The sequence below is a fragment of the Dysgonomonas sp. HGC4 genome, assembly GCF_001261715.1.
Classification (GTDB): Bacteria; Bacteroidota; Bacteroidia; order Bacteroidales; family Dysgonomonadaceae; genus Dysgonomonas_A.
This window is the reverse complement of record NZ_CVRU01000148.1, coordinates 61,422-116,674: the sequence shown is the minus strand read 5'-3', so window position 1 is coordinate 116,674 and position 55,253 is coordinate 61,422. Positions and strand designations below refer to the sequence as shown.

31 protein-coding genes and 2 pseudogenes (1 of these 33 only partly in view) are annotated in these 55,253 nt (G+C 38.2%); 29 read left to right on the top strand and 4 right to left on the bottom strand.

What is annotated here, in order from left to right:
* Window positions 1-224: 224 nt before the first annotated feature.
* The 11 genes from HGC4_RS14310 to HGC4_RS14260 all read left to right on the top strand — a co-directional run bounded on the left by HGC4_RS14310 (window position 225) and on the right by HGC4_RS14260 (window position 20,202).
* Window positions 225-1,229: a FecR family protein gene (locus tag HGC4_RS14310; protein WP_050710818.1), complete on the top strand. Its 1,005-nt coding sequence runs from the start codon at window positions 225-227 to the stop codon at window positions 1,227-1,229.
* An 86-nt stretch (window positions 1,230-1,315) separates the two neighbouring features.
* A complete protein-coding gene (locus HGC4_RS14305) occupies window positions 1,316-4,699 on the top strand; it encodes a SusC/RagA family TonB-linked outer membrane protein (protein WP_050710817.1) in 3,384 nt (1,127 codons plus the stop codon).
* Between the two features lie 71 nt (window positions 4,700-4,770).
* Complete coding sequence (locus tag HGC4_RS14300; RefSeq protein WP_050710816.1) at window positions 4,771-6,285, top strand: RagB/SusD family nutrient uptake outer membrane protein; 1,515 nt, start codon at window positions 4,771-4,773, stop codon at window positions 6,283-6,285.
* 114 nt (window positions 6,286-6,399) lie between these two features.
* The gene (locus HGC4_RS14295; RefSeq protein WP_050710815.1) at window positions 6,400-6,675 is read left to right on the top strand and encodes a LysO family transporter; all 276 of its coding nucleotides are present in this window, start codon (window positions 6,400-6,402) and stop codon (window positions 6,673-6,675) included.
* A gap of 64 nt (window positions 6,676-6,739) precedes the next feature.
* A complete protein-coding gene (locus HGC4_RS14290) occupies window positions 6,740-7,342 on the top strand; it encodes a LysO family transporter (RefSeq protein WP_050710814.1) in 603 nt (200 codons plus the stop codon).
* 10 nt (window positions 7,343-7,352) lie between these two features.
* On the top strand, window positions 7,353-10,478 hold the full coding sequence (locus HGC4_RS14285) for a beta-galactosidase, LacZ type (protein ID WP_050710813.1): 3,126 nt from the start codon (window positions 7,353-7,355) through the stop codon (window positions 10,476-10,478).
* A 129-nt stretch (window positions 10,479-10,607) separates the two neighbouring features.
* A complete protein-coding gene (locus tag HGC4_RS14280) occupies window positions 10,608-12,545 on the top strand; it encodes an MGH1-like glycoside hydrolase domain-containing protein (RefSeq protein WP_050710812.1) in 1,938 nt (645 codons plus the stop codon).
* Between the two features lie 454 nt (window positions 12,546-12,999).
* Window positions 13,000-15,831, top strand: coding sequence for an exo-beta-1,4-galactosidase (locus HGC4_RS14275; RefSeq protein WP_242047101.1), 2,832 nt, complete (start codon window positions 13,000-13,002; stop codon window positions 15,829-15,831).
* 64 nt (window positions 15,832-15,895) lie between these two features.
* Complete coding sequence (locus HGC4_RS14270) at window positions 15,896-17,974, top strand: beta-galactosidase (protein WP_050710810.1); 2,079 nt, start codon at window positions 15,896-15,898, stop codon at window positions 17,972-17,974.
* 76 nt (window positions 17,975-18,050) lie between these two features.
* Window positions 18,051-18,803, top strand: coding sequence for a rhamnogalacturonan acetylesterase (locus HGC4_RS14265; RefSeq protein WP_050710809.1), 753 nt, complete (start codon window positions 18,051-18,053; stop codon window positions 18,801-18,803).
* A 127-nt stretch (window positions 18,804-18,930) separates the two neighbouring features.
* Window positions 18,931-20,202, top strand: coding sequence for a BACON domain-containing protein (locus tag HGC4_RS14260; protein WP_050710808.1), 1,272 nt, complete (start codon window positions 18,931-18,933; stop codon window positions 20,200-20,202).
* A gap of 16 nt (window positions 20,203-20,218) precedes the next feature.
* Here HGC4_RS14260 and HGC4_RS14255 read toward each other — a convergent pair whose 3' ends face one another.
* Window positions 20,219-24,541, bottom strand: coding sequence for a hybrid sensor histidine kinase/response regulator transcription factor (locus HGC4_RS14255; protein ID WP_050710807.1), 4,323 nt, complete (start codon window positions 24,539-24,541; stop codon window positions 20,219-20,221).
* A 161-nt stretch (window positions 24,542-24,702) separates the two neighbouring features.
* Between HGC4_RS14255 and HGC4_RS14250 the strand changes: the two genes are divergently transcribed.
* From HGC4_RS14250 to HGC4_RS14185, 15 genes and pseudogenes are all read left to right on the top strand, one after another.
* Entirely contained in the window at window positions 24,703-27,699 is a 2,997-nt protein-coding gene (locus tag HGC4_RS14250; RefSeq protein ID WP_082204192.1) for a glycoside hydrolase family 2 protein, read from the top strand.
* A gap of 189 nt (window positions 27,700-27,888) precedes the next feature.
* Entirely contained in the window at window positions 27,889-30,999 is a 3,111-nt protein-coding gene (locus HGC4_RS14245) for a SusC/RagA family TonB-linked outer membrane protein (protein WP_050710805.1), read from the top strand.
* A 127-nt stretch (window positions 31,000-31,126) separates the two neighbouring features.
* Window positions 31,127-33,094 (top strand): RagB/SusD family nutrient uptake outer membrane protein, encoded by a 1,968-nt coding sequence (locus HGC4_RS14240; protein WP_050710804.1) that lies wholly within the window; start codon window positions 31,127-31,129, stop codon window positions 33,092-33,094.
* A 130-nt stretch (window positions 33,095-33,224) separates the two neighbouring features.
* Complete coding sequence (locus tag HGC4_RS14235) at window positions 33,225-36,041, top strand: glycosyl hydrolase 115 family protein (RefSeq protein ID WP_082204191.1); 2,817 nt, start codon at window positions 33,225-33,227, stop codon at window positions 36,039-36,041.
* Window positions 36,042-36,045: 4 nt separating this feature from the next.
* Window positions 36,046-38,112 carry a rhamnogalacturonan lyase gene (locus HGC4_RS14230; RefSeq protein ID WP_050710802.1) on the top strand — a complete coding sequence of 689 codons (2,067 nt, stop codon included), beginning with the start codon at window positions 36,046-36,048 and terminating at the stop codon, window positions 38,110-38,112.
* A 166-nt stretch (window positions 38,113-38,278) separates the two neighbouring features.
* Window positions 38,279-39,673, top strand: a pseudogene (locus HGC4_RS19125) (glycoside hydrolase family 105 protein); the annotation flags it as partial.
* Between the two features lie 66 nt (window positions 39,674-39,739).
* Window positions 39,740-40,429, top strand: a complete 690-nt coding sequence (locus HGC4_RS19120) for a rhamnogalacturonan acetylesterase (RefSeq protein ID WP_373419315.1) — start codon at window positions 39,740-39,742, stop codon at window positions 40,427-40,429.
* 21 nt (window positions 40,430-40,450) lie between these two features.
* Window positions 40,451-40,762, top strand: coding sequence for an L-rhamnose mutarotase (gene rhaM / locus HGC4_RS14220; RefSeq protein WP_050710800.1), 312 nt, complete (start codon window positions 40,451-40,453; stop codon window positions 40,760-40,762).
* 6 nt (window positions 40,763-40,768) lie between these two features.
* On the top strand, window positions 40,769-42,034 hold the full coding sequence (locus HGC4_RS14215) for a rhamnogalacturonan acetylesterase (RefSeq protein ID WP_050710799.1): 1,266 nt from the start codon (window positions 40,769-40,771) through the stop codon (window positions 42,032-42,034).
* 154 nt (window positions 42,035-42,188) lie between these two features.
* Window positions 42,189-43,430, top strand: coding sequence for a glycoside hydrolase family 88/105 protein (locus HGC4_RS14210; protein ID WP_050710798.1), 1,242 nt, complete (start codon window positions 42,189-42,191; stop codon window positions 43,428-43,430).
* Between the two features lie 5 nt (window positions 43,431-43,435).
* The gene (locus HGC4_RS14205; RefSeq protein ID WP_082204190.1) at window positions 43,436-45,574 is read left to right on the top strand and encodes a DUF4450 domain-containing protein; all 2,139 of its coding nucleotides are present in this window, start codon (window positions 43,436-43,438) and stop codon (window positions 45,572-45,574) included.
* A gap of 6 nt (window positions 45,575-45,580) precedes the next feature.
* Complete coding sequence (locus HGC4_RS14200) at window positions 45,581-46,411, top strand: hypothetical protein (protein ID WP_050710797.1); 831 nt, start codon at window positions 45,581-45,583, stop codon at window positions 46,409-46,411.
* Window positions 46,412-46,416: 5 nt separating this feature from the next.
* Window positions 46,417-47,082 carry a GDSL-type esterase/lipase family protein gene (locus HGC4_RS14195; RefSeq protein ID WP_050710796.1) on the top strand — a complete coding sequence of 222 codons (666 nt, stop codon included), beginning with the start codon at window positions 46,417-46,419 and terminating at the stop codon, window positions 47,080-47,082.
* 120 nt (window positions 47,083-47,202) lie between these two features.
* On the top strand, window positions 47,203-48,687 hold the full coding sequence (locus HGC4_RS14190) for a rhamnogalacturonidase (RefSeq protein ID WP_050710795.1): 1,485 nt from the start codon (window positions 47,203-47,205) through the stop codon (window positions 48,685-48,687).
* 97 nt (window positions 48,688-48,784) lie between these two features.
* Window positions 48,785-49,717: pseudogene (locus HGC4_RS14185) on the top strand (glycoside hydrolase family 43 protein); the annotation flags it as partial.
* Between the two features lie 17 nt (window positions 49,718-49,734).
* On the opposite strand, the gene HGC4_RS14180 reads toward HGC4_RS14185, so the two are convergent.
* Together HGC4_RS14180 and HGC4_RS14175 are read right to left on the bottom strand one after the other, a co-directional pair.
* Window positions 49,735-50,220 carry a GNAT family N-acetyltransferase gene (locus HGC4_RS14180; RefSeq protein ID WP_050710793.1) on the bottom strand — a complete coding sequence of 162 codons (486 nt, stop codon included), beginning with the start codon at window positions 50,218-50,220 and terminating at the stop codon, window positions 49,735-49,737.
* A gap of 63 nt (window positions 50,221-50,283) precedes the next feature.
* Complete coding sequence (locus HGC4_RS14175) at window positions 50,284-51,180, bottom strand: LysR family transcriptional regulator (protein ID WP_050710792.1); 897 nt, start codon at window positions 51,178-51,180, stop codon at window positions 50,284-50,286.
* A gap of 110 nt (window positions 51,181-51,290) precedes the next feature.
* On the opposite strand from HGC4_RS14175, the gene HGC4_RS14170 reads away from it, so the two are divergent.
* The 3 genes from HGC4_RS14170 (at window position 51,291) to HGC4_RS14160 (ending at window position 53,533) form a co-directional block, all read left to right on the top strand.
* Window positions 51,291-51,887: an NAD(P)H-dependent oxidoreductase gene (locus HGC4_RS14170; RefSeq protein ID WP_050710791.1), complete on the top strand. Its 597-nt coding sequence runs from the start codon at window positions 51,291-51,293 to the stop codon at window positions 51,885-51,887.
* Between the two features lie 43 nt (window positions 51,888-51,930).
* Window positions 51,931-52,671, top strand: coding sequence for an SDR family oxidoreductase (locus tag HGC4_RS14165; RefSeq protein ID WP_050710790.1), 741 nt, complete (start codon window positions 51,931-51,933; stop codon window positions 52,669-52,671).
* A gap of 334 nt (window positions 52,672-53,005) precedes the next feature.
* Window positions 53,006-53,533: a hypothetical protein gene (locus HGC4_RS14160; RefSeq protein WP_050710789.1), complete on the top strand. Its 528-nt coding sequence runs from the start codon at window positions 53,006-53,008 to the stop codon at window positions 53,531-53,533.
* Between the two features lie 121 nt (window positions 53,534-53,654).
* Here HGC4_RS14160 and mgtA read toward each other — a convergent pair whose 3' ends face one another.
* Window positions 53,655-55,253, bottom strand: partial view of a magnesium-translocating P-type ATPase gene (gene mgtA, locus HGC4_RS14155; protein WP_050710788.1) — the 3' portion only. It continues 1,059 nt past the right edge of the window; only the last 1,599 of its 2,658 coding nucleotides appear in the window; the start codon falls outside the window, past its right edge — the gene reads right to left on this strand; it ends in the stop codon at window positions 53,655-53,657.

Genomic DNA, 55,253 nt, shown 5'->3' with positions numbered 1-55,253 from the left:
GTGCACTGCCTTTAGTAACCACACTTATTCTTCATCATGGATACATGTTTTTAAGTAAATAAGGTCTCAGACTTATCAATTACTTTAGTGAGTACAACGGCAATAGTTTGTTGCGATTTGAAAGTATACCATTCAATAATTATCATTTTATAAAAAAAAGATCTCTACTCGTTTAGGGGTATTTATATCTCTTATGTGTCTAATAATAAAAGGGAGCAGAAAATATGAATAATAAGCAGATACCATATGATATTTTAGCGAGGCATATTCGTCAGGAATGTACGGATGATGAACAACGCTATATCGAAAATTGGATCAGTTCTTCGGACGACAATAAAAAGCTATTCGAGCAATTGTTGCATGAATGGGAATATATTTATGATAGCCCCGAGAAAATTGTATATCCTGATAGAAATAATATCTGGGACAATATTCAAACCCAACTTTTTGCATCTGTAGCCGAAGCATCGTACTCGAAGAAGCTTCTCATCAAAGTTTGCAGTGTGGCTGCCATGATTGCCCTAATTATAGGAGCTGCAACAACTCTGATTATAAAATCAGCAGCAGACTCTTCCTTCTTAGCCGAATCTATTACAACAATAGAAACTATGCAAGGACAGAAGATGCAAATGACATTGCCCGATGGTACACAGGTCTGGTTAAACTCAGAGTCGAAACTAACCTATTCGGCAGCCTTCAATAAATCGAGCAGAGAAGTTAACCTCGAAGGAGAAGCTTTTTTTGATGTGAAGAAGAACGAGAAAAAGAAATTTATAGTAAAAGCATCCAATATCAATGTAGAAGTAAAAGGTACAGCATTTGATGTATCGGCTTACTCAGCCGATGAAAATATTATTGTTTCGCTACTACGTGGAAAGGTTGGTATAGTTAGTAAAGATGGAAAACACTTAACCGATCTCGAATCGAACGAAATGGTAGTAGTCTCTAAAAAAGATTTACAATACAGTTTGTATAAGAGCGATGCCGAAACGCATAGGGCATGGATAGAAAACGAACTGATATTCTACAATTCGGATATTCATCAAGTTGCTAAAAAGCTCGAACGATGGTATGGTATAAACATAACACTTATTAATCCCGATGAAAAACAAAAATATACATTCTCTGTAAAAACCGAATCATTACGCGAATTACTTGAACTATTTAATAAAATAACACCCATAGAGTATTCAATAAAAGGAAAGGAGGTTACTATTACTCACCGATAGTTCTCGTGAAAAAACACATATAGAATGTGGTAACCTTTCTGCTCCTCAAAAAATCTAATCCAATATTAATAATAAATAATTTTGTTATGCGAAGAAAAGCACTAATAATTAGCTGTCTATTTTTTGTATGTTCTACATTATCTGTTTTTTCCCAGAATAAAGAGAAAATAGACCTGTCATTAAATAATGTGACGCTAAAAGAATTCTTTTCAACAGTTGAAAAAAAACTGGGCTATTCGTTCATGTACAGCAATGTAGATATTGACGACAGCCACTTAATTTCGGTTGAAGAAAAGGGTGGAAACATCAATACTCTTTTGGACAAGGCTTTTAAAAATCAGCCGATAAGCTATGAAATAACATCCAATAAGATTATCCTCAAAAAAACTGAGCGATCAACTAATCAGCAAGTTGCAAACCTAAAAAAAGTAAAAGGAACTATTCTCGATGAGTACGGAGAGCCTGCCATCGGAGTAAGTGTAATTGTAAAAGGCAGTCCCAGAGGCACAATTACCGATATTGACGGTAATTTTGATATAGAAGCTGCCCGAGGCGAAACTCTATTGGTTTCGTATGTTGGATTTCTAAAACAAGAACTCAAAGTAAACGAAAAGAATACATTCGATATTAAGTTAGAAAAAGATAATAAACTACTGGATGAAGTAGTAGTTATTGGTTACGGAACTCTTCGTAAAAGTGACCTTACAGGTGCTTTGAGTTCCGTAGATACAAAAGACCTTGATACCAGAGCAACCGCCAACGTTGCCGAAGCCTTGCAGGGTATAGTTGCAGGTGTGAATGTGCAACGAAACAGTGGTATAGCGGGAGACGATGTTGCAGTAAAAATACGAGGTGTAAACACATTCGGAAGCAACGATCCTCTCTATATTATCGACGGTTTTCCCGGTCAGGTAAATAGTGTGAACCCCAATGATATAGCATCTATGGAAATTCTGAAAGATGCTGCCGCAGCCGCTATTTATGGTTCTATTGCAGCCAATGGGGTGGTAATTATAACCACTAAAAACGGACAATCGGGTAAAACTCAAATCGATATCAATAGTTTTGCAAGTGTAACACAAACTGCAAAACGGTTGGAGATGCTAGATGCCGATGGATATGTTGCGGTACATCAACGTATGTATGATGAGTATAATAAATATGCATCTTCTCCGGTTGATCTTCCCGGCTATCTGTCTGCTCCCGGTGTGCATAATACCAATTGGCAGGATGAGGTATTCAGAACGGGATTTGCTACTACTCAAAGTGCTGCGGTGCGAGGTGGTCAAAACGATACTCAATATTCGTTATCAGCCAACCTTACAGATGAAAAAGGTGTTGTGATTTCCAACACATTCACCAAACAGAATGCACGTATGAAAATCAAAACCAAGAAAAACATCTTCACTATTGACGGAAACATGGCAGTTACTGCTATAAAGAGCAGAAGACCCAATTTCAGTTTGAAGGAAGTATATATGATTTCGCCACTTGTACCCGTACATGACGAAACTCAAGAAGGAGGTTTTGGACTTACAAATTGGGGCGATCTTCCTAATAACGTAAATGTTATAGCTCAGGATCATTATGTAAGCAGTTGGAGAAAAAAACAAAATATAGCTGCTAATATAGCCGTTGGTGTAGATATTACTAAAGCTCTTTCTTTCAAAACGAGTTATTCATATAGTGGTAACAATGAGCAATATTACAGACACAATCCGGCTTATGTTGCCGATGTGAAAAACCCATACGAATATCCTGCTTACGAAGAATACCGATCGTATTGGGAAGAGCAAGTATTTGATAACTTGCTGAATTATACTCAACAAATAGGTAAGCACTCTATTAATGCTATGGTAGGAACATCGTTGATCTTGAATGCATCTACATGGAATACGGTAGGGGTAGAAGGTAAGAAGACGGTCTATTCGGTAAACAACGGTTCTATTGTAACAAGCGAATTACCTGCCGGTTTCCCCGATCCTTACTTTATGACTATTGATGCTGGTAAAGGAGGAACTTTTTCTGCCGATGGTTCTAAATTCAAATACAATAGAATGTCTTATTTCGGAAGGTTAAATTATTCGTATGATAGTCGTTATCTATTGCAGTTTACATTCCGTCGAGACGGTTCCTCTAAATTTGGAAGCGAAAGCCGCTACGGAAATTTTCCCTCTTTAGCATTGGGATGGAGAATAAACGAAGAAGCATTCTTTCCTAAAAACAGTGCTGTTTCTAATCTTAAGCTAAGAGCCAGTTGGGGTAAACTGGGTAACGAAGTTGCTTTAGGGTATTACGATCATCAAGCTCTCATCAGAACCTATAATAACTTGTTCTTGGGATACGTTCAAGGCGATGGAAACAACCCTTGGCCGGGAAGTATTGCAACGGGACTCGAAAACAGATCGTTACAGTGGGAAACTACAGTGTCAAAGAATCTTGGATTCGATTATGGTTTCCTTAATAATGCCATAACAGGATCTATAAACTACTTTAATAATACAACAGAAGACCTTTTGATTATAAAGAAAATGGCTCCCTCGGCAGGTCTGGACGACCCTATCCTGAATGTTGGAAAAATACGTAACAGTGGTTTAGAATTTGAATTTACCTACAATAAAACCTCAGGAGATTTTCAATACAGTCTAGGCTTTAATGTATCTACCTTAAAGAACGAGGTGGTTTCTTTAGCCGATCAAAATCAGATACTTTTGGGTACAGGGTTGAAATTCGATACGGAGCATTTTCCCAATCAAACTAGAGTAGGTCATCCAATTGGAGCATTCTTCCTCTATAAAACAGATGGAATTTTCCAAAGTCAAGAAGAAGTAAATGCGTACAGTCATAACGGAAAACTGATTCAGGAAGATGCCAAACCCGGTGATATACGCTTTGTTGATGTAAATGGTGATGGCGTTATTGACGATGATGATAAACAATATTGTGGAACGGGAATACCAAAAGTAGAGGTCAACTTTAATTTAAGAGCCTCATATAAAGGTTTCGATGCATCTGCACTTATTGGTAGCGGATGGGGACATAAATTGTATAATGGTAATAAATATTATTATGAGGGAATGAACTCAGGATCTAATTTCTTGAAATCGACTTTGGATGCATGGACTCCCGAAAACCGAAATACAAGTATCCCTCGTGCCGTATTGCAAGACCCTAATGGAAATACAAGAGAGTCGGACAGATTTCTTGAATCGGGCGATTTTATCCGTCTTCGTCAGATACAAATCGGATACACTTTGCCAAAAAGATTGCTAACTCAAATAAGATCCGAAAATCTAAGGGTATATGTAAGTGGAGAAAATTTATTTACATGGACAAAATACGATGGAATTGATCCTGAATTTGCAGCTGCCGGAACAAGCAGTACGCCAAGTGTATTGAATACGGGGGTAGACAGACTCATATTTCCATTCACACGTTCATATGTGTTAGGTCTCCAATTTACATTTTAAGGATACAAATCACTTCATGTTATAAAAAAGGTCTGAGACCTTAACTTGTTCATTTATTTAATATTATCAGTATGAAAAATAATATATATATAATACAGTCTTTAGTATTGGCTATATTTCTATTTTCAGGATGTGCCGATCAACTGAATGTGGAATCGCCCGACCAACTGACTTCCGATAATTTCTGGCGTTCGCAAACAGATGCCGAAGCAGGGCTTGCAGCCGTATATTCGAAATTGGAATGTGCTACGGATATTTGGGGCTTTGCCGAAGTGAAATTTCCCGTAGAAACCTATCGAGACGATCTTTCAACCATAGGCAGCGATGCTCTTAATTACCCTACATGGGTAGACCTTTATAACTTTAGCTACACTAATGGTAATAGCCAGTTTACTGAGTATTGGACAATTCATTATCAAGGAATTTCGTATGCTAATCAGGTATTGGAAAAAGTACCTACTATTGTAATGGATGAAACTTACAGAGATCAGATTGTAGCCGAAGCACATTTCTTGAGAGCTTATTATCACATGAAATTACTTCTCAATTGGGAGAAAATTGTGTTGAGAGATGAGTACATCAAAGACGAAAAGCAAATAAGCAAAGCTCTATCAGAAAGAGCCGAAACTTGGGATTTCATCGTGAGCGATTTTGCAGAAGCAACTGCCAATTTACCGGTAAAGCAATCGAACGAACATTTAGGACGTGCAACCAAAGGAGCAGCATATGCATACTTAGGCTATTGCAACCTTACCCGTGCATATGAAGAAAGCGATAAAAAGGCCGAGTATTTAAGCAAAGCCGAAGCCGCTTTTAAAGAAGTGAAAGGTTATTCTTTAGAATCTAACTTCTTATCGATGTTTGACGGAACGAACAAAAACTCAAAAGAATCTATTTTCGAATTACAGTTTACTGACAATACTGCCAATGGTGCTTCTTATAGAACTGCAATACACAAATGGGTAGCCACGGGCGAAATTGGTGGATGGGATGAAATATTACCAAGCAAAAGGCTGATAGATGAATTTAAGAAAGAAGGACAAACGTCGTCCATAGGAATGTATGATGCACGTATCTACCAAACGATGTTTTTCAACGATGATTATTTTAATGATCCGGTAGAAAAGCGTGTGTATGGACGCACATATAAAGAGCTTTTTGGTGCAGATTCGGAGAAAGCTTGTTTCAGAAAATATTTACCTGCAAAGTGGTCAGATATGCAGAAAGGGCAAACAGCCGTAAATCTTCCATTGATGCGATATTCGGATGTATTGTTACTATTGGCTGAAACCTTAAATGAAGAAGGTAAAACAGCAGAAGCTATTCCGCTTATTAATCAGGTACGCGAGAGAGCAAAAATGTCGGGCATACCATCGGGTTCTAACAAAGATTTTGTAAAAGCTCAGATAGAACACGAGCGGATTCTCGAATTTGCTTTAGAAAATACCCGTTTCTATGACTTAAGACGTTGGGGTAAGGCTCAGGAAGCTTTAGCGGCTGTAAACAGAAAAGGCTTCGATCCTTCAAAAAATAACTTTTATCCGATACCTTTGCTTGAAATAAAATCGAACGATAAGGTTAAGTGATACTAATTGTAGTTGTTTACGAGCAAACGAATAAAAGGTTTGAGACTTTAAGTAAGGGTTTTGTATCCGATTTTGATTAGACGATAAATATAAATGACATTAATTTTTTGAACTATGTTTACTGTTTTCACCATTATGGTTATAGGAATTATAGCCGGATATTTTCTTCGCAGGATACCCGATATTAAGATAATCGGCAAGCTTATTACAGGCTTTATTTTTCTGCTTCTGTTTTTCTTAGGAATAGCAGTTGGTCATAATGAGAAAATAGTAAATAACTTAACGACTATTGGCTTGCAGGCTCTCATTATAACAATGGGAGCCATAGCGGGCAGCGTAGGTCTGGCATGGTTTGTTTATAAAAAGTTTTTCGAAAAAGGACGTGAATAATCTCATTAGTCGTATTTATAGTAGTCAAAGCAATAAACAGGTCTGAAACCTTACTTAGAAAGATATGAAAGGAAGTCTTATAATATTATCGTTTTTTGTTGTCGGAGCCGTAGCAGCCTATTTCGGAGTATTACCCGATATAGTATTAGAGAACGACTTTAGCATCTACATACTATATGGTTTGATGTTTCTGGTCGGTATCAATATCGGTTATGATAAAAAGACATTATCAACCCTCAAAAACAATAAATTTAAAATAGTACTTGTACCACTGGCAACATTAGTCGGAACATTGGGCGGCTGTGCAATAGTTAGCATCTTCCTTCCTCAATGGAGTCCGTTCGAATGTATGGCAGTAGGTTCAGGCTTTGGATACTACTCGCTTTCGAGCATTTTTATTACTCAATACAAAGGGGCCGAGCTGGGTACAATTGCTTTGGTATCTAATATCATTCGCGAATTGTTTACCCTGCTGGCAGCTCCGCTTTTAGTAACCTATTTCGGAAAACTGGCTCCCATATCAGCCGGAGGAGCTACAACGATGGACACAACTTTGCCTATCATCACTAAATATTCGGGGCAGGAGTGGGTTATAGTCGCCATCTTTCATGGCATAACTTTAGACCTTACCGTCCCGTTTTTAGTAACGTTTTTCTGTTATCTATAAAAAAATACAAATGAAAAAAATAAATATCCTCTTGTGGTTATTCTGTATCATACAGTTTAGCCAAGCCCAACAATTGCCCAAAGAATGGGAAAATCCACTTGTAAATCAGATCAACCGCTTGCCTATGCATGCCCATTTCAAGCCCTATGCAACCAAAGAAGCAAGTATAAAAAGAGATGCTGATAACCAGCGCGAACAATCGTTGAATGGTACTTGGGATTTTCATTATGCGAAAAATCCCGATTCGCGTCCCAAAGATTTTTACAAGAAAGATTTTTCGATTGCAGGATGGAGTAAAATCACAGTTCCCGGAAGTTGGGAACTACAAGGATTTGATGCACCTATTTATACCGATGTGGCATATCCATTCTCTGCTAATCCGCCCTATGTCCCTCACGATTATAATCCTGTGGGATCCTATAAAAGGACATTTACAGTACCCGCAGATTGGAAAGATATGGACATTATCTTACATTTTGCAGGTGTTGAATCTGCATACTATTGTTGGATAAATGGTCAGTTTGTAGGCTATGCTGAAGACAGTCGCTTACCATCCGAATTTAAGATAAACGACTATTTACAACCGGGAGTAAATGATATTTCGGTAGAAGTATATCGTTACAGTGATGGTTCGTATGTTGAGGGACAAGACTATTGGAGATATAGCGGTATAGAGCGTAATGTATCGCTGATTGCCCGTCCAAAAGTCAGAGTTCAAGATTTTGGACTAAAGGCTGATCTTACTAATAATTTCAAAGACGGATTATTTGAGCTTGAAGTGAAAATGAATAGAGATGCTTCTTTTGTAAACTCATCTGTTCTCATCGATGTTTCTGATAATGGCAATATCATTTATACTACAACTCAAAAGCTGAAAAGCAAACAAGATTCTATAATCAATATCGACAAGACGTTTACCAACGTCAGACCATGGACTGCTGAAACGCCCAACCTGTACACTTTAACTGTGAGTATGCTTGATGAAAACGGAAAAGTAACAGAAGCTTTTTCGCATCGCTTTGGCTTCCGCAATGTGCAGATCAAAAACGGTATGCTCATGGTAAATGGTGTACCCATTACTATAAAAGGGGTAAACAGACACGAGTTTGAAGCTAAAACAGGACGTACTATTTTTGAAGAAAGCATGCTTAAAGATATTGAGTTGATGAAACTATTTAATATCAATGCAGTACGATGCAGCCATTATCCGAATAATGAGAGGTGGTACGAATTGTGTGACGAATATGGCTTGTATTTGGTAGATGAGGCTAATATTGAATCTCACGGTATGGAAGCGCATGAATTGGGCACTTTGGCTAATCTCCCTGATTGGAGTGTACCTTTCCATGAACGAGTTGAAAGAATGGCGCTTCGTGACCGAAACTTCACTTCTATTATTATCTGGTCGCTTGGTAACGAATCGGGATATGGCGAACATTTTGCAACTATGTACCATTGGTTGAAGAAGTACGATCCTTCACGACCCGTTCAATACGAAGGTGCACGAAAAACGGGATTATCTGATATCTTTTGTCCGATGTATGCACGTATTTATCAATTGCAGGAACATGTAAATCAACGTCAGATACGTCCGCTTATTCTATGTGAATACGCTCATGCTATGGGTAATAGTGTAGGCAACTTGCAAGATTATTGGGATCTGATAGATAAACACGATCAGTTGCAGGGTGGTTTTATTTGGGATTGGGTAGATCAAACTTTCCCGATAAAAGATGCTGCTGGAAACGATATTTGGGCATATGGTGGCGATATGGGGTATGTAGGTGTCCCTAATGATTCTAACTTCTGTGCCAATGGATTGATACTTGCCGACAGATCTTTGCGTCCACATATTTGGGAAGTGAAAAAGGTGTATCAACCTCTTCGATTCGAGCCTGTATCTTTCTCTGATAATAAGATTAGGATAACCAATCGTCAGGATTTTGCGAATCTGGATGATTATGAATTCGAATGGCAGGTAAAAGCAGATGGAAAAACCATATTCAGTGAGAAGTTTGATGTTTCGGGATTAGAGCCTCATGGCTCAAGAGATATAATTCTGAATATTCCAAAGATTAATGCAATTGCAGGAACTGAGTATTTCTTAGACCTGAATGCTTATTATAGAGGGAAGCACCCGATGATACCTGCCGGACATTTACAAGCATATGAGCAATTTCAACTACCGATAGAATTTAAAGCCATTGTTAGAAAAGATGCACAAGGAGATATAAACCTCAAGGATGAGGCGAGTAAAATAATTATATCGGGTACTGATTTTGAGATTTCATTTTCAAAAGAAAACGGACAATTATATTCTTTAAAGAAAAGCAACAACGAATTATTAAAATCGGGTATAATGCCAAACTTCTGGCGACCTCTTACCGATAATGATGTAGCCAATAAATTGGGAATCCGTTCTGTAACTTGGAAAGAAGCTACACAGAATATGACTTTAGCAAATATAGAAAGTCGTAAATATGGTAATCTGGTTAAAGTAAATACTATTTACGATCTTGCAAAGCAAGGTTCTAAAATAGAGATGAACTACATTATTTATCCAAATGGAGTAATAGATGTAAACTACAATTTAATAGTGGGAGATATGCCTTTACCAGAAATACCCAAAGTGGGCTTGCATATGGTGCTGAAAGGCGAATACGATCAGATGACTTGGTTAGGAAGAGGACCTCATGAGAACTATTGGGATAGAAAAACGTCTGCAACCATAGATCTATACAAGAGTGATGTTTGGAGTCAATTCCATCCTTACATACGTCCACAGGAAACGGCTAACAAGTCCGATGTTCGTTGGTTCAGCCTTCAAAGTACCAATGGAGATGGTCTTCTAATCAAAGGCAGACAACCTCTAAGTGTAAGTGCATGGAACTTCCCTATGTCGGATATTGAGTATGTTCCGTTTGATATTGAACGTAAACATGGGGGAAGCGTCAAGAAACAAGATATGGTGTGGGTAAATATTGATTATCTGCAAATGGGAGTCGGTGGCGATAATACATGGGGAGCTCAAACTCATCCTCAGTATACTATTACCCCTCAAAGTATGTCTTATGGATTTACTATAATTCCTGTGAAACAAACAGATAACCTGATAGAAGTAACTAAACAATACTAAGGTTAGATACCTCCTTATTCCTTTGGTCAGTATTATGAACAAGTTAACAAGTGTACAAGTTGAGAAAGCTTGTACACTCGTAAACTTAAAAGACCATTAAAATCAAACTTTTACTTAAATACAATTAAGATGAACAGAGCAATATTATATACCTTTTATTTTATATCAGTCTTGTTAGCGAGTTGGTTGTACTCATGTACGCCTACTCAGCAACAAGATATGCAGCACGATTTAGCATCAGATTACCCCAATCTGTTGAATCTTACACATAATCCGGCAAAACGTACACAAGGAAAAGGATTCTTTACCGATAAAGGTTCTTGGATGGGTTTTTCCGTTCCAACAAAAGATACCGAAGTAAATGGCTTCTGTGGACCTTACGATCTCGATCATAGAAATTGGATAAGTAGCTCGCTGTGTCAAGTGTCAGCTTTATCACCTGAGGAAATACAGATACCTCTGAAATTAGATACTGCTATCTATTATCCGGGTAAGGCTGTTCTCAAATCGGTAGGTGAAAAACTGCAATTAGATCAGGAGTTGATTTTTGTAACAGCCAATCATGCTTTGTTGAGATGTAAATCGACAGCCGATATTTATTTCAAAATAGAGGGCAATCTATCCGATAGCCTTATTTGGGATGCAGAGTCACATAACTTAATTGCCGGTTTGAAGACGGGAGAAGTTCTGGGGATCAGTTTTCCTCAAGATGTAATTTTAGAAATAAATGGGGGTGGGTATAATGCAACATCAAAAAAAATGGGAAAGCAATTAGATATTGTAATTTCTTATTTCAATACAAAAGATGATTATTTGAAATTGAAAGGCGAGATTCCTGAGATTCTCTCATCTTCCGATCAAAAGATAAAGGAGCATACCGATCGTTGGAACAATTATATTGCCTCGAACATAAGAGAAGATATGCCTGAAAAGTACAATCGGGTATTGGTGAAAAGTATAATGACACTCATTAGCAATTGGCGTAGTCCTAAAGGGGCTTTGCTTCATGCTGGAGTTGCACCTTCTCATGCAATGGATTATTTTGTGGGATTTTGGGCGTGGGATTCGTGGAAGCATGCCGTTGCGTTAGCTTCTTTGGATATCGAACTGGCAAAAGATCAGATACGAACCATGTTTGATTATCAGGATGAGGCAGGTATGATAGCAGATTGCATCTATACCGATGAGAAAGAAAATAACTATCGCGATACTAAGCCTCCTTTGGCTGTGTGGGCTGTTGATGCTATTTTTAAAGCTGATAAGGATACCGCTTTTCTGGCAGAGATATATCCTAAACTTTTGAAATACCATCAATGGTGGTACATATACAGAGACCACGATAAGAATGGAATATGTGAATATGGAGCAACAGATGGAACCCTAGAAGCTGCCAAGTGGGAGAGTGGTATGGATAACGCTATCCGTTTTGATGACACCAAAATGGTAAAGAACAAAGAGAATGCATGGAGTATGGATCAGGAATCGATTGATCTGAATGCTTATCTTCAATACGAATATACTTTGTTGAAAGAGATGTCGGGTATATTAAATATAGCATTTGACGAACCTGATAGAAAAGCTTTGATTCAGGATCACTTCTATGATTCAAAACTGGGATATTTTTTCGATAAATCGTTGAAAGGTTCTTTTATTGAAGTATATGGTCCTGAGGGTTGGACTCCCTTGTGGACAGGTCTGGCAACTAAGGAGCAAGCCGATAATGCTACTAAAATAATGTTTGACACGAATAAGTTTTCTACCTATATTCCGTTCCCGACTGCGGCTGCCGATAATCCTAAATTTACTCCCCGAGGATATTGGAGAGGTCCTATTTGGCTCGATCAGGTATATTTTGCCATATCGGGTATACGCAAGTATGGTTATACGAAAGAAGCGGATGAATATACACGACAAGTTTTTGACCGCCTTCAAGGTTTGGAAGACGATGCACCCATACACGAAAACTACGATGTACATTCGGGTGAACGATTAAAAGCTGCTCATTTTAGTTGGTCGGCTGCTCATTTGATGTTATTGTATAAAGAGTATGGAACGGCATTGAAATAATCTGTCGTTTTTAAATCCTAAAAAATAAAACAGTCCGAAATCACTTCGGACTGTTTCGCTATCATGATAAAAATACTTTCCCTATGTTAAGGAAAATCTGAAATCAAATGTTGTGTATTTAATGAAACTATTTTGCTTGTTTTACTTGTCTTTCGTTTTATACTACGCATGAAACAAAAATAAGGCGTTGGTTTGTATTGGAGTATATAAAATAATTCAAATGAATGTAATATTGTCTTTTATACTGTCTTATGAATAGGTGATGTGTCTAAAGCTGTATTTAAAATGTCAAAATGTATAGGCTTTTGAATGAATTTACATAGTAGGCTCAATGTGTGAGTGATATATTTGTATTGTAGTTTTTACCTGAATCTGTAAAATTAAACGATACAATATTATGAGGCACTCGGCTAGTACCCTTTCTCGAATTTATTTAACCGGTCTTTTTCTTTTTATGTGCTTGTCTGTCTTTTCTCAGGAGAAGACAATCGATCTGCAAGGAACATGGCGTTTTAATATTGATGCCCATGACAATGGTCTCAAAGAACGTTGGTATTCACGAATGCTGAAAGATGAAATTGTCTTGCCAGGTTCTATGACCGAAAACCGAAAAGGAGACGAAGTTACACTTCATACTGATTGGACTGCGAGTATCTATGACAGTTCATTCTTTTACAACCCAAGATTAGAAAAATTCAGAAAGCAGGAAAACTTGAAACTTCCTTTCTGGCTGACTCCTCTCAAATATTATGTAGGTGCAGCGTGGTATCAACGTGATGTAGTTATTCCTAATTCATGGAAAGGTGAACGGATTACATTATTCTTAGAACGTCCACATACCGAAACCATGCTTTGGATTAACGATAAGGAAGTCGGCATGCAAAATTCGTTATCAGTTCCCCATGTATTTGATGTAACACCTTATCTGAAAACAGGAAAGAATACTATCAGCCTAAGGATTGATAACCGAACCAAAGAAATTAATGTAGGCAAAGACTCGCATAGTATAACCGACCAAACTCAAGGTAATTGGAATGGGGTAGTGGGTCGCATGGAATTACAAACCACACCTCGAACGTATATAGATGATATTCAGATTTTTCCCGATCTGAAAGCTAAGAAAGCAGTTGTAACTATTTTCATTGCAGGAAATACTTCGGGCGAAATTCTACTCGAAGCCGAAAGCTTTAACGGTGAAAAACGACACGTTGTAATACCTGTCAAACAGGGTTTTAAAGCACAAGGTAAACCTACTTCTTTATCTGTTGATTTACCGATGGGCAATGATATGCAATTGTGGGATGAATTTCATCCAAATCTATATAAACTGACTGCTACCCTACAAACTAAAGCAGGTAAAGATGTACGTGAAGTACAATTCGGAATGCGTGAGTTTACTATTCAAGATAAATATTTCTATATCAACGGTCGTAAAACCATGCTGAGGGGTACGGTCGAAAACTGTGTTTTTCCATTGACGGGCTATGCCCCTATGGATGTAGCATCGTGGGAAAGAGTGTTTCGTATCTGTCGTCAATATGGGTTAAATCACATGCGCTTCCATTCGTTCTGCCCTCCCGAAGCTGCTATGATAGCTGCCGATTTAGTAGGCTTTTATCTGCAACCAGAAGGACCTACATGGCCTAATCATGGGTCGTCTTTAGGAGACGGTCGTCCCGTAGATGACTATCTGTGGGAAGAAGCTAAACGCATTGTTAAACAATATGGTAACTATCCATCTTTCGCGATGTTTGCTATTGGTAACGAACCTCGTGGACGTTGGGTGGCATGGGTAAGCAAATTTGTAGACTATTGGAAAGAAACCGATTCGCGACGGGTTTATACAGGAGCTTCAGTTGGTAATGGCTGGGCATGGCAACCTCGCAATCAGTTTCATGTAAAAGCAGGAGCAAGAGGTTTAACATGGTCAGACGAACGCCCCGAATCTAATTCTGATTATCAGGCTCGTATTGATACGGTTAAACAGCCCTATGTATCACACGAAACAGGTCAATGGTGTGTATTCCCTGATTTTACTGAGATTGATAGATATACAGGTGTGATGCGTGCACGCAATTTCGAATTGTTCCGTCAAGATTTGAAAGACCGAAATATGGGCGATTTGTCGGCTGCATTTCTCAGAGCATCGGGCAAACTACAAGCTTTGGCATATAAATATGAAATAGAAAAAACACTGCGTACTCCTAACTATGCAGGGTTTCAATTGCTCAGTCTGAACGATTATTCGGGACAAGGCACAGCTCTGGTTGGAGTTCTTAATGCTTTCTGGGAAGATAAAGGATACATAAATGGACGAGAATTTCGTGAGTTTTGTGCTCCTACGGTTTTACTTTCCCGAATGGATAAGTTTATATTCGAGAATAACGAAACGATGCAGGCTCGAATCGAAGTTTCGCATTTCGGAGAAAAGGAACTGAAACAAACTTCTATCGATTGGATTATCAAAGACGCTTACGGAAAAGTTATTCAAAAAGGACAGTTATCACCCAAAGATATAGCTGTCGGAAATTGTCAAACTTTAGGCACTGTTTCTTTTCCTTTAACTACTATTGATAAGGCTACAAAATTGAATCTTGAAGTGAGTATTCCGTGTTCAGACATAACTAATAATTGGGATTTCTGGGTATATCCTAGCACTTTGCCTCAAGTAAATATATCGGATGTCTATGTGACTTCGACAATAGATACTAAAACAAAGGAGATACTGAATAACGGAGGTAAAGTATTGCTGTTGTTGGCTTCAAAAGTTGAGCAAGGCAAAGATGTTGTACAATATATGACAGCTGCCTTCTGGAATACATCGTGGTTTAAGATGCGTCCGCCACATACTGTTGGTACGCTGATTAGAGATAATCATCCGATATTTAAAAACTTCCCTACCGACTTCTATACGGGCTTACAATGGTGGGAACTGATCAATAAAGCTCAGACAATGGAGATGAATAGTTTTCCTGCTGAGTTTCAACCTATCGTACAACCTATTGATACATGGTTTATCAACCGTAAATTGGGTATGCTGTTCGAAGCTAATGTAGGTAAAGGCCAGATAATGGTTTGCAGTGCCGATATTCAAACAGATTTGGAGAAACGACCTGTTGCACGCCAACTCTATTATGCAATAACCAAGTATATGACTTCGGGATTCTTCTATCCAGAATCTGATTTGAAATTGTCAGTAATAGAGGATTTAACGAAGTTGGAAGGTGAACGAATCAATACACATACACAAGATGCTCCTGATGAGTTGAAAAATGTAATACAATAGAAATTGTAGGGGCGAGTAATTATTTGCCCCTATATCAATATACCATGACCTTAAAATAAAGAACATGAGAAAGAAACTTCTTACAGGATTACTATTGATAGCTTTTGCTTTAGGACTGAATGCCCAGAAAGTCGATCGATTTTTCAATCCAAAAGATTTGACAATTGTCGGTACATATTATTACCCTGAACATTGGGACGAAAGCCAATGGGAAAGGGATTTAAAACAGATAAAAAGCTTGGGATTCGATTTTGTACATTATGCCGAATTTGCATGGGCACAACTCGAACCGCAAGAAGGAGTTTATAATTTTGAATGGTTAGACAAAGCTGTTGATCTGGCAGATAAGAATGGGTTGAAAGTAATTATGTGCACTTCAACAGCTACGCCTCCTGTATGGTTGGTAAGGAAATATCCCGATGTATTGATTACACGTGAAGATGGTACAAAGATGGATCATGGAGCACGCCAGCACCCATCGCCATCGAATACATTTTATAGAGAATATTCATTGAAAATGATTGATAAACTGGCTCAACATTATGGCAATGATAAACGTATTATGGGTTGGCAGTTAGATAACGAACCTCGTCCCGTTTCCGACTACGGAGAAGATGCTAATAAAAGATTTCGCACATGGCTGAGAAATAAATATTCTACTATTACGGCTTTGAATAAGGCTTGGGGAACTAACTTCTGGAGTCAGGTATATTCTGACTTCTCGGAGATAAATATTCCTCAGACTTCTCAAATGTTTATGAATACGCATCAGATTCTCGATTACAATAGATTCACAACGAATGAAATGGCTAGTTTTTTGGACGATCAAACCAAAACTATCCGAAAATATAGTATTCCTTCTCAATGGGTAACTACTAATTACATTCCGGCTTATGAGGACGGACACTTGAGAAAAAGCGATGAACTGGATTTTCATTCATATACCCGATATATAGTATTTGGCGAAAACTATGGAATTGGTCGTAAAGGGTATCGCTTAGGACCTGTTGAACGTATTGCAAAAGCTAATGATTTTTTCCGTCCGATTGATGGGGTTTATGGTATCATGGAACTTCAACCGGGGCAAGTAAATTGGGGTAAGATAAATTCTCAACCACTTCCGGGAGCTGTTCGTTTGTGGCTATGGCATGTTTTTGCAGGAGGTAGTAAATTTGCTTGCACCTATCGGTATCGTCAACCGATTTATGGAACCGAATTGTATCATTATGGTATTGTTGGACCCGATGGGGTAACACCAACCCCAAGCGGATTAGAATATTCAGAGTTTATCAAAGAAATAGCATCACTTCGTAAAGAATATAAGGCAGATACTAAAAATCCCGATGCTTACGAAAAACGAAGAACTGCCATTCTCTACAATCACGAGAATACGTGGGAAATGGAACGCAACAAGCAAACAACGGAATGGGATACCGAAAAACATATAGATAAGTATTACGATGCTTTGAAAAACTTTGGTGCACCTGTCGATTTTATTGATGAAAGAGCCGACTTATCTAAGTACAATGTAATTGTTGCCCCTGCTTACGAAATGATTGATCCCGAACTGGTACAACGATGGAAAACCTATGCAGAGCAAGGTGGAAATTTGGTTTTAACTTCCCGATCGGGACATAAAACTCGCAACGGACAGTTGTTTGAAGCCAAGTTTGGTGAACTCATCTATCCGTTGATTGGTGGTCAGATAGAATTTTACGATCTTTTACAGCCCACTACTCCCGATAATGTAATTTTTGGAGGAAAACCTTATAGCTGGACTAGTTGGGGCGAAATATTAAAACTTGACACTGGTACTGAAACATGGGCAACTTATCAAGGTGATTTTTATGAGGGAAAACCTTCTGTCATACACCATCGTTTAGGAAAAGGAACAGTAACGTATGTTGGTGTGGATTCTCAGAAAGGACAATTAGAAAAAGATGTATTGAAGAAACTATACTCGCAATTAAACATTCCTATTCTTGATTTGCCTGCGGGGCTGCATATCGAATATCGCGATGGTTTTGGTATAGCTGTCAATTATGCCGATAAAACATTGGATTTACCTTTTATAGGAAATGTACAATATATTATTGGAGGTAAAGCAATACCAACAGCAGGCGTATCTGTTTGGATAGAATAAACGTCTACCTCTTATTGCTTTACTTGTATGGGCGAATTATTATTCGCCCAATTATTTACCTATTAGATATATCAATATGAAAAATAAATTAGCCTTACTTGCTCTTCTTATTTTGCTGTGTAGTTTTACTTCTTCCGAACCTAAAATAAGAATTTTTATTGCGGGCGATTCTACGGCTCAAAGCTATAAGGAGGAGAAAGACGGTCTGATAAAAGGATGGGGGCAGATGCTCGAAAAATACCTCACGAATGATGTGCAGGTAGTTAACTATGCAATGGGAGGACGAAGCACAAAGACTTTTATTAGTGAAGGACGTTGGGATAGTTTACTGTCGGAAGTAAAAGCCGGCGATTATGTATTTATCCAATTTGGACATAATGACGCTTCAACCCGTCCTGAACGGCATGCTTCCTATGAAGATTACGAAAATAACTTGCTGAAATTTATTCACGATGTGAGGAGTAAAGATGCTTATCCCGTATTATTGACCTCGGTGGTGATGCGTACTTTTAAAGATGGTAATTTGGTGGACGATCGTCTAAAAGGTTACCCTGTTATTACAAGAAAAGTAGCTAGAGAACAAGCGGTAGCTTTGATTGATATAAACTTAAATACCCGTGATTTTGTAACCATGTTGGGCGATTCTGCCTCTATTCCTTATTATCGGTGGGTAGAAGCTGGTGTAGATCATGCTAAACCCGATGGGCTGAAAGATGATACCCATATGATGGAGAAGGGTGCAACGCAAGTAGCTTCTTTTGTGGCTGATGGAATAAGAGATTTGAATCTGTATGGATTGAGTAAATATCTTAAAGCGGAGAAAGAATAAGCCTGTTATATTCTTTAGGGGGTGAGTAAATTACTTTGTAGCATTTCATTATTTTTTTACCTTTGGATGATTTATTACAATTAATAACCTTGTTCTGAGTTCCAAACCTCTATCTACTTTTGAAAATATGAAAAATAACTTCTTGATTTTTTCTCTGCTTCTTTTCTTATTCTCTTCTTGTGATGGAAAAGATGATAATGTAGAGTCTTATTTTATTCAACTCTCTCAAAATGAAATTGCTTTCGATTATAAGGAAGGAAAAGATACGATAGAATTAAAAACAAATACTTCTTGGGAGATTGTTAATATTCCAGATTGGCTGATTGTTAGTAAACAAAAAGGAACAAAAGAAGATACGGAGGTGGTTATTGCAGTTCAGAAGAATAGTCAAAGCGAAAGCCGTGAGTTTGAATTAATTTTTCAGATAAAAGGTAAGAACGAAAAAATACGTATTTTACAGGAAGCTAAGCCTAAACCCGAATATACTTTACCTCGATTGGGTTTCAGTTCTTTAACTCGCCTCATAAGCGGAACTTATTCAGAGACCGAACCTTTTGAACTCGAATATGAAGCAGATCAACTGTTTATTAATTCCTCAAATAAAGAAGCTATATTTCTGGGAAACCTCTTTAGTAGTAATCTTACTAATTATCCAAAGTTAAGTGTTATAAAAGGTTATGCGTATAATCTAATAACGATAGGTATAGGATATGGTCAAAACTTTTCAAGAATAGATAATTTTATGCCTTCTTATGAAGCGTATCAGAAAATAGAAAAAGAAAGTATTGATAAACACGCTTCTAGCTCGAGTTTGTCTTTAAGTGCTTCAAATGGGACAAATTATTACTCTCGTCGTCATTTACATTGTATTGGGCTTTATGAACTTGGTATTTCGTTGGATAAATTGTTGAACGGAAAATCTTATAAAGAAGAATCAATGAAGCATGAGTATGGATTAATATATCCTATCACACATAAGCGATTTGGATCATTTATGGACTTTCCTTATCCTTCTTTGTTTACGGAGGAGCTGAGTAAAGAGAAGTATGAACCTTTGCATCCTAATTACGTTGCAGAGATTAGCTATGGTAACAATTCTTTACTGTTGGTGGAGTCTGATTTTGATAGAGGAACAGTAAATTCTCTTAAATCAAAACTGAGTAATAAGGGACAATTAGATGCCGAAGAAGTGAAAAAGGCACAACAAATAGATGCTTATTATATTTATATGGTGGCAGCAGGCGAATTTAATGTAATCAAAGGAAATCTAATAGAAGTTATTGAGCAATTGAATGATCCTAAGATAGCGAAACCTGTTATTGTTCCCGTTTCATTTGGTTTCTCTGATTACTATACTAACGGCGTTGGCAGTGTAACCTACAAGATACATGTAGAATAGATACTGACAATAGTCTCTATTCTACTGATTTAGATTCTTCTTTTGGTTGACCGTATTTCGATGGTGAACAATTGTATTGAGCCTTGAAACATTTACTGAAATAGAATGGGTCTTCGAAACCTACTTTGTATGATATTTCCGAGACTGTAAATTCTCCCGAAAGTAACATTTCGGCAGCTCTTTTCAGCCTCTTTATCTTTATCAGTTCATTGGGTGAGAATCCCGTAATACCTTTAACTTTTTTATAGAAAATAGTTCTCCGAAGTTTAGATAGTTCTGCAAAACGATCCACAGAAAACTCACTATTCGAGATGTTTTGTTCTAAAATACGATCAATAAGTTCGAAAAACTCTTTGTCCTTGTCTGTTGCTGTAATCAGATTGCCATCGAGTACATATTCGTTTGAAAATCTTTTCTTTAATTGCTCGCGTTGTTCTATTAGTTTAAAAACTCTGGTTGTTAGATATTTAATGCTAAATGGTTTCATTATATAGGCATCTGCACCGCTTTCTATACCTTCCAATTGATGCTCGATAGAAGAATGGGCAGTTAATAATATGATAGGAATGTGGCAAGTCTGAAATTCGTGCTTTAATAGGCGTGTAACCTCAAAGCCATCCATTTCGGGCATCATAACATCGCAAATAATCAGATCGGGATTTGTTTCAATAGCTTTTTGAAGTCCTTGTTTTCCATTCTCAGCCGAATCTACCATGAAATACCTGCTGAATTCATCAATCAGAAAGTCACGTATATCATCATTATCATCTATAATCAACATCTTGTAATTGGCTAAAGTCGATTCACTTATCTCGGGCAAAATATGAGGTACTTGCTCTATGGGCGAAATTGTGCTGATATTTTCATCAATAATATCAGGTAAAGCCATATCTATGAAATTCTCTCCTTCGTATACCTCTTTAGATGTTGATAGTTCAACATGAAAGATCGATCCCCCGTTAATATTATTCTCGTACCAGATTTTTCCTTTATGCGATTCCACAAATTCTTTAACAAGAGATAATCCTATCCCCGTACCGGACGATGAGAAATTGATCTGCATGAATCTACTGAACAACAAATGCTGCTTTTCTTTATCAATGCCTATTCCATTGTCTTTAACAGAGATAATGCAAGTTTCGTTCTTGGGGTTAATGCTTATAGTTATTTCTATTTCTCCATCTTTTGGGGTAAATTTAAAAGCATTGGATAGTAGATTGTATATTATTTTATCGACTTTTCGGCGATCAATATACATTCTCAAAGAATCAGGTTGACTGGTAAACATATAGGTAATGTTTTTCCGTTCGGCAATCTCTTGAAAGCCCGAATATATTTCCTGTACAAATTCAACCATGTTTATTTCTTCCAGATCGAGGGTTAAAATGTTGTTTTGTAGTTTTCTAAACTCTAGTAACTGATCGATAAGTCTGCTTAAGGTATTTGAGTTTCGACCCAAAATATTAAGTTGTTTCTTTATATTGTCGGGAATATTTGATTGTTCGTTCATGTTTTCCATAGCTCCTTGAATAAGTGTGAGCGGAGTTCTGAACTCATGCGAGATATTAGTAAAGAAACGCAATTTGTGATTGGTTAGTTGTTTTTCGACCTGAACTGCATTATTCAGTTTCCCGAATTTATAGATTAAGCGGAAAGCAAAATATAAGGCGCAGATCAGCAATAAACTGTATAGAATATATGCGTATGTCGATTTCCAAAAGGGAGGCGTAACCTCTATCTCTATCTGAGTAATCTTATCACTCCATACCCCGTCGCTATTGGCTCCTCTAACCTTGAATGTATATTTTCCGGCAGGTAGGTTTTTATAAGTTGCACTGTTGTCGTGTTTGGGAGTACTCCATTTTTTATCGTAGTTTTCGAGCATATACGAATATAAATTCTTCTCGGGAGAACCTAGCGTGAGTGATGCAAATTGTATTGTAAATGTATTTTGCTTATAGCTCAAATCTATTTTGTCTAAGAATGAAATTGACTTTTGTAGAGGCGAATCAGAACTTTCAATTTCTGCTTTCTGATCGTATAAAAAGAAGTTTGTGAAAGTGACGGGTGGTGTGTTTTGTTCTGCCACAAAACTTCTTGGATTAAATATAAGTAGCCCGTCGAGGCTTCCCCAAAGCATATTGCCGTCTAAACATTTAAGATTGGCATTTTCGTTGAAATGATTTCCGTATGTATTTTCTGAAAAATGATAATTGGTAAATGAATTATATTGCTTATCGAATTTTGAAATTCCGTTTTCGCTGCTGATCCATAATTGATTATTATTATCCTCCATAATACCCGAAACTATATCGCCCGACAAGCCGTTGCTGGTTGTAAATGCCTCAAAAGTTCCGCCTTGATCCGTATCTCCCAGATATTTATTAAGCCCTCCTCCGGCAGTACCTATCCATGTTTGTCCGTTTTCGTCTTCGTATATTGTTTTTACATCATTACTGCTCAATGTATTTGCCTTTTGCAGATTCAGTTTGTAGGCTGTAAATTCGAGAGGGTTATTTATAATCTTTTCAGGTTCGAATTTAATGATACCATCGCTGGTTCCAACCCATATCAAACCTTTGCTATCCTGATATATGCAGCGTATATAACGTCTGTTTCCTTCCTGATTAAATAATTGGATAAAAGGCGATGCTTCTGTGTGCTCTTGAAACAGATTGATTCCTCCTCCGAACGATCCCACCCAAAGACGGTCATTATTGTCGAGTAATAAACTGAATATCGAATTGTTACTCAGACTATTTGGATTAGCTGCATCATTCTTATAATGTGCTAGTTGTTTGAATGTTTTAGTATCGAATAGATATAAGCCATTACCCTTTGTTCCTACCCACATTCTACCTTTTTTGTCCTCCGTCATTGTATAGGGATTCAAATCTTCGTAAATATGTTTGATCGATTTTATACCATGATCATAAACATAGAGACTTCCGTTTTTAGTTCCTACCCAAATACTGTTGTTCGAATCCTCATAAATGGTTTTTACGCTGTTGTTTTTGCCAATGGATATTTTATTCTCGGGTCTTATATATTGTATATCGTAATTGGGTTTTACGGCTTTTATAATACCTGCATATTCGCTACCTAACCATAGGTTGCCAAATTTGTCTTCGGTGATCGAAAGCAGATAATCGGAGCTTAAGCTGTTTTCGCCCAACGTATATTTATAATTCTGAAGGTATTTGTTTTTAGGATCGTATGAGAATAGCCCATTGCCATAAGTGGTAATCCATACCATATCTTTCGAATCAATAAAGATATTGTATCTTTCTTCATCTATGATATTTATGATATTCTTAGGGATGAGTTGCAGCTTATTTATCTCACTGTTTTGTATATTGTAATGCCACATATACCCTGTGTGATTAAATATCCAGACGTTTTGTTTTTTGTCTATAATGAGCTGTATATTTCCTCTCAAATCGGGGTCTTTAGCCCACTCGGGAGTAGTGTATTCGCTATTTCTTATATTAAAGAGCCTAACTCCCGAGGCCTTTGTTACCACTAGTAATTGGTCTATTCTGGTTTTAGCTATATCCGTAAGAGTAGACGGCATTTGAATAGTTGTTATAGGCTCGAATGCTTTTCTTTTGAGATCATAAACCAATATACCCGCTTGTTCTGTCGAAAAATATATTTTACTGTTCAGCTCCACAGCCTTCGAGATATGATAGGTTGTATCTTGATTAAAAAAGCTTTCGGTTTTGTCACCCTCTATTCTGTGTAAACCCGATTCGCCTCCATACCATATTATACCTTTAGAGTCCTCAAAAAGAAATCGCCCATTTCTTTTATTATTAGAAGGAATATCTGCAAGAAAAGCTGTTGACGTGAAACCTTGCTTGTTTCTTCTTATACGTAAACATCCGTTGGTGTTTCCCCAAAGCCATATTTCGCCGTTTTCTGTTTCATGGTAATTTGTGTAATATCTTGGAGTTTTGTCGGATATATTTTCTTGATAATCAATAAACGATTCAGTTTCGGGATTGTAACAACAGAATACATTCTTGTAGGTTTTTATCCATAAATATCCATTTTGGTCTTCAAATAGATTTTTTATCCGATGATCGATCAACGATTTAGGATTTCCGATCTGAGGCTTATAGGTTACAATCTGATAGCCGTCATACCTGTTGAGTCCATCCACCGTCCCAGCCCAGATAAAACCTCTTCTATCCTGTAAAATATCTCTTACCGTATTTTGAGATAGTCCATCCTTTGTGGTTATTTGAGAAAAATGGAGTTCTCTGTTCTTGGCATTTGCAAAGTTGCAAATGAAAAAAAGGAGCACACTTATAGATAGGGTGATTTTGGTATTCATTATGCAGGGATTTAGATCAGGGTTTCTTACTCAAAATTAAAGTAAAAAATGACATAGATATTAATAGTGTCAAATTATATAGTTGAATGGACAAAATTCCATGTTTTGTTCGGCTTTATGGAAATACTTTTGATGGTAACTAAATCTAATTAAATCTGGCTATGAAACAACGCATGAATTTATTTCGCTGTAAAGCCTGTATTGTGCTACTCATTTTATCAATAACGAGTAGCTCTGCTATCCCTTTAACAAAAGGGAATCGGCGAGTAAAGTATAATTTTAATTCTCAATGGATTCTTAAAGTGGGAGATGTGGAAGGTGCTGATAAAGCAGACTTCGACGATGCTTCTTGGACAAAAATAGCACTACCCAGAGCTTTTAACGAAGATGATGCCTTTAAAGCTCCTATCGAAGATCATACAACCAATATTGTGTGGTATCGGAAGCATTTTAAACTATCGCCCAGTGATAAAGGAAAGAAGGTTTTTCTGGAGTTCGAAGGCATTCGCTTTGGAGGAGATTTTTATCTGAATGGAAAGCAGATAGCTATTCACGAAAATGGTGTAATGGCGTTTGGAATAGACATTAGCGATGATGTTGTTTTTGGGAATAAAGAAAATGTTCTGGCTGTACGAATCGATAATTCGTGGAAGTATGCCGAGCGTGCTACGGGTACTACCTATCAGTGGAATAATATAAACTTCAATGCCAATTATGGCGGTATACCAAAGAATGTATTTCTGCATATTACAAACAAAGTATATCAGACTTTGCCACTTTACAGTAACCTCAAAACTACAGGTACATATATTTATGCACGTGAAATAAATATAACGAAAAAGAATGCGCTCATATTTGCAGAATCGGAAGTTAAGAACGAACATTCGGCAGCCAAAACGGTTAGTTTGGAGATGCAAATAGAGGACATGGGTGGTCATGTAATAAAAAAGATTAAATCTTTGCCCATTGATTTAAAAGCAGGAGAAACAAAGACTTTGGCTGTGAATAGTCTTGTTGATGATCTCCAGTTCTGGAGTTGGGGTTATGGCTATCTGTACGACGTATATACCATTCTCTATGTTGACAATATTCCCGTAGATGTAGTAAAAACAAGAACAGGTTTTCGAAAAACAGCCTTTCGTAATGGAATGGTTGAGCTGAATGATCGTATTCTGCAAATGAAAGGTTATGCACAACGTACCAGTAACGAATGGCCTTCGGTGGGCATGTCTGTTCCCGCGTGGCTGAGCGATTTCAGTAATCGGATGATTGTTGAAGGAAATGGTAACCTCGTTCGTTGGATGCATGTAACCCCTTGGAAACAAGATGTAGAATCGTGCGACAGAGTGGGGCTTATACAAGCCATGCCTGCCGGAGATGCCGAAAAAGATGTTACTGGCAGACAGTGGGAGCAGCGGGTAGAGTTGATGCGAGATGCTATTATTTACAATCGGAATAACCCAAGTATTCTTTTCTATGAATCAGGAAATGAGTCTATAAGCGAAGATCATATGGCAGAAATGAAGGCTGTAAGAGATCTTTACGACCCTTATGGTGGGCGTGCTATTGGTTCGCGTGAGATGTTGGATAGCAAAATTGCCGAATATGGAGGCGAGATGCTATATATAAATAAAAGCGCACGGATACCGATGTGGGCAACCGAATATTCGAGAGATGAGGCGTTGCGTAAATATTGGGACGAGTTTTCTCCTCCTTATCATAAAGACGGAGACGGTCCTTTGCATAAAGGCAAGGATGCAAGCGATTATAATCGCAATCAGGATTCGTTTGCAAAAGAAGCCGTTATTCGTTGGTTTGATTATTTTAGGGTACGCCCCGGAACGGGTAAGCGAGTAAGCTCGGGTGGAACTAATATCATCTTTTCAGACTCTAATACACATTATCGGGGAGCTGAAAATTATAGACGCAGTGGCGAAGTAGATGCTATGCGTATACCCAAAGATGCTTTTTATGCCCATCGGGTTATGTGGGACGGATGGGTTGATGTTGAAAATCACCGTACCCATATTGTAGGGCATTGGAATTACACTCCTCAAACCATAAAAGATATTTTGGTTGTTTCCTCAGGAGATCAAGTCGAACTATTTATCAACGGACAATCTAAGGGAATAGGAGAAAGAAGTTCTCAGTTTTTGTTTACGTTCAAAGATATAAAATGGCAGGTAGGGAAGATAGAGGCAATCAGTTACAGCAATAATAAAACAGAGTTAAGCCGAAGTGAGATAAAAACAGCAGGAGAGCCTTTTGCTTTGAAAATGAAAGTAATGAATGCTCCTGATGGATTCAAAGCAGATGGTGCAGATTTGGCATTGATTGAAGTTGAAACTGTTGATAAAGATGGAAATCGTTGTCCTACATCCGAAGCGTTGGCATCGTTTACCCTTTCGGGACCTGCAGAATGGAGAGGCGGCATTGCTCAGGGAAAAGAGAACTACATTTTATCAAAGGAATTACCTCTCGAATCAGGTGTGAATCGCGTATTAATCCGATCTACAAATAACGCGGGAAAGGTTACATTGACTGCATCGGCAAAAGGTCTGAAGCCTAATACTGTTTCGTTCGAATCTGTTCCTTTTATACAAAAAAACGGGCTTGCAGAATATATCAGCGGAGAGCATCAGCCATCTTATACTGAAAGGGGGCAAACTCCCGTTGGTGCATCATTTACCCCAACTCGTCAGAGTATTGATATTGTAGCTGCCACCGCAGGAAGCAACGAAGATAAAGCCAACTTAAGTTACGATGACAACGAACTCTCGGAGTGGACTAACGATGGAAACATTCGTACGGGCTGGATAAAATATGAGTTGGAGCGTGATGCAACAATTTCGGAAATAGAGTTAAAGCTCACCGGTTGGAGAATGCGCAGTTATCCTATAATTATAAACATAGATGATGTTGAAGTGTATAAAGGTGATACCGAAAAAAGCTTAGGATATATTTCAATACCAATAAAACCTACAAAAGGACGTTTCGTGAAAATTCAGCTTATGGGACAAAGCACCGATGAAGATGCTTTTGGCGGAATTGTTGAGGTAACAGGTACCAAAGAACTCGATTTGTACAAAGATCCCAATGCTTTAGATGCTAAAGGACAGCTACGTATTGTAGAAGCTGAGGTTTATGAAACTCTATAAATGACCTTAAAGTCTTATTTTCTATGTTTCTGTACAAAAATACATTTGTACAGATACCCTTGTAGCCTACTTTCGCTGAAGATTTAATAAATGTAAACATAAGAGCCATGAAAACTTAAAGAAATCTTAATTCCCGATCCCTAAATCGGATGAAAAACCTGATCTAAGAATTACTTAAATTAAAAATCCATGAGAAATAAACTGAAAACGAATCAAAGTCTTGTGCCAGGAACAAGATACATGTTTTTGACGATGATCTTTCTTCTTTTGTCCCTAGCATACTCGTATGCACAGCAAAGAACGGTTAAAGGATCTGTTTATGATGAAAATAACGAGCCCATTATTGGAGCTTCGGTCACAGTGAAAGGCACTTCTATTGGAACAATAACCGACTTGGATGGAATATTTTCCATTGAAGCAAAAGCTTCGGATATTTTAGAAGTCGGGTATATAGGCTATGTAAAGCAATCGGTGCCCGTAGCCGGACAATCTCAGATTAAAATAGTGTTGAAAGAAGATACACAATTGCTTGACGAAGTAGTTGTGGTTGGATATGGTATTATGAAAAAGAGCGACGTTACCGGTGCAATGGTAAACGTGAGCTCCGAAGAAATAAGAAAACTGCCTGTAACAAATGCTTTGCAAGCTATGCAGGGAAGAGCAGCAGGGGTTGATATAACATCGAATGAACGCCCCGGAGAAATAGGGAAAGTTCTTATTCGTGGTAGCCGTTCATTGAATGCTAGTAACTCGCCACTGTATGTTGTGGATGGAATTCCTCTTTCGTCGGGAGGTATAGAGGCACTTAACCCTTTGGATATAGAATCTATTGATGTTCTGAAAGATGCTTCGGCAACAGCAGTATTCGGTTCGAAAGGAGCTAATGGTGTTGTGCTGGTTACTACTAAAAGAGGAAAAAGTGGAAAGATGTCTTTAGACTATTCGGGAATAGTAACGATAGAGAATATGTCTGATCGTACCGAGATGATGAACTCTCCACAATATGTAGAATTTCGTCGTGATGCATTTCGCCGTGCTTCAAAAAACACCTATCCTGAAGTTCCTACTCTTGAAGCAGATAAAGCAATCTTCGGTCAAGATCCGATAGCTTGGGCTAATATCGAAAAAGGATGGGCTAGTGGAACCTTTAACGGAAACTTAGTACCTACAACCGATTGGACAGACTTAGTTTTGAGAACGGGCTTAACTCACGAACATACACTGAGTGCAAGTGGTGGTACAGATAAAATGAGAACACATACTTCTTTTGGTTATCTAAATCAGGAAGGAACTCAAAAAGGTCAGGATTTTGAACGATATAATGTGAAAATAAGTACCGATATCAATCCTACAAAATGGTTTTCGATGGGTGCTTCTATAACCGGTACATGGAGTGTTCAGAACTACGGATATGCAACATCTAATGCAACAGGACCGGGCAATCTTTATTTTGCAGCTCGTGCGATGTTACCTTATGCTGTGCCTTTTGATGAAAATGGCAATCGAATCAATATGCCCGGTGGTGATGTTAATATCTTAAACCCCATAGGTGACGATCAGTATGTAATAAACGAACGTACAACCTTGCGTACTCTGGGTAGTTTTTATGCAGAGATTAAGTTTATGGAAGGATTGCGCTATCGTGTAAACTTTGGTCCTGACTTTTATAACTTCAGAAACGGACGCTTCATGGATGAGAGATCTTCGAACAGAGGAGCAGGTGAACCGGGTTCTACCAATTATGCTCAGTTGAATAAGACTCAACGCCTATCGTGGACGTTAGATAACTTAATCTACTATGATAAAACATTCAATAAAGAACACAATCTGGGAGTAACTTTACTGCAAAGTTCTTCAAAATTTCATGAAGAAACTTCTTCTATGACAGCCAGTAACTTACCTTGGAGTAGTCAACTTTGGAATCAATTGAATTCAGTTAGTGCTCTCGATGCTTTTGGATCGGGCTTGGTCGAAACTCAGTTGCTATCGTATATGGCTCGTGCCAATTATAGCTTCAATAGCAAATATATGTTGACAGCGTCGGCTCGTTGGGATGGAGCATCTCAGTTGGCAGAAGGCAATAAATGGGATTTCTTCCCATCAGCAGCTGTCGGCTGGCGTATAGATCAGGAAGACTTCCTTAAGAATCAGACATGGATCAATCAAATGAAAGTACGTTTAGGTGTAGGTTCAACAGGAAACTCAGCCATCGACCCATACCAAACAAAAGGAGGGGTAGAAACTCTTTATTACACATGGGGAGCTTTAGTTGCTCCGGGGTATGTTCAGTCTGATCCTTCAATGAAAGAGCCAATAGTGATGCCCGATAAAAATCTGGGATGGGAGCGTACGACTCAGTGGAATCTAGGACTCGATTTTAGTTTCTTCAATAACAGACTTAGCGGTAATCTGGATCTTTATACATCAACAACAAGCGATCTTCTGATGCAACGAGATATTCCTTCGGTAACGGGATATACACGCGTTTGGACTAATATTGGAAAAACTTCTAATAAAGGTATCGACTTGACATTGAATACTGTAAATATAGAGACTAGAGATTTTACATGGTCAACCAACCTTAACTTCTCGGCAAGTAAAGATAAGATACTCGAATTGGCAAATGGTAAAGAAGACATTCTTGCTAATAACTGGTTTATAGGTCAACGTCTGGGTGTTTTCTATGACTATCAAAAAGATAGAATCTGGCAAAATACTTCTGAGGATTTAGCTGAGATGGCAAAATTCAATGCAAACGGGCATGCTTTTAAACCGGGTGATATTAAGATTGTAGACCAGAACGAAGATTACAAGATTGACGCTAATAATGACCGTAAAATTGTAGGTCAGAAAAATCCGAGTTGGACAGCAGGTTTGGTAAATACATTTACATATAAAAACTGGGAATTGTCGGTATTCATCTTCTCTCGATGGAATTTCTTGATGGAAACAGGTGCTGAAGCTTTACAAGGACGCTTCGCACAACGTGTTGTTGATTATTGGACCCCTACCAATCCTACCAATGCTTATCCTGCTCCCAATTATGACCGAGCATCGGGCGATGACTTTAAGAGCTCTATGAATTATCAGGATGGGTCATTTATCAAACTGCGTAACATTTCTCTAGGATATGTCTTTCCTCAAAAATCTTTAGGGAATTTGGGCGTAACTAATCTTAAACTGTTTACTCAATTTAGAAACCCCGGACTATTGTATTCTAAAATTGATTGGATCGATCCCGATTTGGGAGGCTCTACATTCAATAGAGGTTTTATCGTAGGTATAAATATTGGTTTCTAAATATCATAGGATTGTGGTCTTTTAAGTAAGAGAAAGTATTTAATGATACATTTCTCAAAGATAACCAGCTTTAGTTATTGTACTTATCAAAGCAATAAATAGCTCTGTGAGCTTAAATAGAAAAAATATGAAAAATATAAAGAAAATAATATACTGTTGTGTAATTTCAACATCCACGGTTTTGCTGATGCCTTCTTGCTCTGATTTCTTGAATGAGGAGTTGACAACATCGTTAAGTCTTGAGTCTTTTAAAACTCCCGAAGGATTAGACGGGCTTTCGGTTGGTATGTATCAAGGACTGCGGTTTCATTTCAATTACAATTGGGCATACGCTACAACAAACTATGGTACAGATGAGTTTGCCGTTGGTGGCGACCGTAGCGAGCAGATGTGGAACTCGTATGACGCAAGCTTGAATTCTCAGAATGCCTTTGTTTCCAATGTTTGGGATAATATGTACAGCAACATTGCAAGTGCTAATATTCTTATTCAGAATGTTCCTCTCTATTACGGTGATTTGCCAAATAGAGATACACGTTTGGGTGAAGGGCATTTTATGAGAGGCTTCAATTATTTCAAATTAGTAAGACAATTTGGAGGAGTGCCTATCAAGCTCGAACCTTCGGTTACGGTAGAGTTTGAATTTGGTAGAAATACAACTCAGGAAGTGTTCGATCAGGTTATTAAAGATCTTACAGAAGCATATAATTTATTGCCGTCTACACCTGCTGAACAAGGACGTATAACAAAATGGGCTGCCGCTCACTTTTTGGCAAAAGTATATCTTACTCGTGCGAGCGAATTGTATAGTGACTGGAATTCTGCTACAAAAGCAGAGGATTTAGATAATGCTATTAAATATGCAGATATTGTAATAAACAGCGGAAAGCACTCTCTTGCAAAAGATTTTAGAGAATTGTGGAACTATACGACTGTAAATGGAGCGAACGAAAAACTGCCTGAAATTATCTTAGCTGCTGAGTTTTCTAACAATACAGCTACTCAAGGTCGTTACGGAAATCAGGTACATTTATATTACCCATCTATCTATCAAAATTTGGCAGGTATGCAGCGTGATATTCCCGGAGGTCGTGAATTTCAACGGATGCGAACTACCGATTATTCTATGGATGTTTTTGATAGAGTAAACGATTCTAGATTCTGGAAGTCATTTAAAACCAGCTATTCATGTAATAAACCGGCTAGTGCTCCCGTTTGGACTGCCAAATATGCCCCAAGTGAGGCATTAGTGGGCAAGGCACGCTTTGCAGGAGGTGAACAATCTATTCTTTACATTGTGAATAATGCAGGAGACAGCAGATATACAGAGGATAATATCAACTACCGTGCTCCCCATCTGTTTGTTCGTTATTTCAATGGCGAGCCCTATAATCTGGATAGCGATCATGGTAATTATTCAACAAGTCGCTATGTTACAATGAGTAAGTTTTTAGATGGATCGCGTATTTCGGTTGCTTCTCAGTTTGGCTGCAGAGATGGTATTCTGGCTCGTCTTGCCGAAACCTACCTTATTGCCGCCGAAGCTTATGGACGCAAAGGGCAATATGCTGCGGCATTGCCTTATATTAATGCGGTGAGAGACAGAGCAGCTTATAAAGAAGGAGAAGACAGAGCTATTTATTCGGATGGTGGAGTTGCCTACAAAAATAATGCTGTGGCCAATACTGCTCAATACACTTCGTATTCGGAAAAGAATTCATATTATGAGTCGAATAACATTGCGGCAACCACTACCGCTTCATCCTCATTGCATCTCAATAGTGTAAATGATATCTTAAATTCAACCAAAGAATTTTATGATGTAGTAGGAGCCTCTTCTGAGTCCGAAAAATTCCTACATTTTATATTGAATGAGAGATCTCGCGAATTGATGGGTGAATTGATCCGTTGGGAAGATTTAGCCAGAACCAAAACTCTTGTAAACAGAGCTAAGGTTTTCAATGACGAGGCTCTTCCTAAAGAAGGAGTACATTACCTTCGTCCTGTTCCTCAAACGTTCTTGGATGCTATTCATAAAAATGGCAGACCTTTGTCGGGCGAAGAAAAACAAGCAATGCAAAACCCCGGATATTAATTCTAGGTATTTATTAAATAGAATCAAGACTGAGCCCTTACTTTAATTGAGGGCTTAGTTTTGTATTCATTTATAAAATAGAGTAATAACCCGCTATTTGGTAATGAACTGTATCACAAACGTGTTTATTATGAAAAACCTATATCTAACTATCTTCTTATTAGTTTTCTGCACGACATTTTCTATGTCAGCAGTTTTTCCTTTGTTGAATAATAAGAAAGCAACAAATATATATGTATCCGCAAACGAAGACAAAGTAGTTTATACAGCCATCGGAATGTTCTGTTCCGATATGGAAGATGTGTCGGGTGTGAGTCCTGCTTGGTCGAACGATATTGTAGACAATACTATCGTAATCGGCACAATAGGAAAGAATGAGTATATAGATAATCTGATTGGTACAAAACAATTGTCTGCTGATAAAATAAAGAATCAATGGGAAGCCTTTCAGATACAGATTATAAAAAACGGAGATAAGAAACAGCTAATAGTTTTAGGCAGTGATAGCAGAGGTACAGCATACGGAGTGCTCCAATTGTCTCGATTGATTGGTGTTTCTCCTTGGAAATGGTGGGCAGATGCTATACCCGATAAGAAAGAAGCGATTAACATTCCCGATGAGTATTTTCTTTGCCAGCAACCATCCGTTCAGTATCGTGGAATATTCTTAAACGATGAGGATTGGGGTTTGATGCCTTGGAGCAGTCAGAATTTTGAACAATCTTCGGTAAAAGGGCAGATAGGCAGTAAAACCTATGGAAAGATCTTCGAACTCTTATTGAGGCTCCGAGCTAATACGCTATGGCCAGCCATGCACGAATCTACAGCTCCTTTCTATTTTGTTGAGGGTAATAAAGAAATGGCAGACAAATATGGTATTGTAATAGGAACATCGCATTGCGAACCGTTGATGAGAAATAGTGCAGGCGAATGGGATGCTAAGAAATATGGAGATTATAATTATCTAACTAATAAAACTACAGTTTGTAACTATTGGTCTGAACGACTCGAAGAAGCAGGAACATACGAAAATTTCTATACAATAGGTATGCGAGGCGTACACGATGGAAAGATGGAAGGTGTAAAAACCTTGGACGAGCAAACATCTGTCCTCTCGCAAGTGATAAAGGATCAGCGAGAGCTACTGACAAAATATGTAAATAAAGATATAACTAAAATACCTCAGTCATTTGTACCCTACAAAGAAGTATTGAGTATCTACGAAAACGGATTGAAAGTTCCCGAAGATATAACCCTTACTTGGTGCGATGATAACTATGGATATATAACACGACTAAGCAACGAAGCCGAGCAAAAGCGGAGCGGAGGTAGCGGAATCTATTATCATATCTCCTATTGGGGACGACCTCACGATTATCTCTGGTTATCAACGACCCAGCCTGCTCGCATCTACTGGCAAATGAAAAAAGCATGGGACACAGGAGCTCGCAAATTATGGATATTGAACGTGGGAGACCTAAAACCTGCTGAATATACTACCGAATTCTTTTTGGATATGGCTTGGAATATAGATAAGATAAATCCTCAGAATATTTATGCTAATCAACAAGATTGGCTTGCCCGAGAATTTGGCGAAGATTTAGCAAGAGAAATCACGCCCCTATTGAATGAGTATTACCGTTTGGCAAATGTCCGTAAACCCGAATTTATGGGATGGAGCAGGGTAGAAGAATATTCTGCTGAGGTGAAAAATGGGCGAACACCTGTTATTGATACCGAATTTAATCCCTATGCTTTTGGAGATGAGATTTACAATCGCTTATTGGATTACTCCACTATATCAGAAGAAGCCCTGCGTTTAGAAAAGAGAATCCCCCAAAACAAAAAGGCAGCTTATTTTCAATTGGTACAATATCCCATTTGTGTTTCGACGGAGATGAATAAGAAATTATTATATGCTCAGAAAGCCAGATTATATGCCTTTTATAACTTACCCGTAGCCAATGAATATGCAGAGAAAAGTGTAAATGCTTACAATGCGATTGCAGGGTTGACCTATACGTACAACCACGATTTGATGAATGGGAAATGGAATGGTATCATGGATATGAAACCACGTGATCTGAATGTTTATCAGCAAGCGGAATTGCCTGATAGAATAGAGTTTAAAAATAGGAAACAACCTTTAATATGGGTTGAAAATACGGATAAACCAATCGATAATCAATATACAATTGAGCTTGTTCCCTTTGTCAATCCATCAGGGAGCAAAACATTTGTTTCCGTTTTTCAACAAGGGATTCAACCTATTGTTTGGAGTATCAATCAAAAGCCAGAATGGCTGAATATTGATGAAGAGTATCTGAACCTCTTTACTGAAAAAAGAATTGTCTTTAGTGTAGATTGGTCAAAAGTAAAATTGGAGAAAGCAATCGGAGAATGCGTTTTATACATAAATGGACAAGACTATACATTTAAACTGGAAACTAATAACCTTAATACAGATATGGCAACAGAATATAATAAGATGGTAATACTCAATGCCTCTAACTATGAAAAGGAAACACAAGGACTATCGGAATTAATCGAAGGATTGGGAAACTCTACCCAAGCAGTAAGTTTGAGCAAAGGAAAAAGAAATGCTTTGACTTATAGAATATTGACAACCTCAAGCGGTGATGCTATTATCAGAACCTGCCTTTTGCCCAATCACCCCGTAAATGGAAACGATATACGCTATGCGATATCAGTAGATAATGGAAAGCCTCAGGTAGTATCTTTTAAAACTGAATTCAGAAGCGAAGATTGGAAAAAAAATGTGCTGAGAAATCAATCCGTAAATGTAACCTATCATAAGCTGAATAAGGCAGGCGAGCATACAATTACTATTTATGCATTAGACGATGGGGTTATCCTGGATCAGATAATGCTCGATTTTGAAGCCGACCGAAAATTCTATACAATACCATTAAGTAATAATATTTGAGAATATGAAAAATTACAAATTCAAACAGATTACTGTGTTCTTATTCTTTTTCGTTTTTGCAATTGGTGTTTCGGCACAACCCAATTATGATTATACAAAGCTCAAACGAGAAAAGCTCAATCGGGGGCTGGTGGTTGTGAAAAAAGATAGCCATACCAACTTTCTGAGCTGGCGTTACTTCTCGTCCGACCCTATCGATATATCATTTAACGTATATCGGAATGGAGTTAAAATAAACGATAGACCGATCATAAAAGGAACTTTTTTTGAAGACAAAACAGCTTCCGACCGTGAGCAAACTTATGTAATAAGATCGTTAATAAAAGGTGTAGAAAAAGAAGAACAAAAATATACCCTTCCTGCAAATGCTCCCATCGGTTATATAAATATCCCTCTTGATAAACCCAAAGACGGAGTTACTCCCGATGGGCAGGTATACACCTATTCGCCCAACGATGCCAGTATTGGTGATGTGGATGGTGACGGCGAATATGAAATTATCTTGAAATGGGATCCATCCAATGCACACGATAATTCGCACAAGGGTTATACAGGCAATGTATTTATTGATTGCTATAAACTGAATGGAACTAAACTCTGGCGAATAGATCTTGGAAAGAATATCCGTGCAGGAGCACACTACACTCAGTTTATGGTATATGATCTGGATGGAGATAACAAAGCCGAAATAGTTATGAAAACCGCTGATGGTTCGGTTGACGGATTGGGCAATATAATAGGCGATGCAAAACTTGATTTTAGAAATTCGGATGGCTTTATTCTGTCGGGAAATGAATACCTGACCATCTTCAATGGAGAGACAGGCAAAGCGATGGAAACCCTCCCTTACGATCCTCCGAGAGGCGATTTGATGGGTTGGGGCGATGATAAAGGAAACCGCATGGATCGCTACTTAGCAGCTATTGCTTATCTGGATGGAGAACATCCAAGTGTAGTCATGTGCCGGGGATATTATACCCGAACCGTTTTGGTCGCCTACGATTGGCGCAATGGAGAACTTACGAAACGCTGGGTTTTCGATTCGAATACTCCCGGTAATGAATCGTATGCAGGGCAGGGAAATCATAACCTCAGAGTCGGAGATGTAGATGGCGATGGTTGTGACGAAATTATATACGGATCGTGTGCCATAGATCACGATGGAACGGGTTTATACAATACCAAATTAGGACATGGCGATGCTATACATCTGACCGTTTTCGATCCGAAGAGGGGGGGATTGCAAGTGTGGGATTGCCACGAAAATAAACGGGATGGTTCTACTTACCGTGATGCACGAACAGGTGAGATTCTATTTCAGATACCTTCAACTACCGATGTCGGTCGGTGTATGGCAGCCGATATCGATCCTAATTATCCCGGAGTCGAAATGTGGTCGTGGGAGTCCAAAGGCATCCGTAACATAAAAGGCGAATGTATTGATACCGCCATGCAAAACATATCGGTAAATATGGCTTGTTGGTGGGATGGAGATTTGCTCCGTGAGTTGCTCGATAAAAATAAGATCACAAAATACGATTATAAGGAGGGTGGATTTCAAACCCTGCTTACTGCCGAAGGATGCGTTTCGAACAATGGAACAAAAGCAACACCTGCCATACAAGGCGATATTGTGGGCGACTGGCGTGAAGAAGTTTTATTGAGAACCGAAGATAATAACAACCTCAGACTGTATGTATCTACATACCCTACCGAATATCGTTTCCATACATTCTTGGAAGATCCAATTTACAGGATAAGCATGGCTACTCAAAACGTAGCCTATAATCAGCCTACCCAACCCGGATTTTATATGGGTGCTGATTTAGGTAAGATGTTTCCCGAAAAGGAGATTGTAACTGATGCTGACGAACTGTTATTGGATGCCGGCATGGATTATGACCGTTACTCGTGGTCGATAGGAGGAGAGAGTCGCAGTAGGTTGGTAACATCAAAAGATATTCCCCTGAGAAAGCGTACACTTATCAAATTAACAGGTACATTTCGAGGCTATCAGTTTTCCGATTCAGTGTATGTAACCTTAGGTGCAGAAACTCCATTGAAACCTTAAATTCTATGTAATTGAATAATTTTCCATGTTTTGGAAAGTCTCAAAAGCCTTATTTTGTAATGAGTAACATAAAGCATTTATTGTTGCATTTTATAATTATAACAGCACGTAGCTATTCTAATTGCCGGAGCAATAAACAGGTCTGCTACCTAAAAATAATAAGACGATGAAATACACATTGAAGATATTCTCAATTTTGATTTTCCTTTTTTTTGGCGAAATTCTTTCAGCTCAAAAAAAGGAGGACAAAATAAACGATTCTACTACACCTCTGCATCTTTTGGCTCCCGATTATAAAACGCCTTACGGGATGATTTCGAAAGAAGAAGTGAAAAAATCGTTAGACAAGGTTTTGTATTATTTAGAGCAATCGACTCCGACCAATGTGATCGATAAGAAAACAAAAAAGGTAATTACCGATTACAGTCAGATGGATAGCAATTCCGAATTAGAAAAAGGAGCTTTTCGTTTGGCAAGTTACGAGTGGGGAGTAACTTATTCGGGCATGTTAGATGTCGCAAAAACTACGAGTGATAAGCGTTATTTTGATTACGTGAACGATCGTTTTAAATTTTTATCGGACGTTGCACCCCATTTCAAAAAGCTGATGGATGACTATGGCGTGATTGATCCACAGATGAAACAAATGCTTACCCCCCATGCCCTAGACGATGCGGGAGCCATGTGTGCATCTATGATAAAGTTACAGCAAACCGAACCTCCATACGAGCTTCGCTCGCTTATCGACAATTATATCAACTATATAACGTATAACGAATATCGTCTTTATGATGGCACGTTTGCCCGCAAGCGTCCTCAAATGAATACTCTTTGGCTCGACGATTTGTATATGAGTGTTCCGGCTCTCGCTCAAATGGGAAAGCTGACGGGCGAAAGCAAGTATTATAATGAAGCGGTAAGGCAGATACTTCAATTTTCGAAACGGATGTTTGTCAAAGAAAAAGGTCTGTATATGCACGGTTGGGTAGAATCGTCCGAAGAGCACCCTGCCTTCTATTGGGGAAGGGCAAACGGATGGGCACTACTCACGATGGTTGAAGTATTGGATGTTTTGCCCGCTAATCACCCCGAACGATCGAAAGTATTGGCTCAACTGAAAGAGCATATAAAAGGTTTGGCATCCTATCAATCTGGAGACGGCTTCTGGCATCAACTGTTAGATAAAAACGACTCGTACCTCGAAACCTCGGCAACGGCTATTTATGCGTATTGCATTGCTAGAGCCGTAAATAAGGGATGGGTTGATGCCATCGCTTATGCCCCTGTAGCTCATCTGGCTTGGCATGCCGTATCTACTCAAATAAATAAAGATGGTCAGGTCGAAGGTACATGTGTAGGTACGGGTATGGCTTTCGATCCTGCGTTTTACTACCATCGTCCTGTAAATGTATATGCTGCACATGGTTACGGACCTGTATTATTGGCAGGTGCTGAAATTATAAACCTGCTGAATAATTTCTATCCGAAGATGAATGACAGTGCAGTCCAATATTACTCACAAAACCAAAATACCACTGCTCCTATTTTCGGTGTAAGTGATCCATCCCGTCCTCAGGAAATAGTCTCGGGAAGTTCACGTAAAAATACTATAGCCCCGGTTCTGTTCTTGATTGGAGATTCTACGGTTAAGAATGGAAAAGGAAACGGCGATAACGATCAATGGGGGTGGGGTAGCTTTTTCGAACAGTTTTTTGATAGCACACGAGTGTCTGTCGAAAATCACGCATTGGGAGGCAGAAGCAGCCGTACGTTTTTCACCGAAAACTTATGGGATAAAGTATTGCCCGGAATTCAGGCAGGAGATTATCTGTTTATACAATTCGGGCATAACGATGGAGGTTCGTTAAATACAGGTCGTGCCAGAGCATCACTCAAAGGTATTGGCAATGAATCGGAAACCGTAATAATGGAACGTAACGGAGGACCCGAAACCGTCTATACATTCGGTCATTACCTGCGTATTTATATTCGTCAGGCAAAAGCCAAAGGAGCTTATCCTGTGGTGCTATCGCCCACGCCTGCAAATTTTTGGACAGATGGTAAAATGAATCGTATGACCGATACATACATTAAATGGGCAAAGGAGGTTGCAGCACAAGAAAATGTTCCTTTTATTGATTTGAATAATCTTACAGCACAAAAATGTGAAGCCTTAGGTCAGGCAAAAGTAAAGGAACTTTATAAAGATAATGTACACACTACTCGGGATGGTGCTTTGATGAACGGGCAATCTGTAATTGAAGGACTGGTGGCTTTACCCGATTTCGGACTGCAAAAATATATTATTAGAAAATAACAATCTTATAAAACAGTGGCTATGAAAAGAGAAGCATTTATAATGTACTTAAAGCCCGGAAAAGAGGCTGAATACGAAAAACGTCACAACGAAATATGGGATGAATTGAAATCTCTTCTGAAAGAAGCAGGTATCAGCGATTATAGTATTTATTGGGATGAAGAAACCAATGTTCTGTATGCCTCTCAAAAATTGGAGGCAGGCTCTTCCCAATCGTTGGGAGAGAATCCGGTTGTTCGTAAATGGTGGGCATATATGGCTGATATAATGGAAACCAATCCCGATAATTCGCCTGTATCGAAATCATTGAAAGAGGTCTTTTATTTAAAATGAGGAAGAATGAAATCAGTACTTATAATATTTCTGGGAGTATTTGGACTCTTAAGCCCTGCTATGGCAATAGATTACAAATTTTATTTGGCAGAAGGGAAAAAAACGAAAGGTTTTACTTCCGTTGCTCCTCATAAAATATATATCGAAGGCAGTTATGGCTACGATTTAGGTACACTCCCTAAAGATGGAAAACCGTTCTTCTTTTCTGTAGATGTTCCCGAAGGCAACTATTTGGTAAAAGTCGTATTGGGGAGTAAAGATTCACCCGGTAATACAACCGTAAAAGCTGAGTCTCGCCGATTAATGCTTAAAAATATCCCAACCGAAAAAGGTGAATTTGTAACACATGAATTTGTTGTAAACATCCGTAATACTAAGATTTCAGAAAACGAATCAGTCAAAATAAAACCCCGTGAAATAGGGAAACTTATTTGGGATAATAAACTGACACTCGAATTTAATGGCGACAATCCATCAGTACAAAGTATCGAAATTAAATCGGCTGATAATCTGGTAACACTGTTTTTGGCAGGAAACTCAACCGTTGTTGACGAAGCCAACGAGCCCTGGTGCGGATGGGGACAAGCTTTTCCGCTTTTCTTCAGTTCGAAGGTGGCTATTGCTAATTATGCCGAATCGGGTGAGGCGGCAAATACATTTGTTTCGTCTAAACGTTTTGAAAAACTGCTGACCAAGATCAAAAAAGGAGACTATCTCTTTATAGAGTTTGGGCATAACGATCAAAAACAAAAAGGAGAGGGTAAAGGTCCTTATACGAGCTACACGAGTGACTTGAAATATCTGGTCGATGAGGCTCGTGCAAAAGGAGCAATTCCTGTACTGGTAACATCCATGCACCGCCGTAGTTTCGACGAAAACGGAAAAGTAATCAATACACATGGCGAATATCCCAATGCAGTCCGCCTATTGGCAAAAGAAGAAAATGTTCCTCTGATCGATCTCAATAATATGAGCAAAACGCTTTATGAAGCATGGGGAGTAGAAGGCTCTAAGAAAGCATTTGTACATTATGCAGCCGGAACATTTCCCGATCAGGAAAAAGCTTTGGAAGACAATACACACTTCAATCCCTATGGAGGGTACGAGATTGCACGTTGCATAATCAAGGGTATAATTGAATCGAATCTGCTCATTGAGAAATATATTAAAAAGGAATATCGGGATTATGATCCGGCTTATCCTGATGTTTTCGAGACATTTTATATTCCATTGACACCTTTTTATTCGACAGTTAAACCCGATGGAAATTAAGGTTACAGAATTTTAAACGCAAAGTCGCAAAGATTTTTTCGGTTCGAAGATTACATACAAAATCATATCGGCTTTGTGTTTCATCAAAAATGCGACTATAACCCTTTATTGAATTTAATAAACAGGTCTGTGACCTTAAATTTATAATATCTATATGAAAAGACGACTATTAACTGTATGTGGGATTCTTTCGTTAACGTTTGTAACGGTATTTTCTCAACAACGTACCGATGAAGAATGCATAAGGGCGGTAGCCGATAATATATTAAAAGAACCTGTAACTCAGTTTGTCGGGGCGAAAACAGGCAAAACATATAACAGCACCAAAGACATACCTAAAGGCGAAGATGTGAAGTTTAAAAGTCCGCTTTCCGAGTGGCATTATTCCAATGGAGTGCTGGATATGAGTATGATAAATCTGGGCGAGTATCTCAATGACCCCAAGTATATCAACTATGTAAAAAATCATGTCGCATTCGGATTCGCTAATTATGAATATTTTAAGAATACATTTCGTAACGATCGCAAGCATTGGCATTGGCCTTTCGGTCAGCTCTGGAATATGAAAGAATTGGACGATTGCGGAGCAATGGGAGCTGCCGTTATCGAAGTCTATAACTACGATTCTAAAAAGCAGTACAAAGAATATTTCGAAGCAGCAGCAAAGCATATCATGCAAGATCAGACCCGTTTAGATGATGGCACATTGTGTCGCACCTTTCCCCGTGAGATGACGGTTTGGGCTGACGATGTTTATATGAGCGTTTCTTTTCTGGCTCAAATGGGAAAGCAAACAGGCGAAACGAAATATTTTGATGAGGCAACCCGTCAGATTCTGAATATTTCGGGTTATTTGTGGAATCCCGAAAAACAACTGTTCTATCATTGTTATTATACCGATCTCAATCGTAACGGAGTTGCATTTTGGGGACGTGCCAATGGTTGGATTACCGTTTCATTGGTTCGCTTATTGGATGTGTTACCCAAAAATTACAAAGGCAGAAAACAGTTAATCGATTTACTCGAAAAGCAAATCGTAGGAGCATCCCGTTATCAGAACGAAAACGGAATGTGGAATCAGTTATTGGATAAACCCGAATCGTATGACGAGTCTTCGGTTACAGCCATGTATGTATATGGAATTGCCAAAGCGATCAACGAAGGCTGGTTGGATGATACGTACCTCAGAATAGCTCAATTGGGTTGGAATGCACTGAAGAAAGACCAGATAACCGAAAACGGATACTTCAAAAATGTGTGTGTGGGTACAGGTATTACCGATGATCTGCCCTTCTATTATACCCGTCCCGTAGGCGAAAACGAGAAGCACGGTTTAGGTTTGATTATTGATGCAGGAGTTGAAATACTGAAGCTGAATAAGAGAAACAAGAAATAATAGATATGAAGAAAATTATCAGTCTTCTGTTTATTGCTTATCTGATGATACCTACCGTAGGGGCATTTACTGTAGAGCCTGATATGTTGTGGACAAAAAAAGTAGGAGCCAGACAGTACCTCAAAAATACGAAGATTTTCAAAGTGTCGGATTATGGAGCAAAAGCAGATGGTACGACTTTAAATACAAAAGCCATTCAGAAAGCGATAGATGTGTGTGCTTCATCAGGAGGTGGAATTGTTACCTTCGAAAAAGGTAAATACCTGTCAGGTTCTTTGTATCTGAAAGAGGGGGTGAATTTTGAGATACCAAAGGGAACCATACTTTTAGGAAGTACCGATATAGAAGATTACCCCGAAATAGATACTCGTGTGGCAGGTATAGAGATGCGTTGGCCTTCGGCTCTGATAAATGTACTGAATCAGAAAAATGTAGTGCTAAGCGGTTCGGGCATCATACATGCACAAGGTAAAGTGTTTTGGGATGCGTATTGGAAAATGCGTAAAGAGTATGAAGCCAAAGGGTTGCGTTGGATTGTTGACTATGATTGTAAACGTCCCCGTACTTTGTTGATTTCCAATTCGGAAGATGTGACAGTTCGAGACCTTACTTTTCAGCAAGCAGGATTTTGGACTATTCAATTGCTTTATTCTTCCTATTGTACTGTCGATGGAGTAGTGGTTCAAAACAATATAGGAGGGCATGGACCCAGTACGGATGGCGTAGATGTAGATTCCTCGTCTTATATACTGATCGAAAATTGTGACATAGATTGCAATGATGACAATTTTTGCCTCAAATCGGGTAGAGATGCCGATGGTTTGCGGGTGAACCGTCCGACTGAATATGTGGTGATTCGCAATTGCCTGTCTCGCTCAGGAGGAGGGTTACTTACCTGTGGCAGTGAAACATCGGGAGGTATCCGCTATATTCTGGCTGAGGGGTTAAAAGCGAAAGGTACAAATGTAGCTATCCGTCTGAAATCGGCAATGAATAGAGGCGGGACTACCGAGCATATTTATATTAGAGATGTAGAATTGGAAGATGTAAATGTGGTTTTCGAAGCCAATGTAAATTGGAATCCCGCTTACAGTTATTCGACATTGCCTAAGGAGTACGATAATAAATCATTGCCCGATCATTGGGTGAAGATGTTGGAAAAGGTAGATGCAAAGAAAGGTATTCCCTCATTTAGAGATGTGTATGTTTCTGATATTAAAATAAAGGACTCTCGAAAATTATTGGAAGTCTCAGGAAGTAAAGAAGCCTATATGCAGGACTTTTATTTCGATAATTTGCAGGGAGACGTAGAAACATTAGGTAATATCTCTTTTGCGAAAAATATCGGATTGAAAAATATTAACGTCAGAACTTCTGATGATAAGCCTGTATCTATAACTAACAGCAACAATCTTAATTATCCGAAAGATGCAATAGGCAATAATCCTTTTCCATACCAACTGAATGGAAAAAGCGATAATGTTAAAATACTATTGGATAAACATCCCGAATCAGCTTTCTATTTTCCCGAAATGGGAGGTAATCTGAAATTTGGGATTATAGGTGCACAAACCGATAAATGGCTGAGCGATTTTAACGAAATAAAAGTACAACAGCCCGATAAAAGGTCATTGATTTATACCCTGTCCGACCCGTTACTAGGAAATGGGAAATTGGTAATAACAGTTGTCTCGCTCTCTCGATCAGACGGTGTAATAATAGAAGTAAATCCGCTGGATATTCCTCAAAACTTAAATCTGTTTTGGTCTTATGGAGGTGCTTATGGTAAAATATTGCCCGAAAACGAGCACGGTCGGTTAAAACCGATTTATTGCCGAAACAATGTTTTCAGTGTCGAGCGAACAGCTTTTACCCTATATTATGGTGAAAGTATGAGGTTGAAAACTGTGAATGCAGTGATGCCTGTAACATCCGAAATACGTTTGTCGGATGCCCATGTGCAAAACTCGCCACAAGCCTTTTTCGAGTCGGGAAAGAAAACCGATTCGCCCGCTTTGGCAGCCTCTTTGCCTTTGATCAGTAATCAGAAAGAATATTTCTGCATTTATAAACAAAACGAAAAAGCAGATTATAATCATTTTATGCTGCCGGATTTATTTAAAGACGAATTTCAAGAAAAATAACTATTTATGAAATGGTTACTTTTAGGATATGCACTTGTTTTCATGTTTTGTCGGGTTCAAGGGCAAACAGAGCCGATGGTATTTAAGGTATTCTGTTTCCCTTCCGATAAAGTTCCGATAATTGATGGAGATACTCACGACTGGAATATAGTTCCGCCTGATTATTCGATAGGAATCGACCAGATGACAGAAGACGAAGGTAAATATTCAGAATCTGATAAATCTACATTAGACATTCAGGTAAAAATAGGCTGGTCGGCAGGACAGAATCGATTATATTTTTTGTATGAAGTATACGATAACTATTGGTCGTTTACCAGAGATGATATAAATGTTGATATCTTTGAGGTAGTGGTAGATGGAGATCGTTCGGGAGGTCCTTTTATTGATAAATTCTATCCCTTCAAAGATATTACAAAAGAAGAGGCATGGGATTTATTTCATGGAAGACACGCTCAGAATTATCATATTTATACACCTCCAAAGAAAGACGATTGGTGTATGTATTGGGGACCGCAAAAATGGTTGAAAGAAAAACCATACTCCAATTATGCATACAAATATGATTTCAAAGAGGGTGAAAGCGGAAAGCTGACCCTCGAATTTTATATAACGCCATTCGACTATGCTTCGCCAAAGGGAAGCAAGTTTTCGGTAGGATCGGACTTGTATGAAAATAAATTGATAGGTCTTTGTTGGGCGGTAATCGATTATGATAATAGCGAAGGTAAAGCCAAAGATGGATTTTGGAATCTGTCACGCCATCATACTATGTACGGAAATGCTGATGAATTGAGAACTTTCAGGTTAATGCCTTTAGAAACCAATAAGAATTGATTATTATGAAAAAACTGGTTTGTATCTTTTTAGCTTTCTTTTTTATACTGTTTGTAACAATTGCCCAAGATGGTCGGGTTCGTGTAGCTTGTATCGGTAATAGTATTACCGAAGGGGCAGCAGCCAGCGACCGATTGAATAAAGGTTATGTGGGTTTGTTGAGACAGATGTTGGGTGATAAATACGACGTGCGTAATTTTGGAGTAAGTGGAGCCACTGCTTGCCGTAACTCCTATAAACCATATGACCAATGTGAGCTGTTTTTGGAAGCAAAGAAATTTCAACCCAATATTGTGACTATTGCTTTGGGTACAAACGATTCGCAACCAAGAGTATGGAACAGTGAGGCTTTTGCCGAGAATTTTGAAAAGGATCTGACTTATTTGTGTAAGGAGTTTGCTAATCTCGAATCTAAACCCAAAATATATCTTTGCCTGCCTATGCCTATCATTCCGAGTGAGAAGTGGCAGCATCAGCCCAAGGTATTATCGGACGAAATATTACCTAAAATCAGAAAAGTAGCACAAGAGTTGGGATATGAAATTATTGATTTCTATACACCATTGATCGGAAGAATAGATTGCTATCCCGCGGATGATATGCTGCATCCTAATGACTTAGGACATTTGATTCTTGCAGCACAAGTTTATCCTAAAATATATTCGAAATAAGCTAATCTTGAGACGGTTAATGTCTTAGACCTGTTTTTATGTGCATTCTCAAAGGACAGATATATAAGTCTGCCCCTAAAAATGCGATGTTGTATTAACCACTTGTTATTACTCATTTATATGAAAAAAAACATATTCATTTTTACTATCCTTTTTTATTTTGTTGGCAATTTGTTTGCGTCAATATATAATGTACGCGATTATGGTGCAAAAGGGGATGGAAAACAAATAGATTCTCCTGCTATAAATAAGGCTATTGACGCAGCTGTAGCCAATGGAGGCGGAATGGTGTTCTTGCCTGCGGGAACTTACGCCAGTTATTCAATCCGTTTGCAAAGTAATATTCATTTGTATTTAGATGCGGGTGCGGTTATATTGGCTGCTTATCCCGAAAAAGACAGAGGTTATGATTTGGCAGAGGAGAATGAGCATAATAAATTTCAGGATTTCGGGCATAGCCATTGGAAGAATAGTTTGATATGGGGAATAGGTCTCGAAAACATATCTATTAGTGGACAAGGTTTAATAAACGGACAAGGTTTGACACGTGAAGAAAGTCGTCTTTCGGGAGTCGGAAATAAAGCCGTAAGCCTGAAATTATGTAAGAATGTAACTATTAAAGACGTTTCGATGTTGAATTGCGGACACTTTGCATTGCTTGCTACGGGTGTTGATAACCTCACGATAAGTAATGTAAAAGTAGATACAAATCGGGATGGTTTTGATATTGACTGTTGCCGTAATGTACATATATCAGACTGTTCGGTAAATTCGCCTTGGGACGACGCTATCGTTCTAAAGAGTAGCTATGCATTAGGCTTTTTTCGGGATACTGAGAACGTAACTATAACCAATTGCTTTGTTAGTGGATTCGATAAAGGTTCGATGCTGGATGCCTCTATTCAGCGGGACGAACCGCAAGCCCCTGACCAAGGATATGTGACGGGACGAATAAAATTTGGAACAGAGTCGAGTGGGGGCTTTAAAAATATTACAATCTCTAACTGTATATTTGAGAGATGCAGAGGCTTGGCTCTCGAATCGGTAGACGGTGGAAGTCTAGAAGATATCACGATCACCAATATTACTATGCGTGATATAGTGAATGCGCCTTTCTTTCTGCGTTTAGGTTCTCGTTTAAGAAGTCCGAAGGGTACACCTGTCGGAAATATATCGCGTGTGATTATCAGTAACGTAAATGTTTATAATGCCGATTCTCGTTATGCAAGCATAATAAGCGGAGTGCCCGATCATCAGATTAATGATGTTCTGTTGAGCAATATTAGAATATTGTATAAAGGTGGAGGAACTAAAGAAGATGCACAATTGTTACCTCCCGAAAATGAGGCTCTGTATCCTGAACCTTGGATGTTCGGAACGATTCCAGCTTCGGGATTCTTTATTCGCCATGCTAAAAATATCGAATTAAATAATGTGCAGGTTGATTTTATGAAAGAAGATTATCGCCCGTCATTATGGATAAAATATGCTGAAAATATTCGCTTGATAAATTATCGTGCCAAAGTAGCTAAAGGGGTAGAATCTTATGTTTTACACAACGTAGAGGGCTTTAAAGTTGAATTGAGCGAAATTACAGAGTTTTAAGGTGTCAGACCTTTTTATTGCTTTGGTAAGTGATACATTCAGAGTCTACTATAGATATAAAGTGTATTATTAAATATATTCTTTTACTTATACAGAAATGAAAAGAGAAAATATTCCTTTTATTGTTTTTATATTGACTGTGTTACTGATTACAAGCACCATAAGCAGTACAGCAAAAGATGTTTATCTGTTTTCTTACTTTACGGGTAAGTCTGAAACGGGTCTGCATTTGGCTTATAGCTACGATGGCTTATCATGGACTCCTCTCAATGAAGGCAAGAGCTATTTGTTGCCTGTTGTGGGTAAAGATAAATTGATGCGTGACCCTAGTATTGTACAAGCTCCCGATAAAATTTTTCACATGGTTTGGACTACGGGCTGGCACGATAATATTATAGGATATGCCTCGTCCAAAGACTTGATTACTTGGTCGGAGCAAAAGGCAATTCCTGTAATGACTCACGAACCGACTGTTAGAAACTCTTGGGCTCCGGAGCTGTTTTATGATGAAGCTAGTAAGCTGTATTATATATTCTGGGCATCTACTATTGATGGTCGTTTCAGTGAGGTCGGACCCTCGGAAGATGGTTTAGATCATCGGCAGTATTATGTAACAACACCCGATTTCGAGACGTTTTCGGAAACTAAGCTTTTCTTTAATCCCAATTTTAGTGTGATTGATGGGGCTATCTTAAAGAAAGGAAAAGAGTATTTCCTCTTTGTGAAAAATGAAAACAAAACACCTCTCGAAAAGAATATAAGAGTAACTGTATCAAAGGATATAAATAATTTTCCGGCAGAAGTATCCGCTCCTATTACGAGTAGTTGGGTAGAGGGACCTGCTCCCTTGCAAGTAGGTGAATATATCTATGTTTACTTCGATAAATACCGTGAGGGAAAATATGGAGCAGTACGTTCTAAAGATGGTAAAACGTGGGAAGATGTTTCAGACTTGGTTACTTTCCCGAAAGGAACACGACATGGAACAGCCTTCAAGGTATCCGAAAGTGTATTAAATAACTTGTTGAAAAATATGAAATAGCAGTTTTATAAAATCAGTTGCCAAAACTCAACATCAATCAGTTTATTGAACTTTAACCCGGATTCTTTGAAGTTCCCTACCAATTCGAAATTAAACTTCTCATGTAATTTCTGACTAATAGGGTTGGGTAGAGAAATAACTCCTATCAAAGAATGAATGTTTATTTCTCTGGCTTTGTTGATCAGTTCGGCATATAGGATTGTGCCTAGTCCTTTCGCTTGAGCCTTTTCGTCAATATATACGCTTGTTTCTAAGGTGATATCGTATGCCGATCGCGATCGCCAGTTACTTAAATAAGCATAGCCAACTACATCGCCATTTTCTTGGTAAACGATATAAGGAAAGTTTTTTGCAGTGATATACTTAATTCTATCGGCAATGTCTTCTTCTGTCACCAATTCTTCTTCAAAAGTAATTATAGTATCTTTTATGTAAGGATTATAAATCTCGGCTATCCTCTTAGCATCTGATAATTGCACATTGCGTATCATATACGAATACTTTAAAATTGGTGAGAAAATTATTTGCTAAAAGTAATAAAAAGAGCTGTTTTTTTATTCTAATTCTTTGATAAATATTTTTTGTAGTATCTCTAGTTCCTTTGCATATATTGTCTTCTTTCGTTGAGCGAAATATAAGGTGTTTTCAACCGGAGTTTTACCTTCCCAGACTAACTGAACACTGTTATTTGCAAACTGTTCTTTAGCCAGAAAATCGGGTACAACTGCAAACCCTTCTCTGTTGGATATAGAGCGCAGAATAGAACTCTTATTGGGTACAATAAAATTCGGCTTAAAATCGGGTCTTTTCTTAAAATTCTGAATCCAGAAATTTCTCAAATGTTCCATATCCCCCGTTGTTCCAAACCAGATTTGATTGTTAAGCCACTTTTCGGCAGCTTTCAGATCACCTTTTTCTAGAATCTTATTAAATTCCGAAATGTCACTTTTAGCTCCTGCAACTATTATAATCTTTTCTTTCGAAAAAGAAGTGTATTGCACATTCAACGAATCGTCTTTCTGTGGAGAGATTACAAAGTCTAACAAGCCTTTATCCAGATCGCCCAACATCTGAGCATATCCACCGAATTTAGATATCAAGTCGAATGGTAATTCGCTTATATACGCTTCCAGTACATGCTGAAATGTCTCGAAACACATACCGATACTTATACTGGTTTTGTCCGAATTAGCATTCCTATAAAAATGTCTTTCGGCAGCTTCTAATTTATCTACCCCCTCTACAATAGAGTTATATAGTATATTTCCGTGTTCGGTTGCTACCATTTTGCGCGTTCCTCTATCAAAGAGTTTGTATCCGATGTGAGCTTCCAACGATGTGAGGTGTAAACTTACTCCCGGTTGAGATATATACAACTTGTTGGCTGCTGCTGTAAGCGACCCTGTCTCGTATATTGCTTTGAATGTTCTAAACCATTCTAGGTTTACCATATTTTTAATTATTATAATTATGATACAAATATATGAATTATATTATTTTGGTAATTAATAAAAGGTGTGTATTTTTGTACCACAATAATAAAAAGAATAAAAATTAGGTTATGAAAAAAATATTTGTGATAAACGGAGCACCTAAGTTTGCTCATTCAGGAGGCGAGTTCAATAAAACATTATTAGGATGGACTGTCGATTATTTTAAAAACAGTGGAGAATACGAAGTTAAGTTTACAGACATAAACGATAAGTACGATCTGAACGAAGAAGTTGAGAAGTTTGTTTGGGCAGATGTTATTATTTATCATACTCCAATTTGGTGGTTTCAAATACCTTTTGGTTTTAAAGAGTATTTTGATAATGTGCTTACCGAAGGGCATCAAAAAGGAATTTATTTCAGCGATGGCAGACGTTCGGCAAACCCTACACGTAATTATGGAACGGGAGGTTCGTTACATGGTAGAAAATATATGGTAACTACAACATGGAATGCTCCCGTAGAAGCATTTACTCTTGAAGGCGAATTTTTCAGACAGCACAGCGTTGACGATGGTGTAATGTTTGGATTCCACCAAATGAATCAGTTTATAGGATTGTCTCGATTAGAAAGTTTCCACTTCTATGATGTGATGAAGAATCCACAAATAGAGCATTCGAAAGAAATATATTTGAAGCATTTAGACAAAATAGCTCCATCTTTATAAACAAGATTTGCCCTATAACGTTCTATTCAATAAAAGGAAAACAATGAATGATTTGAATAACAAAGTTGCAATAGTAACAGGGGCTTCGAGAGGTATTGGTGCATTGATTGCTAAAAGTTTAGCGGAGCGGGGCGCAAAGGTTGTAGTAAACTATTCAAGCAGTAAAGAGGCTGCTGACGAAGTGGTTTCGGATATTAAGAGCAAAGGTGGCGAAGCAATCATAGTGAAAGCAGATGTAAGCCAAACGGCAGATGTGAAATTTCTGTTTGATGAAACAATAGCTGCTTTCGGTAAAGTTGATATTCTGATTAATAATGCCGGAATAATGATCAATAAACTGATTGCGGATACTACGGATGAAGACTTTGATAAGCTGTTTGGTATAAATGTAAAAGGAGTTTTCAATACACTGCGTGAGGCTGCAAAACGTCTGGCAGATAATGGAAGTATTGTCAATTTTTCGACTTCAGCTAATCGTATGATGATGCCTACTTATGGCATTTATGTAGCATCTAAATCGGCTGTGGAACAACTGACCCGAATATTTGCAAAGGAAATAGGTCATCGTCATATAAATGTGAACTCTGTATCGCCTGGACCTACTAATACCGAATTGTTTTCGGTTGGAAAAAGCATAGAAACTATTCAGAGACTAGCGTCGCTTACTGCTTATAATCGCATAGGTGAGCCTGCGGATATAATTCCGATTATTCTATTCTTGGTTAGTGATGAAGCTAAATGGATTAATGCACAGAATATAGGAGTGAATGGTGCAATGGCATAAACATCAAAGTTTATATATTAAAAATAAAGAAGGTTTGGACTTAGTTCTAAACCTTTTTTTGTTGTTATACGGAGTAAATAAATAAAATGAGTAAATGTTTCGGGTAGAGTATAATAAATAAGTAAGTTTTGAAATTTAAAATAGATTATGATCGAATAATTTTTAAGCTTTTAATATCGGATAATAAAGTAAGGTGTTGTTCGAAATTAGAAAAAGAGGTAGGGGCAAAAACATGAATATAGCAATCTCAATAGTTGTTATCCGCTCTACTTTTACATAAGAAAACTAAGATGATAATATAAAAGCTAAGTAATAATTAAAAAAACTATTTATTATGAGATCTAAATCCTTTTTTCTGCTACCCTTATTTGCTTTGATTTTGAGCATCGGTTTTTTTGCTTGTAGCAAAGATGATGATGCTCCGGCACCACCTAAACCTAACCCCGATCCTAGAGATACAATAGGTCCTTTGGTTGGGACATGGAAATATACTATTTCTACACATGACGTAGATGCTGTTACGCCCGAAATTAAAGATTCGGTAGAAAAAGCAATAGGAGAATTGGGAGGACCGGTAGGCAGTAGTTATCAGTTTTTTGCAGATAGTACTTATAATTACAAACCTCTTGCTGAAAGCGATTCTATAGTAAAAGGAACTTATGTGCTGAAAGACAGTATCATTATATTCGATGGAAAAGTAGATTCTCCGATTACATATACCTTGGTTGCCGATACAATAATCAATGCTTTCCAAGATGTCAAAGCCATGATTGCCGAGCAATTGCAGCTTGAAGAGGCTGATATAACTGTTGCAACTAAAACCGATGTGTATAATTTATTACCGAAAGAAAATAATGAATAGATCCTGATTGTTCTAGAATTAGAGTTTTTAATAGAGTTTTGTTTGTCCGTAAAAAAAGTGCTCCACTATAAATAATGGAGCACTTTTTTTATTTTATCTAATACCTAAATCTCAGATTTACTTATAACCATCTTTTGAATTTGCCGATATACCACTGTTTCATAATTTGTGTTAAGGTGCAATAAGAGAGAAGTATAGCTGCCAACCATGGGAAGTAAGACCATGGAAGCGGAACCAATCCGATGGATGAACCAAATGTAGTAAATGGTATAATGATACCAATAGCCATTACTGAGAATGTGGTTATAATAACTGGTAATGAAGCCCGACTTTGAATGAACGGGATTTTACGTGTTCGTATCATATGTACAATGAGCGTTTGTGACAGCAAGCCTTCGATAAACCATCCTGATTGAAACAGCGATTGATCTTCGGGCATAGTACATTTAAAAATATACCACATCACTAAAAATGTTGCAATATCGAATATAGAACTGATTGGACCTATACGTATCATAAAGCGTTTCAGATCCGAAGCATCCCACTTGCGGGGCTTTTGTAGGTATTCTTTATCAACATTATCAAAAGGAATAGTTGTCTGAGAAATATCGTACAACAGATTCTGAATTAATATGTGAATGGGCAGCATGGGCAGAAATGGAAGAAAAGCACTGGCAATTAAAACACTAAACATGTTCCCGAAATTAGAACTGGCTGTCATTTTGATATACTTGGTGATGTTCCCGAAAATTTTTCGTCCCTCAATCACGCCTTTTTCCAATACCATTAAATCTTTTTCGAGCAGAATAATATCTGCCGACTCCTTGGCTATATCTACTGCTGTGTCTACCGATATACCTATATCTGCTTGACGAAGGGCAGCAGCGTCGTTAATACCATCGCCCAGAAAGCCCACTGTGTTTCCTTGGCTTTGCAGAATAACTACAATTCTCGACTTTTGTAAAGGGCTAAGTTTTGCAAAAATAGTTGTTTCTTCCACTAGCTTCCCGAGATCTTCGTCACTCATCTTTTCTATTTGATGCCCCAGAAGAATATGTTTTGTGTCGATACCCACTTGTTGACAAATAGCGGTAGTTACTATATGATTGTCGCCCGAAAGAACCTTTATTTTGACTCCATATTCATCTAAAGCTTTAATAGCCGTTGTAGCCGATGCTTTGGGTGGATCGAGAAAGGCTAGATAACCAATCAATACCATATCAAACTCGTCTTCAACAGAAAAAGAATGGTCTTTGGTAATCCAGCTTTTTTGTGCAACAGCCAATACTCGCATTCCTTGTTGATTGAGTTCTACACTCGTTTCCAATAAGCTTTTTCTAACTTTGTTGGTAATAAGTGTAGGAACTCCCTCTATTTCTACAAATTGACATATCGAAAGCACTTCTTCTATGGCTCCTTTTGTAATAATCTGTCTTTTGTTATTTTTATCTTTAATAACTACCGACATTCGTCTGCGATTGAAATCGAACGGAATCTCATCATCTTTGGTGTATTCTTTTTCCAGATTCTCAAAGCCAAGCTCATGAGAGTGAGAAAGAATCGCTTGATCCATGAGATTCTTCAATCCGGTTTGAAAGAAACTATTGAAGTAAGCATGACGCAGAACTCTTACATCCTCGTTTCCTTGTACATCCAAATAGCGTTCGAGAATAATTTTGTCCTTAGTCAGAGTTCCGGTTTTGTCGGTACACAATACGTT

Excerpts from the sequence above, each read along its gene's own strand:
- HGC4_RS14175 (WP_050710792.1), bottom strand. The coding sequence starts at position 51,180 with ATGGTAAACCTAGAATGGTTTAGAACATTCAAAGCAATATACGAGACA.
- HGC4_RS14160 (WP_050710789.1), top strand. The coding sequence starts at position 53,006 with ATGAGATCTAAATCCTTTTTTCTGCTACCCTTATTTGCTTTGATTTTG.
- HGC4_RS14310 (WP_050710818.1), top strand. The coding sequence starts at position 225 with ATGAATAATAAGCAGATACCATATGATATTTTAGCGAGGCATATTCGT.
- HGC4_RS14285 (WP_050710813.1), top strand. The coding sequence starts at position 7,353 with ATGAAAAAAATAAATATCCTCTTGTGGTTATTCTGTATCATACAGTTT.
- HGC4_RS14165 (WP_050710790.1), top strand. The coding sequence starts at position 51,931 with ATGAATGATTTGAATAACAAAGTTGCAATAGTAACAGGGGCTTCGAGA.
- HGC4_RS14205 (WP_082204190.1), top strand. The coding sequence starts at position 43,436 with ATGAAGAAAATTATCAGTCTTCTGTTTATTGCTTATCTGATGATACCT.
- HGC4_RS14190 (WP_050710795.1), top strand. The coding sequence starts at position 47,203 with ATGAAAAAAAACATATTCATTTTTACTATCCTTTTTTATTTTGTTGGC.
- HGC4_RS14265 (WP_050710809.1), top strand. The coding sequence starts at position 18,051 with ATGAAAAATAAATTAGCCTTACTTGCTCTTCTTATTTTGCTGTGTAGT.
- HGC4_RS14245 (WP_050710805.1), top strand. The coding sequence starts at position 27,889 with ATGAGAAATAAACTGAAAACGAATCAAAGTCTTGTGCCAGGAACAAGA.
- HGC4_RS14300 (WP_050710816.1), top strand. The coding sequence starts at position 4,771 with ATGAAAAATAATATATATATAATACAGTCTTTAGTATTGGCTATATTT.
- HGC4_RS14215 (WP_050710799.1), top strand. The coding sequence starts at position 40,769 with ATGAAATCAGTACTTATAATATTTCTGGGAGTATTTGGACTCTTAAGC.
- HGC4_RS14210 (WP_050710798.1), top strand. The coding sequence starts at position 42,189 with ATGAAAAGACGACTATTAACTGTATGTGGGATTCTTTCGTTAACGTTT.
- HGC4_RS14280 (WP_050710812.1), top strand. The coding sequence starts at position 10,608 with ATGAACAGAGCAATATTATATACCTTTTATTTTATATCAGTCTTGTTA.
- HGC4_RS14255 (WP_050710807.1), bottom strand. The coding sequence starts at position 24,541 with ATGAATACCAAAATCACCCTATCTATAAGTGTGCTCCTTTTTTTCATT.
- HGC4_RS14200 (WP_050710797.1), top strand. The coding sequence starts at position 45,581 with ATGAAATGGTTACTTTTAGGATATGCACTTGTTTTCATGTTTTGTCGG.
- HGC4_RS14295 (WP_050710815.1), top strand. The coding sequence starts at position 6,400 with ATGTTTACTGTTTTCACCATTATGGTTATAGGAATTATAGCCGGATAT.
- HGC4_RS14235 (WP_082204191.1), top strand. The coding sequence starts at position 33,225 with ATGAAAAACCTATATCTAACTATCTTCTTATTAGTTTTCTGCACGACA.
- HGC4_RS14240 (WP_050710804.1), top strand. The coding sequence starts at position 31,127 with ATGAAAAATATAAAGAAAATAATATACTGTTGTGTAATTTCAACATCC.
- HGC4_RS14180 (WP_050710793.1), bottom strand. The coding sequence starts at position 50,220 with ATGATACGCAATGTGCAATTATCAGATGCTAAGAGGATAGCCGAGATT.
- HGC4_RS14230 (WP_050710802.1), top strand. The coding sequence starts at position 36,046 with ATGAAAAATTACAAATTCAAACAGATTACTGTGTTCTTATTCTTTTTC.
- HGC4_RS14275 (WP_242047101.1), top strand. The coding sequence starts at position 13,000 with ATGTGCTTGTCTGTCTTTTCTCAGGAGAAGACAATCGATCTGCAAGGA.
- HGC4_RS14250 (WP_082204192.1), top strand. The coding sequence starts at position 24,703 with ATGAAACAACGCATGAATTTATTTCGCTGTAAAGCCTGTATTGTGCTA.
- HGC4_RS14270 (WP_050710810.1), top strand. The coding sequence starts at position 15,896 with ATGAGAAAGAAACTTCTTACAGGATTACTATTGATAGCTTTTGCTTTA.
- HGC4_RS14195 (WP_050710796.1), top strand. The coding sequence starts at position 46,417 with ATGAAAAAACTGGTTTGTATCTTTTTAGCTTTCTTTTTTATACTGTTT.
- HGC4_RS14305 (WP_050710817.1), top strand. The coding sequence starts at position 1,316 with ATGCGAAGAAAAGCACTAATAATTAGCTGTCTATTTTTTGTATGTTCT.
- HGC4_RS14170 (WP_050710791.1), top strand. The coding sequence starts at position 51,291 with ATGAAAAAAATATTTGTGATAAACGGAGCACCTAAGTTTGCTCATTCA.
- HGC4_RS14290 (WP_050710814.1), top strand. The coding sequence starts at position 6,740 with ATGAAAGGAAGTCTTATAATATTATCGTTTTTTGTTGTCGGAGCCGTA.
- HGC4_RS14260 (WP_050710808.1), top strand. The coding sequence starts at position 18,931 with ATGAAAAATAACTTCTTGATTTTTTCTCTGCTTCTTTTCTTATTCTCT.
- rhaM (WP_050710800.1), top strand. The coding sequence starts at position 40,451 with ATGAAAAGAGAAGCATTTATAATGTACTTAAAGCCCGGAAAAGAGGCT.